This window comes from Candidatus Pelagibacter sp. (assembly GCF_052049935.1).
Lineage (GTDB): Bacteria > Pseudomonadota > Alphaproteobacteria > Pelagibacterales > Pelagibacteraceae > Pelagibacter.
In genome coordinates, this window is the sequence record NZ_JBNGZA010000001.1 from 57,672 (window position 1) to 114,644 (window position 56,973).

Consider the following 56,973-nt stretch of genomic DNA (forward strand, 5'->3'; position numbering starts at 1 on the left):
ATCTGGCTCTAATAGTTCCATATCAAACTTCCAATCCATTCCATCAAGTGCCCATGCAGCTACATCTTTTTCATAAGGTCCAATTAATAATCCTTTTCCTTCTTGCCTTAAGTAAGATGAAGAGTCTGGGTCTCTAACCACTGGTAATTCATAATCAAGTTTTTCTATCTCAGGATGAGAGTCTGTTACTAAATATTGATGCACCATATTGATACTTGGAACATTTTTTAAACCAACCATTTGAGCAACTTCAGGACAAAAACTTCCTGCAGCATTCACAACATGTTCACAAACTATATCACCCTTTTCAGTAATAACTTTCCATTCTCCAGAAGGTAACTGTTCAATATCAGTTACTCTATTTTTCCTATAAATTTTTGCTCCACCATTTCTTGCGCCTTTTGCTAATGCATTTGTTGTGCTCGTTGGATCTGTGTAACCATCCTCTGGTGTTAGGAATGCTCCTTTTATTCCATCTAGTTTTATAAATGGATGATATTTATGTATTTCTTCAGTAGAAATTATTGAACAAGGTGAACCTACCACATCCAAGAGTCCTTTTGTATAATCAAACCATTCAAGATCTTCTTTAGTGTAAGCAAGTCTTAAACTTCCTGTCTCATGAAAACCAGTTGGTTGTTCAGTTTCTTTTTCTAAAGATTTATAAAGGTTAGTTGAATGTAAATGTATTTTTGCAAGATTTAAACTTGTTAACATATGAGGGCATTGTCCTGCAGCATGCCAAGTGGAACCAGATGTAAGCTCACTTTTTTCAATTAGTACAACGTCACTCCATCCTTCTTTTGTTAGATGGTAAAGAAGGCTCACACCCATAATTCCACCACCAACAATAACTAATTTTGCGTGAGATTGTATTTTATCCATTTAACTTAGTACGCTATTACACAGCGGAACTAAAATAAAAATAAATATCAATGCGATCACAATTGGTCGCATCTCAATCAGTAATTTTTTTCTCAAATCATCTCTCATTATAAAATAATTCTATTTCAATAACTTAACTATATAATTTTTATTTAAAATAATTTTTTAATGTGAGGCTCTAAACTTCGTATGACAAGATTTACAATTGGCCCACATAAGTTTGCCGATTGAACCTCTGATGTCATCAGTGGTTTCAATGATAGATGCTAATTCAATCATATCGTTTGAAGATTTAGTCATCAGAGCGTTAAACTCATCTTTGTTTTCCCATATGGCAGGAAGTGACTCTGTTTTAAAACCTTCTTTTGTATTCTCTGGAAAATATTCTAATAAACTTTTATAATTTTCACTCATCTCTTTCATTAATTCTTTGGCCTCATCAAAATCACCATTAGATACAAGAGATTGTACTCTTTTTGCTGTGTTATAATTTTTACTAAAAATTGCTTTTCTTCCTTTAATGATTTCCTCAACAGATAAATCAGAATATGCTGGAACAGTTAAAGTTATTAAAAAACTAAACAACAAAATATTTTTAAAAAGTAATTTAATATGTTTTAATTTCATATGAAGATATTTAATACTATATCGGAATACGGTGTTATTTCAAAATCATTTCATTGGATAACAGCAATTTTATTATTTTTACAAATTCCTGCTGGCTTTTATTTGGTTGGTTTAGATTTTGGAGAAGATAGAATTACTGTAGAAAATTATCACGTTATAGGTGGAATTTTAATATTTTATATTACAATTTTAAGATTAATTTATAAAATTTTTAATCCAACTCCTTCATTAAATAGCAGTCTTTTTCCAGGTCAAAAATTAATTGCAAAATTAAATCACATTTTTTTATATTTAACAATTTTCACAATTACAATTTCAGGAGCTTTAAAAAAACTTTTGGGAGGTGAAAAATTAGATATTTTCATAAATAAAATTAAAATTCAAAGTAACTTTGAACTTGCTGAAATATTTTATGAAGTTCATATATATGCAAATTACACATTAATAGCTTTAATTTCTTTACACATATTCGCTGTAATTATTCATAAAATTATTTTTAAAGAAAATATCTTAAGAAAAATTACTTAACCTTATTAATTATCAAGCAATTGAGTGAGTCTATAAATCTTAACGTTTTAGGATAATTAAAATTAATCTCATTCATTCCTTTTTCTAATTCTTCTTTCTTAAAATCAAGAAGAACTGAGATATATTTTTGTTTAATCATATCCAAATATGAGCTTCGATTAATTTTTACTTTAAAATTAAAAATTTTAATTTTTGTATTTTTATAATTTCTTAATATTTTTTTCTTTATAACTAAGTCTTTTTTTAAAGATTGGATTAATCTTTTCTCCATTTTTGAAAAAGTTGGGATTTGGGTTTGTTTTTCATTAATAGAAAAAATCATAAGTTTTCCATTATCATTCAATGTATTTTTGCAATATTTTATTAATCTTGAGATATCTTTTAATGGAAAAAAATGAATTGTTTGTTTTATAATTATTAGATCAAATTTTCTTTTATTAATTGATAAAAATTTGAAAGTATCGATCTTTTTAAAGATAATATTTTTATCTTTATCTTTATGATTAACAGGATCAATTCCAATTGGTTTATTTCTTAATTTTGCTTTAGTTTTTATTTTTCCTAAAATCTTACCTCTGCCACAACCTATATCTAAAATATTTGAATCTTTATTAAGTTTTTTATTTTTTATTAAAAATTTAACAAAACTATCAATGTATTCTTTTGAAGAAAGCCATGTTTTATTATCCCAATTTTTAAGCTGAGGCATAATTTAATTTAAATTAATTTTATTTTAATTTAAATAAAGTATTACTAACTAATGTTAAAAAAACTTCATATTTTTTTAGGTGCAACAGTTGCTGATGCAGCTGCTAGACCGTTACATTGGGTATATGATGAAAAGAAATTAAAATCTTATTTAAAAAATAAAAAAGAGATAGCGTTCTTAAAAACCAACAAGTGTCCTTTTTATTCAATAAATACTGGGGAAGTATCTGGATATAATGATGTTGGGCAAGTAATGTTCAAAACTCTTAAAGGCAATAAAGATAAGAAAACATTAATTGATGATTTTAAAAAAAATATAATTAGAAACTTTGGTCCAGGCTCAAATTATTGGAAAAATTTAAAATTTAGAAAAAAATATAAAAAAATTAAGTGGACAAAACCAGTTAAAGGTCCTTGGATCCATCAAAATATAATGGAAACAATTCAAAATATTAAATCAAAAAAGAGAATAACTGGTGGTAAAAAAGTGAACGAGTCAGATGGTTATTGTGCAACATTACCTTATTATCTTCAAAATCAATCTCTCAGTAAAAGCAAATCAATTATTAAAACTGTTGCGAATAAGAAGTTAAGCGAACAATTTGCTTTAGCAAAATTAGAAATAATCAACTTTGCTGATCAAAAATACAAAGATCCAGTAAATTCATTTTTAAAAAAATATAAAAACAATACCTATTTTAAGGATGTGATAGAAAATATTAAAAAAGTTAAGAAAGATAAAAATAAACCACATACTATTGTTGTAAAAAAATTTGGTAAAGCTTGTAGTTATCCTGGTACATTTAATGGATCAATTCATGCTATCATTACTTCTACTAATTTTAAAAGTGCAATTAATAAAACTATAAAAGCTGGTGGATGTAATTGTTCTAGAGCAAACTTTGTTGGAGCTTATTTTGCAGCTTTAAAAGGAATTAAAGGTATTCCTAAAGAATGGATTTCAAAAACTAAACCTGCAAAAGAAATTTTGAAACACATTTCTTAATGCAAGAACCATCAATTAGTTACATTTTAAAACTCTCTATTCCAATTTTTTTTGCAAATTTAGCAATTCCTATGGTTGGTATCATTGATACTGCATTAATGGGAAACTTAGGAAATTTATCATATCTATCAGCTACATCAGTTGCAACTAATTTATTTTCAATGATATTTTGGAGTTTTGGTTTTTTAAGAATGGGAACTGTAGGAATGGTTTCACAAGCAAATGGTAAAGAAGATTTTGATGAGATCACTAATATTGTTTCAAGAAATTTATTATTTGTTTTAATAATTTCTATCTTTTTAATAATTATTCAAAATTATATTCTTTATATAAGTCTCAGAGTATTTGAATTATCTGATGTAACTCAAGAGCTTTATAAAGAATATTTTAATATAAGAATTTATTCAGCACCAGGAGAGTTAACACTTTATATAATAACAGGTTTATTTGTTGGACTACAAAAAACTAAAATCTCAAGTATCGCTGTTGGTTTTTTTTCAATTCTAAATATTTTTTTGAGTATAATTTTAGTTACAAAATACGAACTAAATATCAAAGGTGTTGCTTACGGAACATTGTTTTCAGCTTTAATCACATCTACAATTTTTTTAATTTACACTTTTATTTACTTAGGAAAAATTACAAGACTAGCCCTTAATTTTGATGAAATATTTAATATTTCAAAATTAAAGAATATTTTTAATATCAATTTTAATATCTTCATAAGAACAATCCTTCTTACTTTTTCTTTTTTGTGGTTTACATTTTTAGGCACAAATATTGGGGAAGAATATGTTGCTTCCAATACAATTTTGATTAATCTAGTTTTTTTATCAGCATTTATTCTAGATGCTTACGCTTTTTCAACCGAAGGGATGGTGGGTTATTCTCTTGGGAAAAATAATTTATCTTTATTTAAAAAAATTTTAAAAAACTCATTTATTTTAAGTTCTATTACTGGATTTGTAATTTCAATTATCTATTTTCTATTTAACGATTTTGCAATTAACTTGATGTCTGACATTGATGAAGTAAAAAAATTAAGTTCATCATTTGTAGTTTGGTTAATCATTTTACCCTTTATTGCATCTTTCTGTTACCAATTTGACGGTATTTTTATCGGCGCATCTCAAACTCAAGAATTGAGAAATGCTATGATGTTTTCTGTATTTTTTTATTTGTTGATTTCAATTGTATTAACAAAATATTATTCCAATACGGGGGTTTGGATTTCACTTTGCTTGTTTATGATTTTAAGAGCTTTGTCTTTATTTTATTATTTAAAAAATATAATTAGAAGATTTAATTAATGACAAGCTATTCCATACTTTTTTAATCTCCAATAATTATATGGCCATGGAGTTAAAAACCCAACAATCAACATTATTGGAACAACCCACCAAGTTAACATAGCGCCGCCTGTTAAAATGTAGTCAGTCAAATTCATTGCTACTTCCATACTAATCATAGAAATTAAACTCATACCCGCTGCTGTTTTAAGTGCATTAGATAGACTAAAGTTTTGCAGCATTAAAATTATTGTCTCTAATATTATACTTGTAATTAATCCATTTATTATTGCTAAAACCATTATCCCTAAAACTGGAAAAGGAATTTGTGAAAGTTGAAAAAATAATATTGTTCCAAAATCACCTACTGCGCATCCTAGTACACACCAAGCAGTATTCTTAGCGCTTGTTTTCCAAGTGTGTTTACAATTCCAATCAATATTAGACGTGTTCATAACTTTTATATAATTGCTTTTAAGAAGATTCACATATGATAAATTAACATTATGATTTTTAGGCAAATGTTTGATTTAAAATCAAGCACATATACTTATTTGATAGCATCAGGAAAAGGGAGAGAAGCAGTTATAATTGATCCTGTTTTGGAAAATGTTCAACAATATTTAAGTATTTTAACTAATCTTGATCTGAAGTTAGTAAAAGTAATCGATACACATATTCATGCAGATCATATTTCCGGTATAGCTGAACTTCGAGATAAAACAAACTGTGTAACTATTATGGGAGATCAAACTCCAGCTGATGTAGTTGCAATGCGTGTGAGCGATGAAGATAAAATACCTTGTGATGGCTTTGATTTACAAGCTATCTACACTCCTGGTCATACTTCTGAAAGTTTTAGTTATCTTATGAAAGATAGAGTTTTTACTGGTGATACTTTACTAATAAAAGGCACAGGTAGAACAGATTTTCAAAATGGAAATCCAAAAGACTCTTATAATTCCATATTCAATAAATTACTTAAACTTCATGAAAATACATTGGTTTATCCTGCGCATGATTATAAAGGAGAGACTGTAACTACTATTGGAGAAGAGAAAAATTTTAATCCAAGATTACAAGTTAAATCTGTTGATGAATATGTGGAGATAATGAATAACCTTAATCTTCCAGATCCACAAATGATGGACATAGCTGTTCCCAGTAATTTGAAACTAGGAATAGATTTCAATAAACAAAAAGTAAACAATGGGATTGAGCCTGAAAAATTCAATCAAATAAAAGAAAATGAAAAATCTTTATTAATTGATTTAAGAGAACAATGTGAAATTGATAAAAATGGAATAATTAAAGATAGCAAAATTATTCCTATGAATAAAATTAATGAATACTTAGAGGAAAATAAAAAAGATTTGATAAATAAAAAAATACTTTTTTATTGTGCTCATGGCCATAGATCAACTCTGGCAGTTCAGATTTCAAAATCTTATAATCTTTCTAATTGTTATCATTTAATTGGTGGATTAAAAAATTGGAAAGACAAAGGTTTGGGTCTTTAAAATCAATAACTAAAATGACTACATACATTTCATTCATATTCACAGTAATACTATTCATGATTGTTCCTGGTCCATCGGTATCTGTCATTGTTGCTAATACTTTAAGGTATAATTTAGGTGCTGGAGTTAAAACTGTTATAGGAACTGTAAGTGGTGCGGCATCGATGTTTATTATTTATGCATTTGGGTTTGATTTATTAAGTAAAAATTTTCAAACATTTTTAAATTTTGTGCAATGGATTGGAATCCTCTTTTTGTTTTATATGGGTTTTGTAATGATAAGAGATTCAAAAAATTTAAATATTAAATTAGAGAATAAAAATAATAAAAATTTTTATTTACATGGGTTTTTAGTACTTTGGTCTAATCCAAAAATGCTGGTTATGATGGCAAGTATCATTCCAGTATTTTTAGATTTTAATCAAGATACTTTTAATCAAGTAATAATATTAGGAATAATTTTCTGCACCCTAGGTTTAATTTCTGACTTAATATACGCTCATATAGTGAACTATATTAAAGAAAATTTTTTTAAGAAAGATTTATCTCTAATTGGAAAGTTCTCAGGAACTTGTTTAATCTTAGGATCTTTTTGGCTTTTAAGTCTTAGATTATAATACAGATTCAATAATTGAATAAATCTTATCTTTATTAGTTTGACCAATAGATCTATGGACTTCTTCATTATTTTTAAAAATTAGAAGTGTTGTTTGATATTGTACATCAAACATTTGAGCAATTTCTTTATTGGTTACATCAAATTTAAAATATTCAATATTATCAAAATCATTTTTAGCTTTATCTAAAACTTTCATTTGACTAGCACAAGATGTGCAATAATTAATCCAAGAACTAACTATTACAACTTTGCCATCAGCTTGAGCTTTATCAAATAATTCTTTTTTAAAAGTTGTTTCTTTTGATATTGAACTGCTGTTAAAAACAAAAAAACAAAAAGTTATCAGAAAAATTTTTTTCATGAACCTTTTATAAAGTTTAGTTTGTTTTTTTCAAGAATTTTATAAATAAGTCAGAAATTTTTTCTGGCTGAATTATATTCTCCTATTTAAAAAAGTTAGTTATTAATTTTTATTGTTTGATTTTTAGGTATCTTTTTAATTTCAGTTCTATTTCCGTTAATAAGATCAATCACAATGTGTTCAATTTTTTCATTTTCATCCAAACCTATAATCCAAGAATTGGTTTGATCCGACATAAAACCTTGCCCATTTGTTATTTGGAAATAAAAATTTCTATCTTTATCTGATTTAGCGCTAACTTTTGCCCCTACAAATTTTGCTGTTTCAGGGAAAATTATTTTTACAAAATCTGGTTTTGTAACAGGACCTTTGTTAATGAAAGCTCTTGTTTCTGACAATATATTGACATAGACCATATCGTAATAACCATCATTATTAAAATCTGAAATTAGTGGGATTAAACCAAAATTGAAATTTTCAACATTGGCAATCGATGTGACTGAAGAAAACTTATTGTCATGGTTTAATAATAATCTTCCTGGAGCCTTACTCCATTTATGCACAAACCAACCTCTATAGTTTTCCATGACTATCAAGTCATTTGTTGAATCTCTGTTTATGTCACCACAAGCTGCTCCCCAGGCAAATTCTAAAGAATTTAAACCTTTTTCCTTTGAAGTATTAATGAATTTTTTTGTTTTCTTGTTGTACTCAGACAGCAACCATTCAACATCAACTTTTTGGTTATCTAACAAATCTCCCCTAACAAATCTTTTTGGAATAGTGTTTCCTGCGTTAGACATGAAAATATCTTGAAAACCATCAGAATTAAAATCGCAAATAGCAAGGCCCATCCAGAAGCCGTAATCAGACAAATGAGGTAGTTCAGTAAATTTATTCTTATTATCATTTCTAAAAACAGTAGGACGTCCAGTATTCAAAGCTGCTACAATGTCTAAATCGCCATCATTATCATAATCAACAAATGATGACAAAAAAGTATTTTGATTTACCGCTGTTCCACTTTCATTGGTTATATCTATGAATGTAAGTTTATTTTTATCAAAGTTGGAAACAAAAAGTTTATTTGGTTTTCCATGAGCTACCTCGTTAAATGTTGCTTTTTTAAATTTTGATGAATTTATGAAAGTTGAAAAATAAAAATCATAGTGATTGTCATTATTCAAATCAGCAGCTGTAACTGCAATTGCTGTAACATCTTTTCCTAAATCAAAATTGAGTCTTTTTTCTTCAAATCTAAAGTTTCCTTTATTCAAATAAAGGTAAACACCATCATTTCTACAAATTATAATATCTGATTTTCCATCATTATTATAATCAATGCTCAAAACTCCATAACTTACTTCGGAACTCAAAAAATCTTGATTATTAACAACGATAAACTCATTATCTTTGAATTGAAAAAGAATATCTTGTCCTTGCCCACCAGCTATAAAAACTTCTTCTATACCATCATTGTTTGCATCAATTAATGCTGCACCTAAAAATTCGAAACCATTGCCCTCTTCAAATTCATGAACAAAAGGAAAGTCTATTTCTTTAAATTTGGGTATTGAAGTATTCAAATTTTTAGGATCAACATCTTTTACTTCATCTTGTTGATATATAAATGAGCAAGAAGATAACGATATGCTCAAAATTAACATAAATAGATATTTCATGTTAGACAAATATAATTATCCAGTAAGCAGCTAAACCTGAAATTATTGTCGCAATAATATTTTTGCTTAAAACTCCTATAATAACAGCAACTATTGATGCATATATCTTAGGGTTATTTTCTAAATCAAAACTCCCAGTTTCATTTAAAAAAATTGCTGGAAATATAATTGCAGGAAATATAGCTGAAGGCACATATGCTAAAATCTGCCTAACTATAGGATTCATTTTGCTCGCATCAAAATAATTTAAAGATAAAAATTTTGATAAAAAATTTAAAATTCCTGCAGCAATCATTCCTGCCCAAATCATGAATTATTTCCTTTTTTAAATTTAATAATTAAGAAACCAACAAATAATGCAGTAAGACTAGATAAGATAATGTAAGATTTTAAAGGTGCATTAAATAATACTAGAGATAAAATTCCTGAGACCAAAATAACAATAAGATGATCAATTTTTCTAAAATAATTTACGAGTAATGCAATAAATGTTAGTGGGATTGTATAGGCTAAACCTAACTCATCTGGAACTATGGATCCTAAAAAAATTCCTAATAAAGTTGAAATTTGCCAGATAGACCAAAGTGTAAAGCCAGATCCTAGAAGATAATAATGTTTTAAACGATTATTTTCATTAGCTCTAAAATAAGTATTTGATACAGCAAATGCTTGGTCGGTTAACAGGTAAGACAAGATAATTTTCCATCCCATAGGAAGTTTGTTTAAATACTCGCTAAAAGTCGCGCCGTATAAAAAATGTCTTGAATTAACAACAAATGCAGATGAAACAGCAATAATTTGGGAAGCTCCACCAGACAGTAATTGCAAAAAAACTATTTGAGACGCTCCTCCAAAGATAATAAATGAAGTTGCAAAAGTTTCTAAAACACTAAAGCCCAATTCCATTCCGATTGCACCAAGAATTATTCCAAAAGGAACAACAGGAATTAGTAAAGGTAAAATATTAACAGATCCCTTTAATGTAATTTTTAATTTTTCATTCATTTGTGAGACGTTTACTAAAAGCAAACTATATGATCAATATGAATCGGTCTTTTAATACCAAATTTTTCATCAACTTCGTGTTGATGAATGTGGTGTGAATGAACAAAAACAGGTATTAACATTTCACTTGGTGTTTTGAGGGTATAAATAAAGTTTGTACCTCTAAATTTTCTATCAACTACTTCTAATTTTAAATTACTTTTATCATCATGTTCTAGATCTTCTGGTTGTAGAAGTAATTTTACTTCTGATCCTTTTGGATAATGCTTGATAAAATTTCCTTCTATAGTCCCAAGATCTTTATTTTCTAATGAGTTTTCACCTGTAACTTTTGCAGGAATTAATATTCCTCTATTTAAAAAATTAACTACTTCTACTGAATTTGGAAAATGATAAACATTGTAAGGATCATCATATTGTTTTAGTTGACCATTTAAAATAATCCCACATTTGCTTCCTAAGTAAAATGCCTCATAAGAGTCGTGTGTAACAATTATAGTTGTTATTTTATACTCACTCAGAATTTGCTTTAACTTTACCTGAATTTCCTCTTTAAAACTTTGGTCTACATTTGAAAGAGGCTCATCTAATAATAATAGATCTGGCATTGACAATAATGATCTTGCTAAAGATGCTCTTTGAGCTTCTCCTGAACTTATTTGGTGAGGATACTTATTTACAATATGATCAAGATGTAAAAAATTTACTACATCATCAATTTTTAATTTTTTTTTTCGTTTATTTCTTTCAGCACCAAAAGAAATATTTTCTAAAACTGTATAGTGTGGAAATAATGAATTATCTTGGAAAGCTAAAGATATATTTCTTTTTTCAGGCTCAACATGTTTTTCTTTTGATGACAACAATCTTTCATTAAGAACTATTTTACCTGAATTGATTTTTTCTAATCCTGCAATTGTTCTAAGAATTGTAGTTTTACCAATACCAGATGGCCCAAGTAAACAAACAATATCTCCTTCATTTTCAATATTAAATGAAACATTGTTAACTTTGTTTTTATTGCTAGCTGCAAAAGTTACGTTTTCAATTTCTAAAAAACTTTTTTTCATTAATCTCTTAATATGTATTTAGATGTAGTTAAAATAAAAATACTTGCAATAACAATTAATATTAAAGATGGAGCGGCAGCCGCTTCTAATAAATCTTGTGATGCAAATGTATAAGCCTTAGTTGCAAATGTTTCAAAATTAAATGGTCTCATTATTAATGTAATTGGTAACTCTTTTATAATCTCTATAGATAACAAAATTCCTATTAATAAAATTGAATTCTTTAAATATGGTAAATGAATATTAGTAAAAGTTTTAAACTTTGAATAACCTAATAAATAAGCACTTTCATCAATAGAATAATTTATCTTTAAATATCCAGATTTAATTCCATTATTAGCCAAAGAGTAAAATCTAATAAAATAAACTATAACTAATCCAAAAATTGATCCTATAAAAATTGATTTAAGATTTAAAAAGTTTGACATTGTAAAGTCTACGAAAGATATAAAACTAATAAATGCTACAGCTAAGATTATTCCTGGAATTGCGTATCCAGAAATAGAAAAAGTAGTTAACGCCTCTAAAAATTTACTTCTTGATATTCGATTTCCATAATTAGAAACAAAGGCAAACAAAATTAGCACTAAACAAGACAAAATTACTAAAGTAATGGTATTAAATATTAATTCTAAGATATTTAAATCATTAAAATGTTTTGGAAAAATTATTGTCCAGTAAAGCATTTGTGATACTGGAAACACAAAACTTATAAAAAATATACTTCCGCATATTAAACTAGCTATTTTAGATTTATAACCTTGAAGTTTAATCTTTGATTTAGTTTTAAAACCACCTTTAGCTGATGAATGATACTGGGCTTTTTTTCTTGAAAAATTTTCAATGAAAAACAAGGCTAAAATAAAGAGGAGCAAGAAAAATGATATTCTATTGGCTAAAACTAAATCATCAAATGCAATCCAAGCATTATAAATTCCAGTTGTCAAAGTAGATATTCCAAAAAATGATACTGAACCAAAATCAGATAATGTTTCCATTGCAACTAAAGAAAGTCCAGCAATTATAGCTGGTCTTGCTGAAGGTAATATTATTCTAAAAAAAGATTTTGATTTGGAAAATCCTAAATTTTTTCCAAGATCAATTAAATTTTGAGATTGATAATTAAATGAGGCTCTTGTTAGAACATACACATATCCAAATATTGAAAACGAAATAGAAATTATTGCTCCAATCATGCCATCCAATTTAGGAATATATTTATTGTAATCACCTTCACCAAATAGATTTGTCAAAACTGCAAATGCTGTGCCATAATTTTCAAAAAATGCTGTTAATGAATATGAATAAATATAAGCAGGCACTGCAAATGATAAGATTAAAGCCCACTTATAAAAATTAACTCCTGGAAATTCATAGAATGAAACTAAGTAAGCAGCTCCTACTCCAATAATAAAAGTAATAATTAAAACTCCAAATAAAAGTAATAATGAATTGAAAATATACTCAAATAAGAAAGTATCTTTTAAAACAGAGCTATAAGAACCAGTACTTTCAAAAAAACTTCCAAAAACTGTCAAAATTGGGATAGCAACAAATAGAGAAATTAAGAATGAACTTAGATACCAAATATTTATTCTACTAGACATCTATTTCCATCCCGAAATAAGCATCATTTTAAATGCATCTGATTGATAATTAATAAATTCTGACACAGGTGTTTTTAAATCTTGTTTAAAGTTTCCCATAGACTCAATTAATTCATGAGACTTAACATTATCAAGAATAGAATATTCAAAAGTGTTTTCTACAATATGCCTTTGAGCTTCTTCTGTTAGTAAAAACTCAATTAGTTTTAAGGCATTCTTAGGATTAGGGGAATTTTTTAAAATTCCTACTCCACTTATATTGATATGTGTACCTCTATCATTTTGATTTGGAAAATAAGGTGTTACTTTTTTTGCTGCTTCTTTTTGTTCTTTACCCTTTTGACCTGACAACATTAATGCATAATAATAAGTATTAGCGATTGATAAATCTGCTTCACCAGCCGCAACTGCTAAAATTTGAGCACGATCATTTCCTTTAGGTGATCTTGCAAAATTAGATACAAAATTTTTTAACCAAAATTGAATTTTATCTTTTCCATTATTATGGATTAATGAGGCAATCAAAGATTGATTATAGATATTATCTGATTTTCTTATAACAATTCTATTTTTCCAAATTTCATTTCCTAAATCTTCGTATCGTAAATTCTTAATTTCCTCATCAGAAACTCTATCTTTTGAGTAAAAAATTACTCTTGCCCTTTTAGCTATACCCGTCCAATTATTAGATCTTAATGTTTCTGGAACTTGTTTTTTGATAAATGGTGAAGTGGTTGTTTGAAACATTCCATCTTTTTCAAACGATCCTAATCTTCCAGCATCTGCTGTAATATATAAATCTGCTTTTGAATTTTTACCTTCTTCTTTAATTCTTTTTTGTAGTGCTTTATCTTTTCCAGAAACAACATTAACTTTTATTCCCGTTTCAGCTGTAAATTTTTTATATAATTGAATATCAGAATCATAATGTCTTGAGCTAAAAACATTTACTTCTTCAGCAATTGCTAAATTGCTAAAAAAACTAATTACAAATAATACAACAGCCAATAATTTCATATTTAATGATTAAATAATTGAGAATTAATCTAGTTGCGAATGATTATCAATCGCAATATGGTTTGTCAACCTTTATATTTACGAATTCCAATCTCCTATTTTACTAAATAAGAAATTTCTAAATGCTTGAACTCTTGCAGTATTCTTTAATGATTGAGGATAAACGAAATGCGCTTCAGTTATTGGTCCTTCTGATTTTGGAAGAACTTTTATCACATTTGAAGAATTGGTAACTAAATATTCAGGTAATGCTGCTAATCCAACCCCAGACTCTACTGCTAGAAGTAAACCCATTACACTGTTTACTTTCATGATAGTTTTTCTTTTTTTTCCATCAGGCATACCCAATTTTAATGCCCAGTCTGGATTATAAACTGGTGAAGGGGCACCTTTACCAAATGAGATAAATTTATGCTTATTTAAATCATTTATAGTTTTTGGCATTCCAAATTTTTCTAGATATTTATTTGAACCATAGATGTAATATTTAAGATCAATCAATTTTTTTTGAATATAATTTAATTGCTTAGGTCTTCTCATAAAAATACCAATGTCTGCTTGTCTTGTGCTCAAATCTAATTCTTTATCCTCAAAGATTAATTCAATTTCTATTTCTGGATTAAGCCTCATAAATTCTTGAATTCTTGGTGTTAACCAGTGAGTTCCAAAGCTTCTTACAGTTGTGATTGTAAGTTTTCCAGTTGGCTTATTTTTTTGATCTCCTAAAGAAGTTTCCACCTCTTTAAGTTTACTAATTACTTCATGAGCTGTTTTGAAAACATATTCGCCATTTTCTGTAAGTGTAAGACCTCTTGCATGTCTTTCAAATAATTGAACTTTTAGATCTTGTTCTAAAGATTGAATTTGTCTACTGATTGCTGATTGACTTAAATTCAAATTAATTGTCGCGTTAGTAAAGCTTCCAGCTTCTGCAACCGCATGAAAAATTTTTAATTTATCCCAATCCATTACTTATTAAGATCCACTAAAACTCTACCTGATATCTCTCCTTTTAATATTTTAGGATAAGTTTCAATTAACTCCTCTAAACTTACAGTTTGAACAGATGGTTCTATTAAACTAAAATCGATTAAATTTGCTGCTTCTCCCCAAATAAATTCTCTTCTTTTAATGCTACAATTTGCTGAATCCATTCCCCATAATTTAATTCCTCTCAACATGAATGGAATTACATTTGTATTAAGTTCATTGGTATTTGCATTTCCACAAACAGCTATTATTCCATTTGGTTTTGTTTGAACTATTGTGTTAGCTAATATTTTTCCACCAACAGTATCAACAACTCCATCCCATAAACCTTTATCAATTAACTTTGGATCTTTATCAAATTCTGATCTATTAATTACATTTTTTGCCCCAAGTGATTTTAAGTAATCTGCTTTAGAGTCTTTTCCTGTTACTGCAGTAACATTGTATCCAAGTTTACTTAAAGCAATTACCGCTACACTACCTACTCCACCGGTTGCACCAGTTACTAAAACATCATTTACTTTTTCACCTAATAATATTCCTTCACGAGCTTGAATTGCAAATGCACTCATCAAAGATGTAAAACCAGCTGTACCTAAAATCATAGCTTGTTTAGAAGTAAGATTTGATGGTTTTTTTACTAAAAAATTTCCATCAACTTTTGCTATTTGAGAATAGCCACCATAAAAAACTTCACCAACTCTAAATCCAGTTAAAATTACTTTATCGCCTTCTTTAAATTTTGAGTTTTCACTTTCAATAACTGTCCCTGAAAAATCTATACCTGGAATATGAGGGAATTCTTTTACAAGTCTTCCACCATTTTTTAAAATCATTCCATCTTTAAAGTTTAAGTCTGAGTATTCAACTTTAACAGTTACATCACCGTGTTTTAAAAAACTTTTGTCTATTGATTTTACTTCTCTTAAAAAGTTCTCACCTTCTTGATTGAGAACTATAGCTTTGAAATTGTCTGACACTTTATTTGCTTATAAACCTTAAATATCTATTTTGAATTGAAAGATCTTCTTTAAATTGGCCAAGGAAATAATTTGTTACAGTAGTAGCGTTCTCTTTTTTAATTCCCCTCATAGTCATACATTGATGAGCAGCATCGATAGTAACAGCAACACCCTTAGCATCAAGCGCAGTCATTAAAGATTGTGCAATTTGCATTGTTAGTCTTTCTTGAGTTTGTAATCTTTTTGAAAATACCTCAACAACTCTTGCAAGTTTACTTAAACCCACAACTCTGTCTTTTGGAATGTATGCTAAATGCGCTGTACCTACTATTGGTGCCATATGATGCTCGCAATGACTTGTAACTGAGATGTTTTTTTCAACAACCATGTCATCGTAACCTTCAACATCACCAAATGTTTTTTCTAAAACTTTATTCGCATCTAAGCTGTAACCGCCAAAATACTCTTTATATGCTTTTAAAACTCTTTTTGGAGTTTCAATTAATCCTTCTCTACTTGGATCTTCGCCCATCCAGCTAAGTATAGTTCTGAAAGCATCTAAAGCTTCATCGTCTGAAACTTTTTTTGATTGTTCATTTAAATTGGTATCTTTTACTAACTTCATCGTAGGGACTTATACATATAAATTAATATTTTTAAAATATTTAATATAAACAAAATTGTGCTACAAAATCACTTCTTATGTTCAAAAAAAGAGAAAATGTTGAGGAAATAGAAGAAGGAAATCTTCTTTCACCAAAATTTGATAATGACGGATTAATTCCAGTCATAACTATGTGTGCAAAAACAAAGGATATTTTAATGCATGGTTATATGAATGTTGAGGCATTTCAAAAAACAATAGAAACTAAAGAAGCTCATTATTTCAGTAGATCAAGAAAAGCTATTTGGCATAAAGGTAAAACAAGTGGTTTTGTTCAAAAAGTTACAGAGATCAGAATTGACGATGATCAAGACTCGGTTTGGCTTACAGTAGATATTGGAGAAGGTGCTAGTTGCCATGTTGGATACCGTTCATGTTTTTATAGATCAATTCCTTTAGGTCCAATTGATAATGCAAGAAAAATCGAAATGAAATTTCTTGAAGATGAAAAAAAGTTTGATCCTGAAGAAGTTTATAAAGGTCAACCTAATCCAACAAAAATTTAATGTCAGAAAAACAAAAAAATGTTCTTGGAGAAGAACTTGAGGATTGCTCACAAGATCCACTAACAGGCTGGTATAGAGACGGATGTTGTAACACTGATGAAAATGATCGTGGTGTTCACACTGTTTGTGCAAAAGTTACAACTGAATTTTTAGAATGGTGTAAAGAAGCTGGTAATGATTTAATTACACCTCATCCAGAATTTGGATTTCCAGGATTAAAAGATGGAGATGGATGGTGTGTTTGTGCGACTTGGTATGCACGGGCAGTCGAAGCTGGTAAAGGTTGTCCAATTAAATTGAAAAGTACTCACGAAAATACTTTAAAACTAATTCCAATTGAAACTTTAAAAAAATTTGCAATAGATCTTTCTTAAGATCTACATATTTCCATACTTAGGACCACCACCACCTTCAGGAGTTACCCAAGTAATATTTTGAGATGGTTCTTTTATGTCACAAGTTTTGCAGTGAATGCAATTTTGAGAATTTATTACAAATTTATTTATGTCTCCTTCTTTTTGAACTTCATAGACACCTGCTGGACAATATCTTTGTGCAGGCTCATCAAATTTTTCTAACGTATATTTTATGGGTAATTCTGGATCTTTTAATTTTAAATGAACTGGCTGATTATCTTCATGGTTAGTGCCAGTTAAATACACTGAACTTGTTTTATCAAATGTAATAACATTATCAGGTTTAGGATAATCTATTTTTGGCATTTCATTAGCTGGTTTTAAAGTTTCGTGATCTGCATGCTTATGTTTAAGAGTAAAAGGTAATTTACCTCTAAATAAAATTTGATCTATACCTGTAAAAATTATACCTAAAATTAATCCCCAGCTAAAACTTGGTTTTACATTTCTTGCTCTAAACAATTCTTCATACAACCAACTATTTTTAAATCTTTCCTCATAATTAGATAATTCTTTATTTTCTTTTAAATGATCAACTATTGTTTCAGCTGCAATCATTCCACTTTTCATAGCAGTATGAGATCCTTTTATTTTTGGCATATTTAATGTTCCAGCATCACAACCAACTAATAATGCACCTGGCATAAACATTTTTGGTAAACTTTGAATGCCACCTTCAATTAATGCTCTTGCTCCATAGGAAATTCTTTTTCCACCTTCAATTATTTTCTTTATTGCTGGGTGTGTTTTAAATCTTTGAAATTCATCAAATGGTGAGAGATGAGGATTTTTATAATCTAAACCAATAACATAACCTAGAAACACCTGTTTATTCTCTGCATGATACATAAAACTTCCACCGTAAGTGTTATTATCTAAAGGCCAACCAGCTGTGTGCATAACTAAACCTTCTTCATGAGTTTTTTCACTTACTTCCCAAATTTCTTTAAAACCAATTCCATATTGTTGGGGATCTTTTCCCTTATTCAATTCAAATTTACTTATTAATTGTTTACCTAAATGACCTCTACATCCTTCTGCAAATACTGTTACTTTTCCATGTAATTCCATACCAGGTTCATAGCTGTCTTTTTTATTACCCTCTTTATCTATACCCATATCTTGTGTAGCAACACCTTTTACAGAACCATCATCATTGTAGAGAATTTCACTTGCTGGAAAACCTGGGAATATTTCAACACCTAAAGCTTCTGCTTGTTCTGCTAACCATCTACATAAATTAGCTAAGCTAATAATATAATTTTTATGGTTCTGCTGTACCGATGGTAATAACCACGTAGGCCAACTAATTGATTTTTCTTTTCCTAAAAATAAAAATTTTTCCTTACTTACTTTGGTTTTGATAGGTGAATTTAATTCTTTCCAATTTGGCAAAAGCTCATCTAAAGCTCTAGTTTCAAAAACATTTCCACTTAAGATATGTGCTCCAATTTCTGAAGCTTTTTCTAAAAGACAAACATTCAGATTAGAGTCTAATTGTTTAAGTTTGATTGCTGTAGCTAATCCTGATGGTCCTCCACCAATAATTACAACATCATATTCCATCGACTCTCTTGTCATGAGATAATTTTGTACAGGATTTGTTATTTTTGTATAGTGTTTAATTTGTTCAATTCTTCTAAGAATTGAGGAAGCGCTTCAAATAAATCTGCTTCTAAACCATAGTCGGCTACACTGAAAATTGGTGCTTCACCGTCTTTGTTGATAGCAACAATAATTTTACTTTCTTTCATTCCAGCTAAATGTTGAATTGCACCTGAAATACCGACTGCAATATATAAATCTGGAACCACTACTTTTCCAGTTTGTCCAACTTGATGGTCGTTACTTATATAGCCTGCATCTACAGCAGCTCTTGATGCTCCAATTGCTGCATTTAGTTTGTCAGCTATTGCTGTAATAAGTTTAAAGTTATCTCCATTCTGCATTCCTCTTCCGCCAGAAACAACAACTCTAGCCGTTCCAAGTTCAGGTCTATCAGATTTTATTTCTTCTCTTTTAACAAATTTTGTAGATACAAATTCATCGCTTGGATCAATTTTTTCAATTGGAGCTGAACCCCCACTTGTTTCACAAGGATCAAAAGATGTTGGTCTAATTGTTACGCATTTTTTTGGATCATTGCTTTTAACTGTTGCAAATGCATTACCTGCATAAATAGGTCTTAAAAAAGTATCAGCAGAAATGACTTTAGTTATATCACTAATCTGAGATGTATCTAAATTTGCTGCTACTCTTGGCATTAAATTTTTTCCAAACGTGTTAGCTGAACAAACAATGTGAGAATAATTTTCAGCTAATTTAATTACAACTGGTGCAAAATTTTCTGCAACAAAGTTTTCATAATGTGGTGCTTCAACAGTTAGAACTTTTTTAACCAAAGGTAATTCAGATAAAGTTTTTGCTACATCTGCAGAATTATTTCCTATAACTAAAACATGAACATCTGCATCAATTTGTGAAGCAGCTGTTGCTGCATTTAAAGTAAATGGTTTTAATTCTTTATTGTTGTGTTCTGCTAAAAGAAGTACTGACATTATATCACCTTTGCCTCATTTTTTAATTTTTGAACAAGTTCAGCAACATTTGCTACTTTAATACCTGCTTTTCTTTTTGGTGGTTCCTCAACTTTTAATACTTCAACTCTTGGAGCTGTATCAACACCAAGGTCTGTTACATTTAATTGTTCTATTGGTTTTTTCTTTGCTTTCATTATGTTTGGCAATGAAGCATATCTAGGTTCGTTTAATCGTAGATCGCATGTGATAATTGCTGGAACATTTATTTCAATTGTTTCTAAACCTTCGTCAATTTCTCTAACAACTTCTAATTTTCCATCTTTAACATCTATTTTTGAAGCAAAAGTTGCTTGAGGCCATTTTAATAAGGCACTTAACATTTGACCAGTTTGGTTACAATCATCATCAATTGCTTGTTTACCCATAAATACTAAATCTGGATTTTCTTTTTCTACAACTTTTTGTAATAATTTTGATACTGCTAAAGGTTCAATCGTTCCATCAACTTTAACATGAATGCCTCTATCAGCACCAACCGCTAAAGCTTTTCTAACTGTTTCTTGAGCTTTTTCTTCTCCAATAGTAACTGCAACTACTTCAGTTGCTTTTCCCGCTTCTTTAATTTTTACTGCTTCTTCAACTGCATTATCATCAGGTGGATTAGTTGACATTTTAACATTGTCAGTAACAACACCTGTTCCATCTTCTTTAACTCTTATTTGTACGTTGTAATCAATTACTCTTTTTACTGCGACTAAGATTTTCATTAAGCTCTCAATAAATTATTTTCTGGATCGTATGGACTTTCATCTAATACAGTAGCTTCATACATTTTACCTAAAATATCAACTTTTAATTTTTCGCCAACTGTCGCAACATCAGGTTTCACCATTGCAAGAGCTATAGATTTATCTAATCTAAATCCATACTCTCCACCAGTTGCTCTACCTACGACTTTGTCGTTTTGATATATTGGGTTGTTTCCTAACACATCTGCATCTTCAGTATTGTGAACTTCTAATGTAACAAGTTTGTTATCAAAACCTTTTTCTCTCCATTTATTTAAAGCCTCAAGACCAATAAATTTGCCTTTGTTAGGATGTATGAACCTATCAAGACCAGATTCGTAAGGTGAATATTCAATTGAAAGCTCTGTACCAACTAATTTATAAGATTTCTCAACTCTCAAACTATTCATTGCTCTAATTCCAAATGGTTTAATTCCAAATTCTTTTCCTGCTTCCATTAATTTATCAAATATATGATTTTGATATTCAATTGGATGGTGCAGTTCCCAACCTAACTCACCGACAAAGTTGACTCTCATTGCATTTACTGGTGCGTAACCAACATCTACTTTTTTAGCTGTTAACCATTTAAAGTTTTCATTTGAAAAATCGTCTTTAGAAACTTTTTCCATTAGTTTTCTTGCTTTTGGACCAGCAACAACCAACACACCGTTGCTGTTTGTAAGATCTTCAAATATTACCGATCCATCTGTTGGCATCCACTTTTGTATCCAATCATGATCTAATCTAAGGTTAGCTCCAGCTGAAACCAAATAATAACTATTCTCTGCTTCTTTCATGATTGTAAATTCCGAATGAACTCCACCCTTTGTATTAAGGGCATGACATAAATTTATTCTTCCAACTTTCTTAGGAAGTTTATTAGCAACTAAGAAATCTAAAAATTCCTCTGCTTTAGGTCCTTTAATTCTACATTTAGCAAATGCAGTCATATCCAATAGACCAACATTTTGTTTTACATTCTGACATTCTTTTTTAATTGCATCAAACCATTTTGATCTTCTAAATGACCAATCATCTTTTTGCTCCATTCCATCTGTTGCAAAAAAGTTTGGTCTTTCCCATCCAAATTTTTGACCAAACACTGCACCTAAGTTTTTCATTCTCTCATAGCAAGGAGAAGTTCTTAAAGGTCTTGCAGCAGGCCTTTCTTCGTCTGGATAATGAACTATAAACACATGACTATAAGCTTCCTCATTTTTAGCTTTTAAATATGATTTAGAACAATAATTACCATATCTTCTTGGTTCTACACCAAGCATATCAATAGTTGGTTCACCATCTACAATCCATTCTGCTAATTGCCAACCTGCTCCACCTGCAGCAGTGATACCAAAACTGTGTCCTTCATTAATCCAGAAATTTTTTAATCCCCATGCAGGACCAACAATTGGATTTCCGTCTGGTGTATAACAAATTGCACCATTATAAACTTTTTTAACACCCACTTCTCCAAAAGCTGGAACTCTATGAATTGCACCTTCAATGTGTGGCGCAAGTCTATCTAAATCTTCTTGAAATAATTCATACTCAGATTCTTTTGATGGACCTTCAACATAACAAGCTGGCGCTCCATCTTCATAAGGACCTAAAATTAATCCGCCAGCTTCTTCTCTCATGTACCATCTGCTATCACTATCTCTTAAAACTCCCATTTCAGGTAAGCCTTCTTTTTTTCTTTTTTGAATTTCTGGATGGGGTTCTGTAACAATGTATTGATGTTCGACAGGTATTACTGGTATTTCCAAACCAACCATCTCACCTGTTTGTCTAGCAAAATTTCCTGAACAAGATATTATATGTTCACATTCAATAGATCCTTTGTCTGTTTCAACAATCCAACCATCTTTGGTTTGTCTCATTGCTAATACTGTTGTGTTTCTATAAATCTCTGCTCCTCTATTTCTTGCACCTGTTGCAAGAGCTTGAGTTAAATCAGCTGGTTGAATATATCCATCTTCAGGGTGTTGAATTGCTCCAACTAAATCATCTGTATGGCACAGTGGCCAAATTTCTTTTACTTGTTCTGGTTTTAAAAATTTTACATCTACACCAATTGTTTTTGCTACACCTGCATATTGATAATATTCATCCATTCTATCTTTAGTGCTTGCAAGTCTAATGTTTGATACAACACTAAAGCCAACATTTTTTCCTGTTTCTTCCTCTAGTGTTTTATATAAATTTACTGCGTACTTATGAAGTTGTCCAACTGAGTAACTCATGTTGAATAAAGGAAGTAAACCTGCTGCGTGCCAAGTTGAACCTGAAGTTAATTCTTTTCTCTCAACTAAAACTACATCTGACCAACCTTTTTTTGCTAAATGATAAAGAGCACTTACACCAACAACTCCACCACCAACAACGACTACTTTTGTTTTAGTTTTCATTTTCAGATTCCTACTAAATTTTTAGATAATCCGAAACAAAAATGTATCTGTGGATAATTAAATTGAGTTACCTAGAGATATAGGCTGGGACACCATGGTCGTGAGCCAGCAATCATTAAGTGGTCCTTCAGAGGTTAATTTTTCAACTTGCCAATTGAACTTATGATAGTTCTTATCTTTTCCTAAAATTATGACCTCAAACTGAGCCCAATTGTCGCCAAATGCTAATTGGGTGACTGTATGCTCTAAATGATTAATCATCATTGAATAAGATTTTCCTTTTAACATAGTCTTAAATCTTGGAAGTGGGCCTGTAACCTGTTTGTTGGCTGGATGTGCAAAATTCCAGGTTTGCTCAATTCCACTATCAGTAAAATCTTTGTCATTATTCATTAATCCTTTTAACTGGATTTCCACTACTTGTTTTGGAGAGATATCTTTATTTGGCTCTATTAAATCTGCTTTTGCCATACAAGTGAGCATTAATAGAATAACTAATGATCTAAACATTATTTGCAGTTTCTCTAACATCTCGTAAAAATTCTTTTCTTTTTTCTTCACCTACAAAAGGAACGGCAAAGTATCTTCTATAGTTAATATTGTAAATTCCACACATATGGAAAACTCCTCTTTTTAATCTTCTTATTGGTAAGTTTAAAAAGAAAGTTGTAATAGCTAGTCTTGGAGATCCATATGTACAAAAAATTACGGCTTTTTTATTTTTTAAGTTTCCTATTGGATAACCATAGTTTCCAACTAATTGTTTAAATCTGAAAGCCCAAGGTGGCGCTAAAACTTTATCTATCCAACCTTCAACAATTGCTGGCATTCTAAAATTCCATATGGGAGCTATTAAAACAATAGTATCAGCTTCTTCTATTCTTTTTCTATGATCTAAGACTTCTTTATCGGGTTCTTCACCTGCAAAAACTGGATTAAATTTTTCTTTATATAGGTCAACAACATCAACTTGGTTGCCTTTTTCTTTTGATGTTTTTATGAACTCGTCTCTAATTGCAGCATTAAATGATGCGTCATTGTAGTGTCCGTATACTAAAAAAATTTTCTTCATAATTTGAAAACTAGTTATATAAGGATTTTATGGAAAATTACTATGTAATTGAAGGTGAGCACGCTGATCCTAATGATATAAAATCAATAAAAGAAGATACAAAAAACGAACATGGACCTTTTTCTAAAGATAAAGCTGAAGATTTTGCTAAAAGTTTAATTCAAAAAAATATTGATAATTTTTATCACCGAGCTTGGGTTGTAGACTCAAATAACCTAACAATATAAAATCCAACAAACATCGATATAACAAAAGTAATAGAGTAATAATTGATTAGAGCAATTGATGAAATTGCTGGACCTGGACACAGACCACCAAGCCCCCAACCCGCTCCAAAAATTGCTGAGCCTAAAACCAATTTTTTATTTATCTCTTTATTATTTGGAATATTGAATGAAACTTCACATATAGGTTTTTCTTTATTTTTTATAAGATGGAATAAAGGTGAAGATACCACTAAAGCTCCTATCATTACGAAAGCTAATGAAGGATCCCAATTACCAAATAAATTTAAAAAACCTAAAACTTTTTCAGGATTAATCATTTCACTTATAACCAAACCTATTCCAAAAATAATTCCTGAAACTAATGAAATCACTCTAGTCATACAAAATTTTTAATTAAAACTGTTAAAATTCCAACAACCATAAAAGTTATAGTTGCTATAATTGATCTTAAAGAAAATCTGCCAATTCCACTTATTCCATGCCCACTTGTACAGCCTCCACTTATTCTTGTCCCAATACCAACTAATAATCCTGCTACAATTAATAAAGGTAAAGAATTTGAAATTGAAATATTAATTTCTTTATTTGAAATTAAAACATATAGAATTGGACCTATAATTAAACCTACTAAAAATAAAATATTATCAATTCTTCTTTCTTTTTGATTTAAAGCATTAGCTGCAATTCCACTAATTCCAACTAATCTTCCATTAAATAAGAAAAAAATTACTACAGCCAAACCTATAATAATTCCTCCAATAAACGCAGAATAAGGTGTGAAATTTACTATTGTCATTAATTATTTAAAACTGGAAAGGCTTGCCTAATTTTTAGAAAGTGTTTTTGATATTCCATTTTTGTACATCGGTTTTCAATATACTCAATATTATTTTTTGAAGTAATACTTTTAGCTTTCTCACATTTAATTCCAAGTTGGAGCCATAAAGTTTTTGCTTTTATTTGTACTGTTTCATTTGCAAAACCTTCTGCTTCTTTAGAAGGCCTGAAAACATTAACTATATCAACTTGTTCTTTTATTTCATTTAAACTTCCCACAAACTCCTCACCTAATACTTTCTCACCTTTAGATCGTGGGTTTACAGGAATAACTTTAAATCCATATTCTTGCATATATTTCATAACTATAGTCGAAGTTTTACTTGTATCTTTGCTAACTCCAATCATTGCAATTGTTTTAGAATTTGACAAAATTTCTTTTATTTTTTCATCTGTCATTATCTATTTTTCCAAACAGGTTTTCTTTTTTGAAGAAATGCAGAAATTCCTTCTTGTGCATCCATTGCCATCATATTTAAAGTCATCATTTTACTCGTATAAGCATAAGCTTTACTTAATGGCATTTCTAATTGTTTATAAAAAGCTTGCTTACCAATTTTAATTGTAAGATTAGATTTTGAGGCAATTTTTTTAGCAACTTTTAAAACTTCATTATTTAATTTTGATTTAGGAAAACAGTCATTAATTAAACCTAATTCTTTTGCATAATCTGCTTTAATCGGTTCCCCAGTTAATAACATTTTCATCATAGGTTTTCTTTGAATTTTTCTGCTAACCGCAACCATAGGGGTACTACAAAATAATCCTATGTTTACTCCTGGTGTTGCAAACAACGCATCTTTTGTACTGTAAGCTAAGTCACAACTTGCAACCAATTGACATCCTGCAGCATAAGCAGCACCATGGACTTTGGCAATAACGGGTTTTTTTCCTTCAACAATTTGTAACATCAATTTTGAACAAAGATTAAATAGCTTCTGATATTTATTTTTAACTTTTAAACTTTTGACCTCTTTTAAATTATGCCCTGCACTAAAACCTTTGCCAGCTCCTTCTAAAATTATTACCTTAGTTTTTTTATCTTTATCAAGCTTCTTAAATACTTTGATTAAATCACTTAAATTTTTAAACGATAAAGAGTTATAAGTTTTTGGTTCATTAATAGTAACTAAGGCAATACTGTTTTGAATAATCTTATATTTAATATTCATAATTAATTAAAACCTATATTAAAAAAGATTTAATTTCTTTCTTTAAAATTAATCAAGAATAACAGTAGGTTTTCCTAATATATCTAAGTCTGGCTCAACTCCTAAACCTATACCATCTGGAGCTGAAATTTTTCCTTTTTTTCTAGTAGGTCCATTTTTATCTAGTCTTGGAGAAACGTAACCAGATAAGTCACAAACATTTAATAATCTTGAAGGCTCACAACTAGTACCTAGATGCAATAATGCTGAAGTTGCTATATCACTTCCCCAAGTATCTTCAATACACATCTTAGTTCCAAAATAATTACAAAGTTCTCTTGCATCTCTTACTGCGCTAATTCCTCCAAATTTAGAAAGTTTTAAAGCAGCTACATCCATAATTCCTTTTTCATGTCCTTCTAAAAGAGTTTTTGTATCATAAACTCCTTCATCTAATTTCATTGGAAGACCTGTTGCTTGTTTTACTGAAGCACATTCAGATAAAGTAACACAAGGCTGTTCTAGCATAATATCTAAATGAGCTACTGCTCGACTTGTTCTTATTGCATCAAGTGGTGTTGCTCCGCAATTCCAATCACCATAAACTAAAAAACCATCATCAATAACTTCTCTAATTTTAATTAATCTTTCAGTGTCAATTCTCCAATCATTATCAACACCAAGTTTAACTTGAAACTGAGTGATACCTTCCTTTTGTTTTTCCTTTGCAATTTTAACCATTTCATCTGGAGCAATACAAGTTATGGAATGATATAAAGGCATGTCTTTTTGTTTTTGACCACCGAGTAATCTATATAAAGGTAAATTTGCAACTTTTGCTGTGATATCCCACAACGCAATATCTAAAGGTGATTTTGCATAAGGATGCCCTTGTAAATATTTATTTACCTTTGTCATCAACGCCTCTGGTCCAACTGGATCAGATCCTATAATTACTGGTGCTATCTCTGTTAATGCGGGTGTTATTCCTTTTGCATATGCTGGCAAATAATGAGGAATTGGACAACATTCACCCCAACCTTTAATGCCACTATCAGTATCTACTGAAATGATTATACTCTCTACTTCATCACAGGTTTTATTACCTGCCATATAATATGTTTCGTGACTTTTAAGATTAATATTCCAAATTGATAATTTAGTTATTTTCATAATTTACCAACTCTCTTTGCAACACCTTCTTCTTGTTTTTTATTAAAATCATTATCATTTAATTTATACAATTCTTCAATTCTCAAATTTTTAGTATTAATTGATGGTAAGTTATTTTTTTTCATTCCTTGGTGTCTTGCATATACTGCTTGTTTTTTTGTAGTTTGGTGAGGTTGAAAATCTTTTATATCATCAATAGTTATTTGATCACCTTTCACAAGATATCCGTTTTCAACAGCTTCATCAAAAATTTTAATTCCTTTTTTTGTTCGCATTACTGCAGCATTAAAACCTTCATCTTCTCCTTTTGGAGAACCACCTCTCCAAGTATCAAGTGCTGCAATATCTGCACTTTCACCAATTGCATCTGGACAAATTTTACATCTAAAAGGAACTTTCCAATTACTTTCATCTCCCCAGAATGAATTATAATCTTTATCAAACTCTTTTTGATCTTTAGTTTTTATATACATTCTACCTGGATTTCCAAAACCTCTATACCTAAACTCCTCAAGCTCTTGTTCTTTAACATTAAAGCTATCAATAAATTCTTGTGACTTTGTCAATTCTTGAAAACCACCACAAACTAATGTGAAAATATATTTACAATATTGATCAACTCGTTCATCGAATTTAGCAAGTAATCTTATCGCTCCTGCATCACAAGGTTTTCCAACAAATGCAAAAGTTTGTTTTTTATCCAATGCTTTATGGAATTCACTCAAAGGTGATGATGGACCATATCTTGATCTACTTTCACAATTTAATAAGTCATCTTTGGAATAGCTATATTTAACAACATTACGCATTGGGTTTTCCTTATCACCAGCTGTATGCATAATAAAATCAACTTTATTTTTTTCTAGCAAATATAAAGATAATCCATTTAGCAACCCTCCTGTTGAACTTTGAAATCTAATTTTTGGATCGCTAGACCATGAATAATATAAACTAAAATAATTTCCCCAGATAATATCTTTATTTGATCCTTCATTTTCCTCTTGATCCTCTGGTCCTTCTGCAATTACTCCTGGGCAAACTTTTTTAATATTTTCTAATGTTTTATTGCTAATTGGTTTTAATTCTTTAGGTTCTAAATTACCTTTGTCACTCATTTCCATCTTTAGTGAATTATTACCTGCAATACTTTTGCAAAGTCCGCAGCCAATACAAAGGCCATTGTCTACAATGTCAGCTAAAGAATTTGTTTGTATCATTACTCTTTGTAAGATGGATCTTTAGCATCACACCTTCTTAGTAATGCTGGCCACTCATTTAATCCTGGTGAAAATAAATCATACTGTTTTTGAGATAATTTCCACATTTCCTCAGTAGCTCTCTCAAGAGGCAAACCTGAACTTGTTGCTTGAATAGCAACTTCACACATTCTAATTGCATAATACATATTCATAAAAGCTTCACCGGCTGTAGCTCCAACAGTCAATAATCCATGGTTCTTCATGATTAAAACTTTGTTGTCTCCCATGTTTTCTGCAATTCTAACTCTTTCATCTTTGTTTATCGATAAGCCTTCCCATTCATGATATCCGACTTTTCCATAAAGCATTGAACTATCTTGAACTAAATGAGGAATACCGTCTTTAAGAGTTGTAGCAGCTAATGCTGAAGGTGGATGAGCATGAAATACAAATTTTGCATTAGGATGATTTAGATGAATTGCACTATGAATAATAAATCCTGCAGTGTTTGCTTTTTCTGGTCCCTCTAAAACTTTTCCATGTTCATCAACTTTAATTAAGTTTGACGCTTTAACTTCTTCATACAACAAACCCATCTCATGCATAAAGAATGTATGATCTGTTCCTGGTGCTCTGGCAGTTATATGGTTCCAAACAGTATCATCCCAACCCATCATATTAGTCAATCTAAACATGGCTGCAAGATCTACTCTTACTTTCCAGTCTGCTTCACTGATGTTATTTTTCATCTTCCCTCCTTTGAAAAAGTTAATTTATTATTTTGTTCTAAAAGTTTAATTACTTTTAAGTGATTAGAATTAGGTCCAAATTTTTTAATAGCTTTTTTATAAATTTTTGATGTTAAATTCATTATTGGTAGATCTAATTTTTGTAATTTAATTATTTCATTTGCAAGATTTAAGTCTTTCATCGATAAACCTAAAAAGAATGAAGGATCATAGTCACCATTAATCATATTTGGTCCATATCTTGTGGATGTATAACCGCCACTTGCGCTCTTATCTATAATCTCCAACATAGTTTTTGGTTTAATACCTGATTTTACTCCAAGCATTAGAGACTCCGAAAGGGAAAGATAATTCAAATAGCAAAGGCTTACTTGAGCAATTTTAGCAGCATAACCTGCTCCAGCTGTATTTAGATAATAAAGATTTTTGCCTAAAATATTGAAAATAAATTTAAGCTTATTTACTGTTTTTTTTTGGCCTCCCACGAATATGGATAGATCTCCTGATTGAGCTTTTAAATTTCCACCTGATATTGTGGCATCAACAAATTGATTGATTTTTCTCTTAAGTTTTTTTTTCAAAAAATTGAAACAACTAAGAGAATTAGTTGAACAATCTATCCAAACTTTATTTTTGTCTAATTGATCAATAATTTTATTTTTTCCTACTGATAATAATTTTATTTGTTTGGGTCCAGGTACACAGCTTATTATGATGTCAGAAAAATTAATCAACTCTTTCAAAGAGTTAGTTGCTTTTGCTTTTTTTGATTTAAATTTTTGAATTGTTTTTTGACTAACATCATATCCTAATAAATCAATTTTTTTTGATTTATGAAGATTTAAAGCCATCGGCATTCCCATATTACCTAAACCAATAAAGCCTACTTTAATCATTAATCTACCAAATCATCATCACGTTTTTTATTTCTTTCATAATGAATAGGCATTGCTCTACCATAAACAATCTTTGAATGTGCGGGGGTGTTAACTCTCCAGCTATCCAAAACATAAGTTGGTAAAGCAATGTAACGAGTTGTGTTACCTTTAATTTTCGTTACGCGATGCATTGAAAATCTTCCTTTAAAAATTTGAAGATCCCCTTCTCCTAACTTTAATACTCTCACTTTTTCTCTATCACCATTTAAAACTCTTTTGACCTCTTCAAATTTATTGTCACTTGGAGCTCTTAGATTTGGAACATATTCAAAATCTCCTCCTTCATCTGCTTTTTTTACTAAAATACTTAAAGTAAATTCATTACTATCAAAATGCCAAGGTAGTGTGTGCCCTGGATCCATACAGTTATAAGGATTTCTACCTAATGGATCTGCCCATTGAAAAATAGGTTTAACTCCTAGACAATCTGAAACAAAATCTTTTAATTCGTCAGTTTCGTAAATATATCTTAAATCGCTATCATCACTCAAAACATCGGAATTCAAATAACCATTTTTTCTCTCATTAAATGTATTTATTGGATGATCTTTTTCATATTGATCATCTTTGACACTAAAATATGGATTATGACTTTCATCTGACCAATAAATATGTTTTCGTCTTGCTATAACCTCCTTAAACATTTTATCAAGAGACTCTTGTTTGATAAAATTTGGAATTTTACAACAACCAACTTCATCAAGTTCATTTTTATAATGAGAAATCATTTCCTTACGTTCTTTTGAATGAACGTCTTGAATTGGATATCTTTTTAAATCTACTATTTCTTCTAATTTATTCATTTTCCTCCTTTTAAAATAATTTATTTAGATTGCCTAAGAAGGAAATTTTACAGTTTGGTAGGAGTAGAAAAATTTAAATGATTTTTACAATCTGTCTTTTTAAGTAATAATGAGAATAATTTTGAGGATAGTTTAGAACCTAATCCAACTCTTGCAAGTCTATGATGGTGAGTCGATAAATTAAAATTCATAAGATTACGTTATTACATTTTAATTCTTTGGTAAATATAAATTATACAGAGTGATCTAAAGTTTTCCTTCTTCTCTCATTTTAGCTCTAATCTTGGTAGCTGAGATTTTTTGAACTTCTTCAGATAAAACAATTTCCTCAATCTTGTAACCAACACCTCTTCCATAACAAATATTTGTAATATTTGGTACTAACATAATTTTAAATCTACCTTCAAACTCAGGATTAAGTCTTTCCTCTATGTTTTTTTTAACTGTTTCAAAATCAAAAGGATTATCATCAACCCCTTGTACATCTCTAATTTGAATACAAACTTGTCCAGTTTTTTTAATTATTTCTTTAAATAAAGTGTAATGGCCATCATGAAAAGGTTGCCATCTTCCTAACATTTGTGCGGTTGGTTTTTTATTATCCCATTCGTAAGCCATTATTTTATCTCCTTTAATATTTTTGGTGCCCAGTTTTTAGCATCTTGTGTTGTTACATGAAAGTCAAACTTGTCAGGTTTCACAAACATTTTATTTGTGTCGTCAAATCTACCTTCTTTTATTGTATCTACCCAAATTACAAAATCAGCTGGAAATAATTTTCTTGCTTCAGGTGTTGGGCAAATAAAATCTGCAACTACATTATTTCCATCTTCTTTTATCTTTAGAGCAAAGTCAGCCATTCTTTTTGATTGTCTTTTTCTTCCTTCCTCTGAAAAATCCCAATCATTAGCTTCTTTTCTAACTTCATCAGCATTAAGTCTCTTTGCATTAAGCAATGGTGCTAATTCATTAGCTAAAGTTGTTTTTCCTGATCCTGGAAGACCCATGATTAAAATTATTTTCATAGTAAATTAGTTGCAACCCACTTATGAAATTGATGTGTTGGTTGATCCATAACTGGAGAAAAATTTCCTCCATTATATACTGGTGAATTTCTACCCTCTTGCATTCCTTCTATAGCTTTTATGTCTTCTATCATTACATCTTTCCAAAATCTGGAATTTTCTTTTCTTAATTCTTTAAGTTCTTCACCGTTAGCACTTTCATTTCCAATATAATACATTTGCATATGTTCACGAGTTTTATTCATTGCTAAAGGCTCTAACCAATAAACATAAAAATGATCTATGTGTAAACCTATCATAACATTAGGGAATAACGCTATATATTCAGAATTCTTAAGTTTTGTTTTGTCCCAATTAGGAAAAGTTTCAAATTTTTTATTTCCTTTTACAGGTTGTTCATATTTTTTACTTCCTTGACCAGCAAATCTATTTGGCAAACCTTGAATATGATAATGATCATTGATATTTGAAACTTTATTCAGTTCAGGATGAATTGTTGGTAAGTGATAACTCTCACAATAATTTTCTATTGCAAACTTCCAATTACAATTTACGTCTAAATTAAAATAACCATAATCATTAGAATGAACGATTAATTTTTGGTCATCTTTATTAATAAGACCAGACCATCTATCTTCAAGAGGTTTAATATAATCATCAAATTCTATTTCATTAGAATTGATATTTACAAAAATTATATCCATCCAAACTTTAGATTTTACCTCTTTTAAATTACTTTTATTTTTATCGAATTTTTCGGATTGGTGATTATTAAGACCGCCAATATGCGGAGTTGCAATGAGGTTTCCTTTAAAATCATAAGACCAAGAATGATAAGGGCACCTGATCACATTTTTTAAAGTACATGGTTTATCAACAAGTTTAAATCCTCTATGGCTACATACATTATGAAATACTTTAATATCCATATCTTTGTCTCTTACCAAAATTAAAGGAATCCCGAGCAGATTATATGGTCTAGCATCTCCTGGATTTGGAATTGAGCTTGCGACACCTACTACAATCCATTTATTACAAAAAATTTTTTCTCTTTCGTAATCCAAATAATCAGCATTTGTGTAACATTCATTAGGGAGGCCATTTGCATTCTCAATTGGCATATCTACATTTTTAAGCTTATCTATTTCCAAAATTCTTGAAAGGGTTGAATTTGTGAATTTCTGAGACATAGAAAAAATTACCATGGGTAAAATTTTTAGCAATAAATTTCCTAAGAGCATGAAATGAATTTCTTTGACAGAGATTTTCAAAAAAGATACGAGTCGGGGAAGAATGAATTTTTCTTTAGAAATTGGTCCTCATACGGACCTTGGCACTCTTCCTGCTGTAAAGGATGTTTACGTAACGCTATTGCCTGGAGGAGACTATAAAGAGACAGCAAAAAAATCGGGAGATTTAGTAAAAGAAGGTTTTAACCCTGTTCCACATGTTCCAGCTCGTTCAATAAACAACGATGAAGAGCTTAAAGATTACATAAACATGTGTAAAGATTTAGGAGTAAAACAAGCTTTGGTAATTGGTGGAAGTAGAGAACCAATTGGAAAATTTGATAGTTCATTTCAAATTCTCGAAACAGGTTATTTGGAAGGAATTAAAATTGGAATAGCAGGACACCCTGAAGGAAGCCCTGATATTTCTGACCAAGATTTAGAAAAAGCAATGATAGATAAGAAGCCTTATGCTGATTATATTGTAACTCAATGGTTATTAGATACTCAGCCTATTATTGATTTCATTTCTAAACAAAGCGTACCAGTGCATGTTGGAATTACTGGGCCCATGAAAATTTCAAGCTTAATTAAGTTTGCAAATATCGTTGGTGCGAAAAATTCCATTAACTTTCTTAAATCTAATTTTAGTAAGGCGTTAGATTTATTAAAACCTAAAGACCCTAATGATTTAATTGGGAAGGTTAAATCGCATACTGATAACTTCCACATTTATACATTCGGCGGCTTGAAGGAAACAAACAAGTGGTTGAAGGAGAACAAATATGTCTAAAGAGTTCGATTACGACAAAGTAAGGCATGTAACGTCAGTAGATCAGTCTGACAGAAAGGTACCATACAACTTAAGACAAAGTGGTCCTACTAAAGTAGAAATGTTAATATCAACGAGAGTAAGAAAATCTCCATATTGGCATTTATCAATGAAAGCAGGTTGTTGGAGAGCAACTGTTTACAATCGTATCTATCACCCAAGAGGATATGTAAAACCAGAAGATGGCGGTGCAATGGTTGAGTATGATGCAATTGTAAATCATGTAACAATGTGGAACGTAGCCGTAGAAAGACAAATTCAAGTTAAGGGTCCAGATGCAGAAAAATTTGTTGATTACGTAATTACAAGAGATGCAACTAAGATCTCACCTATGAGAGCCAGATATGTAATTTTATGTAACGCTTATGGAGGAGTTCTTAATGATCCAATTCTTTTAAGAATTTCAGAGGATGAGTTTTGGTTCAGTTTATCTGATAGTGATATTGGAATGTATCTGCAAGGAGTAAATGCAGATGGAAGATTTAATGTCGATATAAATGAAATCGATGTTAGTCCAGTTCAAATTCAAGGTCCAAAATCAAAAGCATTAATGAAAGATCTTTGTGGAGACCAAGTTGATTTTGATGACATGCCATTCTACGGTTTAGCTGCTGCTAAAGTTGGAGGACGAGATGTTATTATTTCTCAATCTGGTTTTTCTGGAGAAGCAGGATATGAAATTTACCTAAGAGACTCTACTTTACATGCTGAGGATATGTGGAATGCTGTTCTTGATAAAGGTAAAGCACATAACTTAATGGTTATTGCACCAGCTCACCATAGAAGAATTCAAGCAGGAATTCTTTCATGGGGTCAAGATTTAGACCAACAGCATAATCCTTTTCAATGTAACTTAGGTTACCAAGTTTCATTATCAGGAAAAGGTGAATGGAAAAAGAAAGGTGATTATGTTGGAAAGGCTGCTCTCGAAAAAATGGGAGCTGATCTTAAAGCAGGAAAAAAACCATACAAACTACAGTTAGTTGGTCTTGAGCTAGGTGGAAAACCTATTGAAGAATACGCTCCTGATTTCTGGTTAATATCAAATGAAGATGGTGGCGACCCAGTTGGTTTTGTTACTTCTCCTTGGTATCACCCTGAGAAAAAACAAAATATCGCAATGGGATATGTGCCTTTTGATGGAACATTAAATTCTAATGGTTTTCCAAAAGGTAAATTAGGTACAAAGTATAAAATACATTTACCTGATCAATATGTAGACAAACCAGGTCAACCTGTAGATGCTGTAGTCGTTGATATTCCGTTTAAAGAATCTTACAACGCAAATACAAGAGAAGTTGTAAAAGGTTAATTTTTATTTTTAGGGGGCAAATACATTGCCCCCTTTAAATTATGTCAAAAACTTTCCTAATCGCTGTTTGCATTATTATTGCGATTGCTTTAATAATATTTCCACTAATTGTTTCATATAAAGAACAAAAAGATAAAAAAAAATAAAATATGTTTGGTGAATTTTTAAATATTATTTTTAAATCAATTAAACTAGATCGATCACTTTACAAAGATAACAAAAACTTTGGAGAAGCTGCAATTTATTTTGCTGGTCTTATCATGATTTTAGATGGTGTGGCTGGTGCAGTTGCGGCTAATACAGTTGTTAAAACTGCTATTGGTGTTTCAGGTTTGACTGCAATTATTACATGGTTTGTATGGGCAATATTAATTTATGTTATTGGTGTTAAGTTATTTCCAGACAAAGATACTAAAATACCATTTAAAAAAGTACTAACTGCTGTTGGTTTTGCGCATGCACCAGGCTTAATTAGGTTTTTTGCGGTAACACCAGAATTAATGATACCAATTATTTTTCTTACGCAATTTTGGATCTTTGCTGGTTTAATTATTTCAACAAAACAAATTCTCAATCTTAAATCCAATATGAAATCTTTTGGTATAGTGTTCTTATCTTTTCTAATAATTGTATTTTTATCCATCTCATTTGTAATGAGTAGAATGGATGCAATGCCAATAAGTCAGGTAAGTTAAAGAGGGAATATAGTTTTAGAAACTCTACAAGATTTGCAAATTTTATATCCAGTTAATATTAAGTTTTGAGTAACACTTTGATGTTCTTGCTTACATTCATCACAAATATTATTTAATTCTTCCTCGTTAACATCTTCTAAAACAAGCTCATCATTATTTTCAATCATTATCAGTTAATCCTGCTCCTGCTCCACCTTGTTTTAAACTTTCAGATTCTTCAACAAATGTATCTTCACTTAATTTATAAAGATTTTTCCATTCATCTTCGGAAAATGTATCAGTATTTTCTAAAAAACTAATTTCAACATCTTCACCTTTTAAAATTAAATCTGAAAAATTATAATCTGAATAAATATTTACATTAAAATTAAGTATTATTTGTGTTTGATTAAATTTTAACTTTATTCTTTTTCCAATAATTTCTGAACTTCTGCTTAAGAATGGAATAAATAATATTGGATAAGCAATATTATTAATTGAGATAATCTTATCTTTTAAATTATCTATCTGATCTAAGAAGCTGATGCCAGTTGAAATTGGGCAAAAGTGATTTTTATTAGATTTATTTGTTTCTAAAATTAAATTTAAATTCTCAAATATATTATTTTTTTTTTCTGACAAAAATAAATTTAAATTTTTTATTCCTGGTAAACCGAACAATTCTAATAATCTTATATTTTTTCCTATTTCTTCTGCTTCTCCCCAACTAAAACCAGCTGCCCTACTAGCTCTTTTCGATACTGTTTCAATTTCACTGAGAGATCTCATTTTAAATCTGGGTTTTATAAACCCATTGCTCATCATAATTTTTTAAATCATTAGGAAGAGGTGCTCCTTGAAACATGCAAATTCTTAACCATTTATCTGATCTAGGATCAAACTTTAATGCTCCAAAATATGACAACTTTAGTCTTAACATGTCTATCGGCATAATTGATTTACCTATGGTGTTATCTTGAATTTCAGAATAAGGAAATTTTTCAATTATAAAAACACGTCTCACTACATGTCTCAAATCAGCATTTTCAATTAAAAACTCTGCAACAGAAATTGGTTTTTTTAATTTGTCTATTTTTTGATGTAATTTTTTTATATCTCTTGCAATAGCTAGCGGTTGCTCTAATTCGGATCCTTGTTCATCAAATCTATCTGCAAGTCTTGGTTCTTCTTTATTTTTGGATATAAACCAGAAATTTTGATTATTTTCTTTATTTTCAAAATCAATTTTTAAAATTTCTGAATATCTATCCTTTAATATCTTACTTAAATCATCTGTTGATCTATTTGTCGGAATATTAAAATATTTTTCTTCATCGGAACTCATTTTTTGAATTAAAGGTTCCACAATTTCATCATATGGTTCAAGCATGATTGAAACTATATATTCAATTGCTTCTTCACACATATTTTGATCAATCCAGTTGTAAATTTCATTGAATAAATAATCTTTATTTCTATCAAGTTCATTATCTATAAATTTTAAAAATTTATTTATATCAACCAAAAGAGATTTAATTTTCTTAATTTGATATTCACTATCAGAGTTCCAGCTAGTTATATTAGTCAAAGAATTTTTCAAACAAGTACAAAATAATTGAAAATCTTGATCTTTAACATTTTTGATTTCTCTGATTTTTTTTAGAGCAGTTTCTCTCATCAATATCCAATTGTTCAATAAAGTTGGATGGTTTACTATAAAAGGTGCCATACCTAACCCAGTTGAGTTACCTATGCCTAAATTTTTAGAAATTTTATTATCTAAAGAGATTGCTTTTTTAGGATTTCGACATTTTGCAATATGATTTACTTGGTCAAAAGTAAATTGTCTTACTAAGTAAACTAACATCATTTCTAATCTAAATGGACCATTGATTTCTTCTCTATTCTTTATTCTAAACCTATCTGCTAATCCAAATTTTCCAGAACCATATACAGCTGTAGTTCTGTATAAATATCCAACCTTAGACAACAATTCCAAATCAGGTTGTTCTCCGTTACTTAATTTTTCAACAACATGATTAAAAACTCTTACAGATTTATTTGCTCTAGATAAGGTAAGTTCTTTGTAAGACATTCTTCCAACTTCTTGCTTTGGAACTTCATTTCTTAATCTTTCAATATCTTTTTTTTCAGGAATTCCATCATGAAGAGTAAAGGCAGCATCCCATTTTGTGGCAATTACTCTATCTGATCTTTCGCTATCATCAATTTGATTTGCAAAACATATTAGAGAATAAGCTCTCTCATCTTTTCTAAATGAATATACAGCAGTTCCAAATCCTTCTTTATTAAGAACAAATAAATCTCTGCTATACTCCCAATCTTTAAACTCTTTTAAAAAACTTCTTAAAAAAGAAAGTCTTGATTGATGAAATGATCCAAGTCTTGATAATTTCATAACTTTTTCTGGACTTCGTAACTCAATATTCATATTTTAAATATTTTTATAAAATTTGTACCAATTGTTTCCTAAAATTCCATTCACATCTTCCTCAGAAAATCCAATTTTTTTTAAACCACTTTCAATATTATCAAATCCTCTTGCGTCCTTGAACCAACTAGGTTGATCTGGAAAACCAGGTTTGCTTTTTGAGCCTTCACCATAGTTTTTAGTTTTAGTCCATGTTCCATTACGCATCCATTCAACAACTTCATCAGGTTGATTAAGGCAAAGATCAGAACCAATACCAATATTTTTTACATCCATAATTTCTGCTGTTTTTGCAACCATTTCACAAAAATTTTCTAATGTGCATTTACTATTATTATGTAAATGATGAGGATACAAAGAAAGACCTAACATACCGTTACTATCATTTAAGGCCTTTAAAAGGTCATTTGATTTATTTCTTTTTGCTGGATGCCAAAAAGATGGATTGGCATGTGTAATCGCTATTGGTTTTTCACTAAACTCAATTGCATCTAAACTACTTTTTTCTGCCGAGTGTGACATGTCAATTACAATTCCCACTCTATTCATCTCTCTGATTACTTCTCTCCCAAAGTTTGTTACACCACTATCATTTCTTTCATAACAGCCTGTTGCTAGTAGAGATTGGTTATTATAAGTAAGTTGCATAAACCTACATCCAAGTTGATGTACTTTCTCAACTAAAGAAATGTCATCTTCAATAGGTGAACAATTTTGAAATCCAAAAAATACTGCAGTTTTATTTGATTTTTTTGCTTTCTCTATATCTGTCGAATTATTAGCTAAAAAAATCAAATCAGAATTATTTTCAGCTAATTTTTGCCATTTCTTAATTTCTAACAATAACTCATCATAGTCCTCGTGATAAACTATTGTTACATGTACAGCATCTAACTTTGCTTCTCTATTGATCTGAAAAATTTCTCTAGACCAATTACAATACTGAAGATTATCAATTCTATAATTATTGCTCATGATGATATAAATAGTCTATCAATCTCATATTCAATTTCTATAAATTTATTGAAATTTTACTTAGAGTTTGAAATAAAGATTTCAATGGTTTCAATGAAGAAAAATAAAAAAGTATCAATAGTTATGGGTAGTCAATCTGACTACAAAACCATGAAATTTGCTGAAAATATATTAAAAAAAATTGGCGTATCTTTTGAAACTAAAATTATATCGGCACATAGAACTCCTGATAGGATGTATCAATTTGCAAAAAATGCTGAAAAAAATGGCACAGGCGTAATAATTGCTGGCGCTGGTGGCTCAGCACATTTGCCAGGGATGATTGCAGCGATTACATCTTTACCTGTATTAGGTGTTCCTATTGAGAGTAAAAAATTAAAAGGACTCGATAGTCTGCTTTCAATTGCTCAAATGCCAAAAGGTATTCCAGTGGGTACATTAGCAATTGGTGAAGATGGAGCAATTAATGCAGCTTTATTATCAGCATCAATTCTTGCAAATGATAATAGTAAAATTAGAAATAAGTTGAAGTCTTGGAGAAAATCACAAACAAATAAAGTTAAGAAGAAACCTAAATAAAGTAAATGTCAAATATTTCTTTAGGGATAATTGGTGGTGGACAACTAGGTAGCATGTTAACTGTTGCTGCAAAAAAGTTTGATATAAAAGTTGTTGTATATTGTGATGATAAAGATGGGCCAGCACAAAATTTCTGTGATGAATATATTCATGCATCTTATAATGATCAAAACAAAATAAATGAATTTGTTCAAAAAGTAGATCTAATTACATACGAGTTTGAAAATATTCCTTATCAAACTTTGAATGAAATGAATAATTCAAAACCTGTTTTGCCTAAACCTTCTGTAAATAGAATTATACAACATCGTATCGCAGAAAAAGATTTTGTTAATAAATTCAATATAAGAACAACAAGATATGCGGTGGTTGAAAAAAAATCCGACTTAGAAGCTTTAGGAGATTTATTACCAGGTATTCTTAAAACCACAACTTTGGGATATGACGGTAAAGGTCAATACCCAATTAAATCTCATGAAGATATAGAAAAATTAAACATAGATTTTTCTAAAGAATATATTTTAGAAAGACTAATTAAGTTAAAACAAGAGATATCTGTTATTGTTACTAGGTTTGGTGTTAATAGTTATGAAGTGTATGAGCCAATAGAAAATAAACATGAGGATCAAATTTTAAAATATTCAGAAATACCAGCAAATATTAGTGAAAATATTTTAAATCAATCTAAAGAATGGGCCACATTGCTTGCTGAGGAATTAAAATATGTTGGGACTATGTGTGTAGAATTTTTTGTTGATAGAAATGACAACCTTTATGTTAATGAAATTGCGCCTAGAGTTCATAATTCTGGTCATTTAACAATAAATGCATTCAATGTAAGCCAATTTGAAAATCATATAAGAGCAGTTTGTAAATTAGATAGAATACCTCTTAAAAAATTATCAAATGCAAAAATGATTAATCTAATTGGTGAAGATATTCTACATTATAGACAGAACCCTACACTTGAAAAAAATCAATTCTTTTTTGACTACTTAAAAAAAGAAGTTAAAAAGAAAAGAAAAATGGGTCACCTAACAACACTTATATAATGATTAAATCAATTGAAGGAAATTTTGAAAATCCTGAAGTTAATGAATTGCTTATAAAACATTTCATAGAATTGAGAGCTGCGTCTCCAGAAGGAAGTGCACATGTTTTAGATATTCCAGGTTTAAAAGATCCAACAATAAAATTTTGGAGTTTATGGGAAAATGATAATCTAATGGGGTGCGGTGCTCTAAAATTTTTAGATAAAGAGCATGGTGAATTTAAATCAATAAGAGTTCATGATAAATTTAGAGGCCAGAATAATGGAATTAAAGTGATTAATCATCTTATTGGAGAGGCAAAAAAACTCAAAATTAAAAGATTAAGTATAGAAACTGGTGCTGGAAAATTTTTCTTACCAGCAAGAAAATTATTTGATAAATGTGGGTTTAAAGTTTGTGAACCTTTTGCACACTATAAAGAAGATATTAACTCAATGTATTACACAAAGCTTATAAATGAATAGGATTAATTAATTTATGATTGGTATTCTAGGTGGAATGGGAACACAAGCAGGTCTAGATTTTTGTAATAAGTTAGCTACTCAATATAGAGGAAAAATTGATCAAGATTATCCACTTTTCTTTTTATATAACAAATCAAATATACCAGGAAGACCAGAATCTATTGGGAATACAACTGGAACATTGTCTAACAGATTTGAAAATATTTCTTCAAAAAGAAAGTATGAAAAAGTCTTAAAAAGTTTAGTTGATGGGTGTAAAAAATTAGAAAAAGCAAATTGTAAATTTATTGTTATACCATGTAATACCGCGCACTATTGGTACGATGATTTACAAAAAAAGATAAAAATACCAATTATAAATATGCCTAAAGAAGTTTTTAATCATACTAAAAAAAAATGTAAAAAAAATTCAAAGATTGGTCTTCTTGCAACAGAAGGTACTTTAAAAACAAAAGTGTATGATAAAATTTTTAGTAAAGATTACGAATTATGTTTTCCAACAAATAAACTTCAAAAACAAAGTGTAAACAAAGCTATTAAAGAAGTTAAAATGGGTAACGTAAAAAAAGCAGCTAAAGTCATTCAATCATCAATAAAATATTTAATAAAGAATAAATGTAAAAAAATTATTTTAGGATGCACTGAACTTCCAATTGCAATTTTTGCATTCAAATCAATCAAAACTGCAAAAACTTCAAAAATCTTTTTAGATCCAAATTTAATTTTAGCTACATCTGCAGTAAAGAAATATAAGAAATAAAAAGTGAAAATTTCAAAAGAGAAACCGTATATTCTTTATGTTGCTGAACTAATTTATTTAAAAGTAGTTCAAATAAAAAAAGAAAACCCTGGGATAACTAATATTGACGCTGTTGATAGATTTATTGGGTCTGAGTTTTACAAAGAAATTAGCAGTGGAAAATTCCATGATGATTGGTTTGAGGAATTAAAAAAAAATAATTTTGTAGATAAAAAAACAAAAAAGAAAATTCCTGAAGAAACAATCAGGCTTTTAAATATTCAAAAAGATATGATGGTTAAACAATTGATCCAATTTTCTGGGTTATACTATGCAAAAAGCCATTATCCTTTAGAAATATCTCAAAGAGCTTTTGATCATTTATGGAGAACTTGTGAAAGTTACGAATTATGGTGTAAAGAAACTAAACAAGAAAATCTAATCAAATTAGATATGATTGACTGATAGTGATTAAAGTATTTCCATTTATATTTATCATTCTTTGGTCTTCTGCTTTTATTACAACAAAACCTCTTACTGATAATAGTGATCCATTCTCAGCTCTAGCATTTAGATTTTTTTTGGTTTCATTAGGATTTGCCATATATTCAATTTATACAAATCAGAAACTTTTAGTTAGCAAAAAAAATATTTTTGAGTCATTGTTGAGTGGTGTTTTATTTCATGGACTTTATCTAGGAGGCGTTTTTTACTCAGTGTCAAAAGGAATGCCAACAGGTATAGCTGCTTTAATAGTCACTCTTCAACCAATACTAACAAATGCTTTAAGTGGACCTATTTTAAATGAAAAAGTAACTTTCAAACAATGGCTTGGGGTAATACTTGGTTTTATTGGATCAGCAATGGTCTTAGGATTAGATATTGGTGTTGAGATTCCAGTTTTGGGTTTAGCTGCAACCATTATAGCTTTATTAGCTATTACAACTTCAACGCTTTGGCAAAAAAAAATAAGCAACAATTTATCATTAGGGGTTAGTAATTTTTATCAAGCAGTCGGTGGTTTTTTATTTCACATTATAATTATTGTCTTCTTTGCAAATCCTTACATAAATTTTACTAAAACCTTTTTAATTGCAATGGCACATCAAGTTTTTCTTGTTTCCTTTGGTGCTTTTACAATTTTGATGTTTCTAATAAAAAAAAATTCAGCAAGCAAAACAGTTTCTATATTTTTTCTAATTCCACCAACCTCAGCTTTGATGGCATGGTTTTTTTTAGGAGAAAAATTAAGTAATTTAGATATAGTCGGATTTCTGATTGCTACTGCTGGTGTATATATTGCAACAAGAAAATAAATTAAACTGACTTATACCCAAATTCTAAGCAAGCATCAGTTATAGAATGGTGCAATGACTCACCAAAGCTTCTCAATCCTGATATTCTAACTTTCTTTGGATTATCTGAGATAAAATCTAATGTTACTGTAATTCCATTGTAAACAGAATTCGCACAATCACCTTCTTTTAGAGAATTTATATCTAATGGGCATCCTTTTTTTAATACTTCATCTACTAAATTTCCTTCTATTTCTATAATAGTTCTCGAATGTGAGATATCAGTGATTGCTAAATGCTTATCATCAAATTGATCCTTTTCTTTTTGAATTAGATCTAAACTAGAGGAAAAAACTAACCAATTATCAGGTCCTAACCATAGTATTCTTGTCTTTGAATTTGAGGACGATTTTAAAGATAATGGTAATTCAAGATTATCAATTTTAATTTTTGATGTATCAAAATCAGAATTTCGATATTTTGCAATTTGGAATATTAATAGTTTGTTTATTTCCGAAACTTTTAATAAGTCATTTTCATTTTTCCCTTCAAAATCTCCGAATTTGCCAGTCTTGTGTACAAAATTAAGTGGCGAAACATTTGTCATGATCTAACTCTCTTTCCCTCGTGATCCACATAATGAGAGGATATAACTTCAACTTCAATTGCAGTATTTTTTAATGGTGACACTGCAAATAATTTTTTACCAATCATATTCTTTCCATCTTTAACAATGGCTAATGAAAAAGGATTATTATTTTCAACACTCCAACAAGAAGAAGACACATGACCTAATTTCGGGTTAGGTAATTTTGCGTTTTTATCTATAACTAAATGAGATCCTTCTGGAATGCTAGATTTTTTATCTAATGGGACAAGTCCTACAATTTTTTGTCTATCATTCGTATTAAAAGCTTCTTTTTGCAATGATCTTTTGCCAATAAAATCTTTTTTCTTAGATACTAATCCTTCTAAAGAAACATCATATGGAATTGTTCTTCCGTCTAATTCGGGTCCTGCCACATGACCCATTTCTATTCTCAGTGTTGATAGAGCCTCTGTTCCATAAGGTTGAATATTGAATTCTTTTCCGACCTCCATCATTTTTTCCCACATAAAAAGACCATGATCAGAAGCAACATTTATTTCATAAGCTAATTCACCCGAGAAAGAAATTCTAAAAATCTTTGCATTAACTCCGAATAAATCTCCTTCTGTGTAACCCATAAAAGGTAAAGCTTCATTACTTACATCTAGATCTGGAAATAATTTTGATAATACATCTCTTGACTTTGGTCCAGCTAATGCTGCCCCAGCCCATTGTTCAGTTGTTGAAATTACATTTACATTCAATTCTGGCCAAACAACTTGTAAGTAATATTCTAAGTGAGATAAGACATTAGCTGCTTGAGCAGTTGTCGTTGTCATATGATAGTGGTTTTCTGAAATTCTTGTTGTTGTTCCATCATCCATTACAATTCCGTCTTCTCTTAACATTACCCCATATCTAGCTTTACCAATTGGTAATTTTAACCATGCATTAGTGTAAACTCTGTTTAAAAATTCTGCAGCATCTGGTCCTTTAATGTCTATTTTTCCAAGTGTTGTTACATCGCAAATACCAACATGATCTCTAACATTTTTCGCTTCTCTTTTAGATGCTTCAAATAAAGTTTCGTTTCCTTGATTATAATACCTAGGTCTTTTCCAAGCTCCTGCATCAACAAACACAGCGTTGTTTTCTTCGTGCCATGAGTGCATTGGAGTTTTTCTTGTTGGCATGTATTCCATATCAACTTCTCTTCCAACAATTGTACCAATAGTAATGGGAGTAAATGGTGGTCTAAAAGTTGTATGTCCAACCTGTGGAACAATTTTTTTCTCAACATTTGCAACTAATTGAAGACCATTTAAATTACTTGTTCGACCTTGATCTGTTGCCATTCCTAATGTTGTATATCTTTTAACATGTTCAATTGATCTGTAACCTTCTCTTAAAGCCACTTCAATATCAGACACTGCAACATCGTTTTGAAAATCTACAAATCTTTTATAATTTTTTCCTTCTGGTAAAGGTGAACACCAAAATTTATCATGAACATTTTTTTTAGGTTCATTTGAGTTTGGGGTAGGAATTGACACATCATTATTTGTTAAATTTTTTGAGACTTCAAATCCAGTTTTAAATCCTTCATCTAAAGTTTTCTGTAAAGCGAAAGTACCTTTTGATGCACCAATAGATGTTTCGTTTTGTTTTGATTTATCTGGGACAAAAGCATCTATCTGATCATTAAATTTAAGTTTGTTTCCTGATTGTGAAGCTAAGTGCACTGTTGGTGTCCAAAAACCAGAAACACAAATACAATCACATTCAATTATTTCAGACGACTCAAATCCAGTTTTATCTTTATTGAGTTTACCAATTTGAGCTGATTTTACTTTCTTATATCCATTAGCAGCTATTACTGCGTGAGAAAATTTAATGTTTATGTTTTGATTTTTTGCTGCATCTATTAATTCAGATGATTGCTCTTCTCTTGTATCTAAAATAATTGACTCAACACCTTGTTTTTTAAATTCCAAAGCAGTTTCATAAGCACTATCATTATTAGTAAATATTAAAGGTTTCTTTCCAACTAAAACACCGTAAACTTTTATGTATTCCTTAGCTGCTGCAGATAAAAACACTCCTGGTGTATCATTGTTTCCAAAAACTATAGGTCTTTCAATCGAACCTGTTGATAACAAAACTTCTTTTGCTCTTATGTACCATAGTCTTTGTCTTGGGGTATATTTAGGTTTTTCTTTTAAATGATCACCTGTTCTTTCAAACATCACCATCATATTGTGATCATAGTATCCAAAAACTTGAGATCTATTTTTCACAATCACATTTGGCATTTCTTTTAACTCAGTGATAATTTTATCAGTCCATGCCTTTCCAGATAAATTATCAATTGTAACATCATCTGTTAAAAGTGATCCACCAAATCTTGGTTTGTCTTCTGCTAAAATTACTTTTGCACCATTTTTTGCTGCAGCATATGCACTTGATAATCCAGCTGGACCTGATCCTGTAACTAACAAATCACAATATTCATATTTATGTTCGTATCTTTCTTTATCTTTTTCTATTGATGCAACACCTAGACCTGCTGCTTTTCTTATAAAAGGTTCATATATTTTGTACCAAAAGCTTTTTGGCCACATAAATGTTTTGTAATAAAATCCAGCTGGAAAAAATTTATTTAAAAAGTTATTTATTGCTCCTACATCAAATTCGACTGATGGCCAGCAGTTTTGACTTGAAGCTTCTATACCATCTACTAGTTCAATTTCTGTTGCATTAACATTTGGTTCTGAATGACCATTCAATTGAATTTGTAATTTCGCATTCGGTTCATCAACACCGGCACCAAAAAAACCTCTTGGTCTATGATATTTAAAACTTCTTCCAACTAAATGAACACCATTTGCTAATAATGCTGAAGCTAAAGTATCCCCTTCGTAACCAACATATTCTTTTCCATTAAAAGAAAAAGTTATTTCTTTATTTCTATTAATTAAACCTTCATTAGTTAAACGGTGTGATTGACTCATTTTATTTCTTCATTCATTTTTGCAGTTTGAAAAATTTCATGGGTAACTGTATCTCTATGAACTTTAAACCATTGTCTACATCCTGCTATATGATGCCATAGCTCAATATGTTTGCCTCTTGGACTTTTTCTCAAATAAACAAACTCATTCCACTTCTCATCTGATACGTCTTGATTTAACTCAGGTCTTTTTATGGTTCCATCTCCACCGTAAGCAAATTCTTTATGGCCTCTCATTCCGCAATATGGACATTTAATATTTAACATTTATGAAATCCAAGTTTTTGTTCCAAGACCTTTTTCGTCTAACAAATAACCTTTATCAAATCTACTTAGACTTAATTCAGAATTTAATTCGTGTATTCTATCTTGAGCGATTGTGTGTGCAAACGTCCAACCAGACGCTGGAACAGATTTGAAACCACCATAGCACCAACCACAATTTAAATACAAACCATCTATATGAGTTTTGTCAATAATTGGAGAACCATCCATAGACATATCCATGATACCACCCCATGTTCTAAGCATTTTAAGTCTACTTAAAAAAGGAAACAGGGCTATACCTCCAGTTAAAACATGTTGGATTGTTGGTAAATTTCCTTTTTGAGCATAACTATTGTAACCATCTAAATCACCACCCATTACCATTTCACCTTTGTCTGATTGACTTATATAAAAGTGGCCTGCACCAAAAGTTACTACTCCGTCTAAAATAGGTTTGACTGGCTCTGATACGCATGCTTGTAATAAATGTGTTTCAATAGGTAACGTCATATTAAGTTGTTCAGCTAAAACGTTTGAACTTCCTGCAACACATAGACCAATTTTTTTTGTTTTAATATTTCCTCTACTAGTTCTAACACCCTTGATTTTACCATTGGCTACATCAAACCCTGTTACTTCACAATTTTGAATTATATCAACTCCCATTGAGTCAGCTTGTCTTGCATATCCCCAAGCTACCGCATCATGTCTTGCAGTTCCTGCACTTGGTTGCGCAAGACCTCCAAAAATTGGATATCTAACATCGTCTGAAAAATCAGCCATAGGTATCATTTTTTTTATTTGCTCTCTATTTAGTAATTCAGCATCAATTCCGTTCAATTTCATTGAATTACCTCTTCTTGCATAAGCATTCATTTGTGCATCAGAGTGGGCTAAATTAACTATTCCTCTTGGAGAAAACATTACGTTAAAATTTAATTCCTGACTCATATTCCTCCATAAATCCATTCCAAATTCATTAAATCTCGCATTAGCATCGTACATAAAATTTGATCTGATAATGGTTGTGTTTCGGCCAATATTTCCTCCACCAATCCAACCTTTCTCAATTATCGCAACTTTTGTAATGTTATGTTCTTTAGCTAGGTAATATGCTGTAGCTAAACCATGACCTCCACCACCGATTATTACTACATCGTATTCTTCTTTTGGTTCAGGATCTTTCCAAGCTAAATCCCAGTTTTGATGATTAGAGAAAGCATTTTTGACTAGACTAAAAATTGAATATTTTTGCATAAGATGATTTTAGCGAAAAATATCTAAACTTTTCTTATTATTTTTTATATATATTTTTTAGAAGTTTAAAACAAAATGAAATTGAATAAAACGTCGTGATTATTTTATGCCAAAGTCAGATATAGAAATAGCAAGAGAAGCAAAAATGCAACCTATCAAGGAGATCCTTGATAAAATTAATGTACCTGATGAGCCTGAAGCCTTTAGCCCAATGGGCAGACATATTGCAAAAATAAATCTTGAGTATCTTGATAAATTAAAAAGCAATAAAGACGGAAAATTAATTCTAGTTACAGCAATAACTCCTACTCCAGCTGGAGAAGGTAAAACAACCACATCTGTAGGATTAAACGATGGATTAAACAAAATAGGAAAAAAATCTATAGTGTGTTTAAGAGAACCAAGCTTAGGTCCTTCATTTGGAATGAAAGGTGGAGCGGCTGGTGGCGGTTATGCACAAGTTGTTCCGATGGAACAAATTAATTTACATTTTACAGGTGACTTTCACGCAATTACATCAGCTCATAATCTTTTATCTGCTTTAATCGACAATCATATTTATTGGGGTAACAAATTAAATATAGATGTAAGAAGAGTTACTTGGAAAAGAGTAATGGATATGAACGATAGAGCTTTAAGATCCATCAATATTAATCTAGGTGGTGTTGCTAATGGTTTTCCCAGAGAAGATGGTTTTGATATCACAGTTGCTTCGGAAATTATGGCAATCTTCTGCTTAGCAAATGATTTGGAAGATTTAGAAAATAGAATAGGAAATATTACAATTGGTTATACTAGAGAAAAAAAACCAATTTTCGCAAAAGATTTAAACGCTCAAGGTGCAATGACAGTTCTGTTAAAAGATGCAATCAGACCTAACGTTACACAAACATTAGAAAACAACCCTGCAATCATTCATGGTGGGCCATTTGCAAACATTGCTCATGGTTGTAATTCTGTAATCGCAACAAAAGCTGGATTAAAGTTAGCTGATTACGTTGTTACAGAAGCTGGATTTGGAGCTGATTTAGGTGCTGAAAAATTCTTAGATATCAAATGTAGAAAATCAGGATTAAAACCAAGTTGTGTAGTTATTGTTGCAACAGTTAGAGCTCTAAAAATGCACGGTGGTTTATCAAAAGATGAATTGAAAAATGAAAATGTTGATGCACTCAAAAAAGGGTTAGTAAACTTAGAAAGACATGTAGAAAATGTTAAAAAATTTGGTTTACCAGTAGCTGTTGCTGTTAATCATTTTATTGCTGATACAGAAAACGAAGTAAATGCACTTTTAGACTCTTGTAAAAAAATGGGAGTTGAAGCAAAACTATGTACTCACTGGGCAAATGGTGGTGAGGGAACAAAAGAACTTGCTTCACACGTTGTAGAGCTAATTGATAAAAACGAAGCTAACTTTAAATTTCTTTATGAAGATAAAACTCCTTTATTTAAAAAAGTAGAGACAGTTGCAAAAGAAATTTATAGAGCGAGTGAGGTAACAGCTGACACAAAAATTAGGGATCAACTTAAATCATTCGAAGAACAAGGATATGGTAATCTTCCAATATGTGTTGCGAAGACACAATATAGTTTCTCTACTGATCCAAACTTAAAAGGTGCTCCCTCTGGACATGTTTTGCCAATTAGAGAAGTAAGGTTATCTTCTGGAGCAGAATTTATTGTTGTAATTTGTGGTGCTATCATGACTATGCCTGGTCTACCAAGAGTCCCAGCAGCTGATGCAATCAAATTAAATGACAAAGGTCAAATTGAAGGTTTATTTTAACCTCAATTAATAAAATTTAACCAGTTTCTTAATTCAATCATTGTTTTGTCTCTGTTTGAAACTGATATTTCGTTTTTGATAAAATTAATATGATTATCTATTTCATCTAAAGAATTAAATACTTTTCGTGTCTCAACAAGTTTATCTTTTCTAAATTCAATTAAACTTATCATTTTTTCATAAGTAATTTCAGGATGATATTGTAAACCCCAAATTTTTGTATCGTTAATCTCAAAGTATAAACTTTGAACATTATTTATTTTATTTGATGCTAAACATATTCCATTTTCAGGTATTTTTACTACTTCATCAAAATTAAATGCTGGAGTATTAAAAATTTTATCTTTACCTTTGTATAAAGGATGTGCCAAACCTTTTTCATTAATTGTTACTTTGTTTGCTATCCCAATGTTTGAGTCGTTTGCTTTTTTAACCTGACCTCCAGCAGCAGTAACGGCAACTTGCAAGCCCCAACAAATAGCTAAAATTTTTTTAACATTTTTCTGACATTCGCGCATAAATTCGATTTGTCTTCTTATCTCTGGTGTATCGTTATAAATATTTAAACTACTCCCTCCCCATATTAAACCATTATAGGTAGAAAGTTTTTCAATAATAGGTTGGATATTTTCATCTGATGATGGGTTAACAACATCAAACTCTAAATCATTCGTATAATACGCTAAACTATCTTTTAAACTCTGCGTATGAGTTTGAATTCCTACTTTAGAAAAGCTCTCATTTTCCTCTCTAAGATTGCCTTCAACTATAAGAATTTTTTTCATTAATTTATGATTCTTGGTCGCACCTTTGGTTTAATAATTTGTTGATAGTATCACTAAACTTTGTGTAAGATAATTATATAAAAAAGAAAAGGGAGAGAGAAATTATGTCTAAAGTCGCATTAATAGGTGCTGGTCCATGTGGATTGTCATTTTTAAGAGCCATTGAACAGGCTGAAAAAAAAGGTGAAAAAGTTCCTGAAGTTGTTTGTTTTGAAAAACAAGAGGACTGGGGTGGACTATGGAATTACAGTTGGAGAACGGGTTCTGACCAATATGGTGATCCAGTTCCAAATAGTATGTACAGATATTTATGGTCTAATGGTCCTAAAGAATGTTTAGAATTTGCTGACTATTCTTTTGATGAACATTTTGGTCGTCCCATACCATCTTTCCCGCCAAGAGAAGTTCTTTATGACTACATTATTGGAAGGGTCAAAAAAGGTAATTCAAAAAGCAAAATAAAATTTAGCACAAGAGTAGCAAACATTGAAAGTAAAGGTGATAAATTTGAAGTTAGCTATCAAGATAAAGTAAACAATGAAATGTCAAAAGATACTTTTGATTATGTGGTGGTTTCTTCAGGACATTTCTCAGTGCCATTTATTCCAGAGTATGAGGGGATGAGTTCTTTTCCAGGAAGAATAATGCACTCTCATGATTTTAGAGATGCTGAGGAATTTAGAGGAAAAGATGTGATTGTTCTTGGGAGTAGTTATTCCGCTGAAGATGTTGCTTTGCAATGTAATAAATACGGAGCTAAAAGTGTAACTATTGGTTATAGACATAATCCAATGGGTTTCAAATGGCCAAAAGGCATGAAAGAAGTTCATTATTTAGATAGACTAGAAGGTAAAAAAGCTATCTTTAAAGATGGTACAGAGCAAAATGCTGACGCAATAATATTGTGTACAGGTTATCTGCATCATTTTCCTTTTATAGATGAAAGTTTAAAACTAAAAACTCACAATAGATTATACCCACCAAAATTATACAAAGGTGTTGTTTGGCAAGATAATCACAAGATGATTTATCTTGGAATGCAAGATCAATTTCACACATTCAATATGTTTGATTGCCAAGCGTGGTTTGCAAGAGATGTCATCATGGGTAAAATTAAAATGCCTGATGCAAAAGAGATAGATGCAGACATTAATAAATGGGTTGCTATGGAGGAAAAACTAGAAAACCCTGATCAAATGATTGACTTTCAAACAGAATATACAAAAGAGTTGCACGAAATGTCTGACTATCCAAAAATTGATTTTGAATTAATCAGAACACATTTCAAAGAATGGGAACATCATAAAGTAGAAGATATTATGACTTACAGAAATAAGTCTTTCTCTTCACCTGTCACAGGATCTGTAGCGCCAGTTCATCATACGTCATGGGAGAAGGCTATGGATGACTCTATGAAAACTTTTTTAGATAATTAAAGCTTATTACCAATTAATTTTAAGTTTTTGATTATTGCAAATAGCATCAATTATATTGAACATAAGCGGAAATTTTTTTCCGCTTAGTTCATTTCTTAATTCATTTCCTAATTCTAATGCAAGTTCGGCTCCCTCGACTGTAACACCTTTCATCTGATCATTAATAATATCTTTATATAAAAAACCTTGTCCCAAATATTTGCCCATTTTACTATTCCTGCCACCTAAGGCGCTTACATATAAATCTCCTAACCCAGCAAGACCATAAACAGTGTCAGACTTGCCACCATAATGTGAAACAAAGCTAACCATTTCTGAAATTGATCTATGAACCAAGGATGAGGCTGTATTTAAATAATATTTTGATTTAATTTCCTCTGGAGCGTTAGGCGCACTTAAACCTTCAGAAGCACCTATTAACATTGAATAAATATTTTTAATTGCTCCAGACAACTCTACCCCATTTAAATCATCTGAAATTTCTGCTTTGTAATAATCTGTTGAAAAAACTTTTGATAATTCTTCTGCTTCTTCAATTTTAGGATTGGCTATAACAACCCCTGTTCTAATTTTATTTGCAATTCCAACTGCTAAACAAGGTCCTTTTACAGCAGAGATATTAATGTTTTTAAAATTTTTGCGATCCAATAAAATCTTAATTTTTTCTGAAATGGTAATTAATTTATTTTCAAAAATTGATAATCCTTTAGTTAACAAAACAATTTTTTGGTTATCATGAAAATTTTTAGAAATTTGTTCAATAAACCAATCAATTCCTAAAGAGCTTACCCCTACTACAATAATATCAGGTTTATTATTTAAAACTTCATTCATTTCACTAAATTCTTTAATCTTTAATTCTTTGGGAAGCCTAGTTTGTAATATTGGATGAAAATTATCTTTTTTTTTTAATTCCTCAATAAGTTGGTTTTCTAAATGAGTTCCAATTAGTGTGACATCATTTTTATTTTCCAATGATGGAACACAAAAAGCTGATCCCATTGCACCTGCGCCTATAACTAAGATTTTTTTCATAAGTGAATTTTAATATAATTTGAGATTACAATAATTTGTTAATCTATTCCAAGATGTTTTTTTCTTTGATCAACCCATGTTCTAATTAGGTTATCAAAAATTAACCCTATGAATGCCACACAAATACCAAGGGTTAAGCCTTTTCCACCACCTTGTTTGTCAGATAAAGCTTTTAAAATATATTGACCTAAATCTTCTGTTCCAATAAATGCTCCGATAATTACCATAAATAAAGCAAATACAATTGTTTGATTTAAACCTAACATAATGTGAGGGAAAGCTAATGGAAATTCAATTTTTGTTAATCTTTGAAATTTAGTTACACCAGACATTGTTGCTGCATCATGTAAAGCAGGTGAAACACCTCTTAATCCTTCAATTGTATATCTTGTTGCGGGTATCGTTGCATAAACTATAACTGCAATTAAAACCGATGTGTCAGTTATTCCGAATAACATCATTACTGGAATTAAATAAACAAAAGATGGGAATGTTTGAAAAATATCACAAACTCCTAGCATAAAATTTGTGGAATGTTTGTTTTGAACACAAATAGTTCCAACAATTAGACCTATAATCATTGATAAAGCCACACCAAAAGTAGCCATATAAGTGGTGACTAATGCTCTATCCCACCAAGGACTAAAAGCTATAAATAATGTTAAACCACCAACTACCATTGCGGATCTTACTCCACCAATAATATAACCTGCGCCTACAACTAAAACTAAAGTTGCTACTGCTGGCATTCTTAAAAATAGTGCTCTCATAGGCTGTAAAACCTCTGTTATAAGCCAAGTATTAAAAGCTTTTATATAAACAAAAAAAGTTTCAAAAATCCAATCTACACCTTTGTTCCAAAATGCAGCTGTTGAAATTCCTTTATTGTGAGGAATTTCATATAGATAATTAAAAGTATCTTTGAAGATTAATGTCCCTGAATATGCAAGGATTGCTCCGATAATTACAGCTGCTCCAAAGAATAAAGAATTTTTATACTTTTGATAAAAAGTTAAGTTACCAAAATAATCTTCTTGCTTGTTTGCCCATGCTAAAGACATTTTGTCTAAAAGAATTGCAATTAGACTAATACATAAGCCTGCTTCTAAAGCTAAACCAATATTCAATTGGTTAAGTGCTAAAAGTAAATTCCATCCTAAACCTTTTGCTCCAATAAAAGCAGCAATTACTGCCATTGAAAAACAAACCATTATTACTTGGTTAACACCAATTAAAATATCTCGTCTCGCTGTTGGGATTAAAACTTTCGTCATTAATTGAAAATTAGTACAGCCACTCATCTTACCTGCTTCGATAACTTCTGGCGGTACTGCTCTTAATCCTAATAATGTTAGAAGTATCATTGGTGGTATTGCAACTACCATTGTAATTATAACCGCTGCATGGTCACCAATTCCAAATAATACCATTGCAGGAACTAAGACTGCATACTGAGGCATCGTCTGCATTACTAAAAGAATTGGATAAAGTGCTTTTTCAACTCTTTTACTTTTAAAAGCCATTATTCCTAATGTTATCCCAAAAATAAATGACAAGGGCACTGCAACTAGAATAAAAGATAAAGTTTGCATTGACGGTTTCCACTGACCAAAGATTGATATATAGATCATTGTGAAAGCAGCAAAGATTGCAAGACCTTTCCCACTTAATTTATAGCATAATATTGTTACTCCAGCTGCAACGATAGTCCATGGCAAACCTGGTAACTCAGCCCATGGGTTTGCATCAATCCAATCCCAGCTAGTAAAAGAAACAATTGTTTCGACCCCTCCTAATAATAATTCTCTAAATAATTCAATTAAGAAAGTCATAAATGCAGTAATGTTTCTTGTAATTTGAAGAATTAAAGGTCGAGTTTTATATTCTTGCGTATCTTCATTCCAAAACTCCATTGGCATCCATTCTTCAAGAAGAAAAAATAATCCGTCATTTATCCAAATTGGTAACCAGCCAAGCAGTGGAGGTAATCTCCAAAAGTTATCAAATGCGTAGTACCTTACTTCTTTACCTAAGAAAAAATATACGCTCTGGTTAGGGTCTTTAACAAATTCGGCTTGACCTCTGATAAACTTATAAGTTTCTGGTACTTCAATTGCAAAACAAAGGCCGAAAAATACTAATAATAAAAACAACCACTGAAAAGTTTTTGGATGTTTTTTAAATAGTTCCATAAACTCTAAAGGTTATTTTTTTCCTCCAAAAACTGTATCAATTATTTTTGAGGGTTTAATTGAACCAATTATCTTATTATTTTGGTCTGTTACTCCTACAATATCTTCTTGTGTTAAGATTTTTTCTGCAACATCTTCTATAATTTCATCTTTTGAGACCTTAAGATCACCTAAATTATCGGTGTTTTTCTTATCCATAACATCCTCAATTTTTAAAACTTTTTCTCTTGGAACTTCCTCGGTAAATTTTCTTACATATTCGGTTGCAGGATTTAAAACTATGTTAGCTGGTGTATCTAATTGTTCAATTATACCATCTTTCATAATTGCAATACGATCAGCTAATTTTAATGCTTCATCAAAATCATGAGTAATAAACATAATTGTTTTTTGTAATTTTTCTTGAAGTCTTAAAAACTCGTCCTGCATTTCTTTTCTTATCAGTGGATCTAAAGCTGAAAAAGGTTCATCTAAAAACCATATATCAGGCTCTACCGCTAACGATCTTGCTATCCCAACTCTTTGTTGTTGACCTCCGGAAAGTTCTCTTGGAAAATAATTTTCTCTACCTTCTAAGCCTACCAATTTTACCATATCTAAAGCCTTATTAATGCTATCTTGCGTATTAATACCTTTAA

64 protein-coding genes (2 of these 64 running past the window's edge) are annotated in these 56,973 nt (G+C 30.2%); 19 read left to right on the forward strand and 45 right to left on the reverse strand.

The genetic code is table 11. The annotated features are described in order from the left end of the window. On the reverse strand, positions 1-885 hold the beginning of the coding sequence (locus ACTT90_RS00205) for an FAD-dependent oxidoreductase (RefSeq protein ID WP_440936898.1). 1,545 nt of this gene lie to the left of the window's left edge; 885 of the gene's 2,430 nt are visible here — the first part of the coding sequence; the start codon lies at positions 883-885; its stop codon lies beyond the left edge, outside the window. A 165-nt stretch (positions 886-1,050) separates the two neighbouring features. Then, on the reverse strand, positions 1,051-1,512 hold the full coding sequence (locus ACTT90_RS00210) for a cytochrome c (RefSeq protein ID WP_440932252.1): 462 nt from the start codon (positions 1,510-1,512) through the stop codon (positions 1,051-1,053). Between ACTT90_RS00210 and ACTT90_RS00215 the strand changes: the two genes are divergently transcribed. Further along, complete coding sequence (locus tag ACTT90_RS00215; protein WP_440936899.1) at positions 1,513-2,040, forward strand: cytochrome b; 528 nt, start codon at positions 1,513-1,515, stop codon at positions 2,038-2,040. It abuts the gene before it with no gap. On the opposite strand, the gene ACTT90_RS00220 is transcribed toward ACTT90_RS00215, so the two are convergent. Continuing rightward, entirely contained in the window at positions 2,033-2,749 is a 717-nt protein-coding gene (locus ACTT90_RS00220) for a methyltransferase domain-containing protein (protein ID WP_440936900.1), read from the reverse strand. The two genes, ACTT90_RS00215 and ACTT90_RS00220, sit on opposite strands and share 8 nt — an antisense overlap. A gap of 51 nt (positions 2,750-2,800) precedes the next feature. Between ACTT90_RS00220 and ACTT90_RS00225 the strand changes: the two genes are divergently transcribed. Next, positions 2,801-3,754, forward strand: a complete 954-nt coding sequence (locus tag ACTT90_RS00225) for an ADP-ribosylglycohydrolase family protein (protein WP_440932255.1) — start codon at positions 2,801-2,803, stop codon at positions 3,752-3,754. Then, a complete protein-coding gene (locus ACTT90_RS00230; RefSeq protein WP_440936901.1) occupies positions 3,754-5,064 on the forward strand; it encodes an MATE family efflux transporter in 1,311 nt (436 codons plus the stop codon). The genes ACTT90_RS00225 and ACTT90_RS00230 overlap by 1 nt, the downstream gene beginning before the upstream one ends. On the opposite strand, the gene ACTT90_RS00235 is transcribed toward ACTT90_RS00230, so the two are convergent. Continuing rightward, a complete protein-coding gene (locus ACTT90_RS00235) occupies positions 5,061-5,498 on the reverse strand; it encodes a DUF4396 domain-containing protein (RefSeq protein WP_440932257.1) in 438 nt (145 codons plus the stop codon). The genes ACTT90_RS00230 and ACTT90_RS00235 overlap by 4 nt on opposite strands. Positions 5,499-5,549: 51 nt before the next feature. Here ACTT90_RS00235 and ACTT90_RS00240 point away from each other — a divergent pair, with 51 nt between their 5' ends. Continuing rightward, the gene (locus ACTT90_RS00240; protein ID WP_440936902.1) at positions 5,550-6,563 is read left to right on the forward strand and encodes an MBL fold metallo-hydrolase; all 1,014 of its coding nucleotides are present in this window, start codon (positions 5,550-5,552) and stop codon (positions 6,561-6,563) included. 14 nt (positions 6,564-6,577) lie between these two features. Next, positions 6,578-7,180, forward strand: a complete 603-nt coding sequence (locus tag ACTT90_RS00245) for a LysE family translocator (protein ID WP_440936903.1) — start codon at positions 6,578-6,580, stop codon at positions 7,178-7,180. Here the strand turns inward: ACTT90_RS00245 and ACTT90_RS00250 are convergent. From ACTT90_RS00250 to folE, 10 genes are all read right to left on the reverse strand, one after another. Further along, the gene (locus ACTT90_RS00250; protein WP_440936904.1) at positions 7,175-7,543 is read right to left on the reverse strand and encodes a thioredoxin family protein; all 369 of its coding nucleotides are present in this window, start codon (positions 7,541-7,543) and stop codon (positions 7,175-7,177) included. The two genes, ACTT90_RS00245 and ACTT90_RS00250, sit on opposite strands and share 6 nt — an antisense overlap. Positions 7,544-7,638: 95 nt before the next feature. Further along, positions 7,639-9,225: a CRTAC1 family protein gene (locus ACTT90_RS00255; RefSeq protein WP_440936905.1), complete on the reverse strand. Its 1,587-nt coding sequence runs from the start codon at positions 9,223-9,225 to the stop codon at positions 7,639-7,641. Position 9,226: 1 nt separating this feature from the next. After that, a complete protein-coding gene (locus ACTT90_RS00260; RefSeq protein WP_440936906.1) occupies positions 9,227-9,535 on the reverse strand; it encodes an AzlD domain-containing protein in 309 nt (102 codons plus the stop codon). Beyond that, positions 9,532-10,230 (reverse strand): AzlC family ABC transporter permease, encoded by a 699-nt coding sequence (locus tag ACTT90_RS00265; RefSeq protein WP_440936907.1) that lies wholly within the window; start codon positions 10,228-10,230, stop codon positions 9,532-9,534. The genes ACTT90_RS00260 and ACTT90_RS00265 overlap by 4 nt, the downstream gene beginning before the upstream one ends. Positions 10,231-10,244: 14 nt before the next feature. Beyond that, positions 10,245-11,300, reverse strand: a complete 1,056-nt coding sequence (locus tag ACTT90_RS00270; RefSeq protein ID WP_440936908.1) for an ABC transporter ATP-binding protein — start codon at positions 11,298-11,300, stop codon at positions 10,245-10,247. After that, a complete protein-coding gene (locus ACTT90_RS00275; protein ID WP_440936909.1) occupies positions 11,300-12,907 on the reverse strand; it encodes an ABC transporter permease in 1,608 nt (535 codons plus the stop codon). Before ACTT90_RS00275 ends, ACTT90_RS00270 begins: the two co-directional genes overlap by 1 nt. Next, complete coding sequence (locus tag ACTT90_RS00280) at positions 12,908-13,924, reverse strand: extracellular solute-binding protein (protein WP_440936910.1); 1,017 nt, start codon at positions 13,922-13,924, stop codon at positions 12,908-12,910. It abuts the gene before it with no gap. Positions 13,925-14,002: 78 nt separating this feature from the next. Further along, entirely contained in the window at positions 14,003-14,893 is an 891-nt protein-coding gene (locus ACTT90_RS00285) for a LysR family transcriptional regulator (RefSeq protein ID WP_440936911.1), read from the reverse strand. Beyond that, positions 14,893-15,894: an MDR family oxidoreductase gene (locus ACTT90_RS00290; protein WP_440936912.1), complete on the reverse strand. Its 1,002-nt coding sequence runs from the start codon at positions 15,892-15,894 to the stop codon at positions 14,893-14,895. Before ACTT90_RS00290 ends, ACTT90_RS00285 begins: the two co-directional genes overlap by 1 nt. A 1-nt stretch (position 15,895) precedes the next feature. After that, entirely contained in the window at positions 15,896-16,501 is a 606-nt protein-coding gene (folE, locus tag ACTT90_RS00295) for a GTP cyclohydrolase I FolE (RefSeq protein ID WP_440929883.1), read from the reverse strand. 77 nt (positions 16,502-16,578) lie between these two features. On the opposite strand from folE, the gene hisI reads away from it, so the two are divergent. Further along, complete coding sequence (gene hisI / locus ACTT90_RS00300) at positions 16,579-17,046, forward strand: phosphoribosyl-AMP cyclohydrolase (RefSeq protein ID WP_014953470.1); 468 nt, start codon at positions 16,579-16,581, stop codon at positions 17,044-17,046. After that, complete coding sequence (locus ACTT90_RS00305) at positions 17,046-17,420, forward strand: DUF2237 family protein (RefSeq protein WP_440936913.1); 375 nt, start codon at positions 17,046-17,048, stop codon at positions 17,418-17,420. The genes hisI and ACTT90_RS00305 overlap by 1 nt, the downstream gene beginning before the upstream one ends. A 3-nt stretch (positions 17,421-17,423) precedes the next feature. Here the strand turns inward: ACTT90_RS00305 and ACTT90_RS00310 are convergent, their stop codons facing one another. The 6 genes from ACTT90_RS00310 to ACTT90_RS00335 are packed head-to-tail and all read right to left on the reverse strand — an operon-like array spanning position 17,424 to position 24,273. Continuing rightward, the gene (locus ACTT90_RS00310; RefSeq protein WP_440936914.1) at positions 17,424-19,043 is read right to left on the reverse strand and encodes an electron transfer flavoprotein-ubiquinone oxidoreductase; all 1,620 of its coding nucleotides are present in this window, start codon (positions 19,041-19,043) and stop codon (positions 17,424-17,426) included. 23 nt (positions 19,044-19,066) lie between these two features. After that, complete coding sequence (locus ACTT90_RS00315) at positions 19,067-20,020, reverse strand: electron transfer flavoprotein subunit alpha/FixB family protein (protein ID WP_440936915.1); 954 nt, start codon at positions 20,018-20,020, stop codon at positions 19,067-19,069. After that, positions 20,020-20,769, reverse strand: coding sequence for an electron transfer flavoprotein subunit beta/FixA family protein (locus ACTT90_RS00320; protein ID WP_440936916.1), 750 nt, complete (start codon positions 20,767-20,769; stop codon positions 20,020-20,022). The genes ACTT90_RS00315 and ACTT90_RS00320 overlap by 1 nt, the downstream gene beginning before the upstream one ends. After that, positions 20,769-23,201 carry a GcvT family protein gene (locus ACTT90_RS00325; RefSeq protein WP_440936917.1) on the reverse strand — a complete coding sequence of 811 codons (2,433 nt, stop codon included), beginning with the start codon at positions 23,199-23,201 and terminating at the stop codon, positions 20,769-20,771. The genes ACTT90_RS00320 and ACTT90_RS00325 overlap by 1 nt, the downstream gene beginning before the upstream one ends. 57 nt (positions 23,202-23,258) lie before the next feature. After that, the gene (locus ACTT90_RS00330; RefSeq protein WP_440936918.1) at positions 23,259-23,711 is read right to left on the reverse strand and encodes a hypothetical protein; all 453 of its coding nucleotides are present in this window, start codon (positions 23,709-23,711) and stop codon (positions 23,259-23,261) included. Further along, positions 23,704-24,273 carry an NAD(P)H-dependent oxidoreductase gene (locus ACTT90_RS00335; protein WP_440936919.1) on the reverse strand — a complete coding sequence of 190 codons (570 nt, stop codon included), beginning with the start codon at positions 24,271-24,273 and terminating at the stop codon, positions 23,704-23,706. Before ACTT90_RS00335 ends, ACTT90_RS00330 begins: the two co-directional genes overlap by 8 nt. A 29-nt stretch (positions 24,274-24,302) precedes the next feature. Between ACTT90_RS00335 and ACTT90_RS00340 the strand changes: the two genes are divergently transcribed. Further along, entirely contained in the window at positions 24,303-24,500 is a 198-nt protein-coding gene (locus tag ACTT90_RS00340; protein ID WP_440936920.1) for a DUF4170 domain-containing protein, read from the forward strand. On the opposite strand, the gene ACTT90_RS00345 is transcribed toward ACTT90_RS00340, so the two are convergent. From ACTT90_RS00345 to ACTT90_RS00405, 13 genes are read right to left on the reverse strand one after another with little or no spacing between them, the layout of a single operon-like run. Beyond that, positions 24,458-24,880: a DUF6691 family protein gene (locus tag ACTT90_RS00345; RefSeq protein WP_440936921.1), complete on the reverse strand. Its 423-nt coding sequence runs from the start codon at positions 24,878-24,880 to the stop codon at positions 24,458-24,460. The two genes, ACTT90_RS00340 and ACTT90_RS00345, sit on opposite strands and share 43 nt — an antisense overlap. Continuing rightward, entirely contained in the window at positions 24,877-25,296 is a 420-nt protein-coding gene (locus tag ACTT90_RS00350) for a YeeE/YedE family protein (RefSeq protein WP_440936922.1), read from the reverse strand. The genes ACTT90_RS00345 and ACTT90_RS00350 overlap by 4 nt, the downstream gene beginning before the upstream one ends. After that, positions 25,296-25,736 carry a CoA-binding protein gene (locus tag ACTT90_RS00355; RefSeq protein WP_440929894.1) on the reverse strand — a complete coding sequence of 147 codons (441 nt, stop codon included), beginning with the start codon at positions 25,734-25,736 and terminating at the stop codon, positions 25,296-25,298. The genes ACTT90_RS00350 and ACTT90_RS00355 overlap by 1 nt, the downstream gene beginning before the upstream one ends. Next, positions 25,736-26,509, reverse strand: coding sequence for an enoyl-CoA hydratase (locus tag ACTT90_RS00360; RefSeq protein WP_440936923.1), 774 nt, complete (start codon positions 26,507-26,509; stop codon positions 25,736-25,738). Before ACTT90_RS00360 ends, ACTT90_RS00355 begins: the two co-directional genes overlap by 1 nt. 48 nt (positions 26,510-26,557) lie before the next feature. Next, on the reverse strand, positions 26,558-27,661 hold the full coding sequence (locus tag ACTT90_RS00365; RefSeq protein WP_440936924.1) for a mandelate racemase/muconate lactonizing enzyme family protein: 1,104 nt from the start codon (positions 27,659-27,661) through the stop codon (positions 26,558-26,560). Further along, positions 27,658-28,878 carry a Coenzyme F420 hydrogenase/dehydrogenase, beta subunit C-terminal domain gene (locus ACTT90_RS00370; protein WP_440936925.1) on the reverse strand — a complete coding sequence of 407 codons (1,221 nt, stop codon included), beginning with the start codon at positions 28,876-28,878 and terminating at the stop codon, positions 27,658-27,660. Before ACTT90_RS00370 ends, ACTT90_RS00365 begins: the two co-directional genes overlap by 4 nt. Then, complete coding sequence (locus tag ACTT90_RS00375) at positions 28,878-29,609, reverse strand: class II aldolase/adducin family protein (RefSeq protein ID WP_440936926.1); 732 nt, start codon at positions 29,607-29,609, stop codon at positions 28,878-28,880. The genes ACTT90_RS00370 and ACTT90_RS00375 overlap by 1 nt, the downstream gene beginning before the upstream one ends. Further along, the gene (locus tag ACTT90_RS00380) at positions 29,606-30,505 is read right to left on the reverse strand and encodes an NAD(P)-dependent oxidoreductase (RefSeq protein ID WP_014953486.1); all 900 of its coding nucleotides are present in this window, start codon (positions 30,503-30,505) and stop codon (positions 29,606-29,608) included. Before ACTT90_RS00380 ends, ACTT90_RS00375 begins: the two co-directional genes overlap by 4 nt. Further along, positions 30,505-31,350, reverse strand: coding sequence for a HalD/BesD family halogenase (locus ACTT90_RS00385; protein WP_440936927.1), 846 nt, complete (start codon positions 31,348-31,350; stop codon positions 30,505-30,507). Before ACTT90_RS00385 ends, ACTT90_RS00380 begins: the two co-directional genes overlap by 1 nt. Before the next feature lie 47 nt (positions 31,351-31,397). After that, entirely contained in the window at positions 31,398-31,541 is a 144-nt protein-coding gene (locus ACTT90_RS00390; protein ID WP_440936928.1) for a hypothetical protein, read from the reverse strand. Positions 31,542-31,596: 55 nt separating this feature from the next. Then, a complete protein-coding gene (locus ACTT90_RS00395; protein ID WP_014953489.1) occupies positions 31,597-31,968 on the reverse strand; it encodes a cytidyltransferase in 372 nt (123 codons plus the stop codon). Continuing rightward, positions 31,968-32,375 (reverse strand): AAA family ATPase, encoded by a 408-nt coding sequence (locus tag ACTT90_RS00400; RefSeq protein ID WP_440936929.1) that lies wholly within the window; start codon positions 32,373-32,375, stop codon positions 31,968-31,970. The genes ACTT90_RS00395 and ACTT90_RS00400 overlap by 1 nt, the downstream gene beginning before the upstream one ends. Continuing rightward, on the reverse strand, positions 32,372-33,565 hold the full coding sequence (locus ACTT90_RS00405; protein ID WP_440936930.1) for an aromatic ring-hydroxylating oxygenase subunit alpha: 1,194 nt from the start codon (positions 33,563-33,565) through the stop codon (positions 32,372-32,374). The genes ACTT90_RS00400 and ACTT90_RS00405 overlap by 4 nt, the downstream gene beginning before the upstream one ends. Before the next feature lie 64 nt (positions 33,566-33,629). Between ACTT90_RS00405 and ACTT90_RS00410 the strand changes: the two genes are divergently transcribed. From ACTT90_RS00410 to ACTT90_RS00420, 3 genes are all read left to right on the forward strand, one after another. Continuing rightward, positions 33,630-34,397 (forward strand): methylenetetrahydrofolate reductase, encoded by a 768-nt coding sequence (locus tag ACTT90_RS00410; protein ID WP_440936931.1) that lies wholly within the window; start codon positions 33,630-33,632, stop codon positions 34,395-34,397. Then, a complete protein-coding gene (locus ACTT90_RS00415; RefSeq protein WP_440936932.1) occupies positions 34,390-35,748 on the forward strand; it encodes a glycine cleavage T C-terminal barrel domain-containing protein in 1,359 nt (452 codons plus the stop codon). The genes ACTT90_RS00410 and ACTT90_RS00415 overlap by 8 nt, the downstream gene beginning before the upstream one ends. Before the next feature lie 149 nt (positions 35,749-35,897). Continuing rightward, complete coding sequence (locus ACTT90_RS00420) at positions 35,898-36,443, forward strand: hypothetical protein (RefSeq protein ID WP_440936933.1); 546 nt, start codon at positions 35,898-35,900, stop codon at positions 36,441-36,443. Here ACTT90_RS00420 and ACTT90_RS00425 read toward each other — a convergent pair. From ACTT90_RS00425 to ACTT90_RS00440, 4 genes are read right to left on the reverse strand one after another with little or no spacing between them, the layout of a single operon-like run. Beyond that, positions 36,440-36,610, reverse strand: a complete 171-nt coding sequence (locus ACTT90_RS00425; protein WP_014953495.1) for a hypothetical protein — start codon at positions 36,608-36,610, stop codon at positions 36,440-36,442. The genes ACTT90_RS00420 and ACTT90_RS00425 overlap by 4 nt on opposite strands. Further along, positions 36,603-37,211, reverse strand: a complete 609-nt coding sequence (locus tag ACTT90_RS00430) for a DUF3726 domain-containing protein (RefSeq protein WP_440936934.1) — start codon at positions 37,209-37,211, stop codon at positions 36,603-36,605. Before ACTT90_RS00430 ends, ACTT90_RS00425 begins: the two co-directional genes overlap by 8 nt. Before the next feature lies 1 nt (position 37,212). Further along, positions 37,213-38,874: a hypothetical protein gene (locus ACTT90_RS00435; RefSeq protein WP_440936935.1), complete on the reverse strand. Its 1,662-nt coding sequence runs from the start codon at positions 38,872-38,874 to the stop codon at positions 37,213-37,215. Between the two features lie 3 nt (positions 38,875-38,877). Further along, positions 38,878-39,849 (reverse strand): membrane dipeptidase, encoded by a 972-nt coding sequence (locus ACTT90_RS00440; RefSeq protein ID WP_440936936.1) that lies wholly within the window; start codon positions 39,847-39,849, stop codon positions 38,878-38,880. A gap of 93 nt (positions 39,850-39,942) precedes the next feature. Between ACTT90_RS00440 and purE the strand changes: the two genes are divergently transcribed. From purE to ACTT90_RS00470, 6 genes are read left to right on the forward strand one after another with little or no spacing between them, the layout of a single operon-like run. Continuing rightward, on the forward strand, positions 39,943-40,428 hold the full coding sequence (purE, locus tag ACTT90_RS00445) for a 5-(carboxyamino)imidazole ribonucleotide mutase (protein ID WP_440936937.1): 486 nt from the start codon (positions 39,943-39,945) through the stop codon (positions 40,426-40,428). 5 nt (positions 40,429-40,433) lie between these two features. Next, positions 40,434-41,480, forward strand: a complete 1,047-nt coding sequence (locus ACTT90_RS00450; protein ID WP_440936938.1) for a 5-(carboxyamino)imidazole ribonucleotide synthase — start codon at positions 40,434-40,436, stop codon at positions 41,478-41,480. Further along, positions 41,480-41,944 carry a GNAT family N-acetyltransferase gene (locus tag ACTT90_RS00455; protein WP_440936939.1) on the forward strand — a complete coding sequence of 155 codons (465 nt, stop codon included), beginning with the start codon at positions 41,480-41,482 and terminating at the stop codon, positions 41,942-41,944. Before ACTT90_RS00450 ends, ACTT90_RS00455 begins: the two co-directional genes overlap by 1 nt. 13 nt (positions 41,945-41,957) lie before the next feature. After that, positions 41,958-42,704, forward strand: coding sequence for an aspartate/glutamate racemase family protein (locus ACTT90_RS00460; RefSeq protein ID WP_440936940.1), 747 nt, complete (start codon positions 41,958-41,960; stop codon positions 42,702-42,704). Between the two features lie 3 nt (positions 42,705-42,707). Further along, positions 42,708-43,148, forward strand: a complete 441-nt coding sequence (locus ACTT90_RS00465; RefSeq protein WP_440936941.1) for a hypothetical protein — start codon at positions 42,708-42,710, stop codon at positions 43,146-43,148. A gap of 2 nt (positions 43,149-43,150) precedes the next feature. Next, positions 43,151-43,999 carry a DMT family transporter gene (locus tag ACTT90_RS00470; protein WP_440936942.1) on the forward strand — a complete coding sequence of 283 codons (849 nt, stop codon included), beginning with the start codon at positions 43,151-43,153 and terminating at the stop codon, positions 43,997-43,999. Position 44,000: 1 nt separating this feature from the next. Here ACTT90_RS00470 and ACTT90_RS00475 read toward each other — a convergent pair whose 3' ends face one another. From ACTT90_RS00475 to ACTT90_RS00490, 4 genes are read right to left on the reverse strand one after another with little or no spacing between them, the layout of a single operon-like run. Then, positions 44,001-44,585 carry a sarcosine oxidase subunit gamma gene (locus ACTT90_RS00475; RefSeq protein ID WP_440936943.1) on the reverse strand — a complete coding sequence of 195 codons (585 nt, stop codon included), beginning with the start codon at positions 44,583-44,585 and terminating at the stop codon, positions 44,001-44,003. Next, positions 44,582-47,578, reverse strand: a complete 2,997-nt coding sequence (locus ACTT90_RS00480; RefSeq protein WP_440936944.1) for a sarcosine oxidase subunit alpha family protein — start codon at positions 47,576-47,578, stop codon at positions 44,582-44,584. The genes ACTT90_RS00475 and ACTT90_RS00480 overlap by 4 nt, the downstream gene beginning before the upstream one ends. Further along, positions 47,575-47,844, reverse strand: coding sequence for a sarcosine oxidase subunit delta (locus tag ACTT90_RS00485; protein ID WP_440936945.1), 270 nt, complete (start codon positions 47,842-47,844; stop codon positions 47,575-47,577). Before ACTT90_RS00485 ends, ACTT90_RS00480 begins: the two co-directional genes overlap by 4 nt. Next, positions 47,845-49,101, reverse strand: coding sequence for a sarcosine oxidase subunit beta family protein (locus ACTT90_RS00490; RefSeq protein ID WP_440936946.1), 1,257 nt, complete (start codon positions 49,099-49,101; stop codon positions 47,845-47,847). Between the two features lie 106 nt (positions 49,102-49,207). On the opposite strand from ACTT90_RS00490, the gene ACTT90_RS00495 reads away from it, so the two are divergent. Beyond that, positions 49,208-50,887, forward strand: a complete 1,680-nt coding sequence (locus tag ACTT90_RS00495; protein WP_440936947.1) for a formate--tetrahydrofolate ligase — start codon at positions 49,208-49,210, stop codon at positions 50,885-50,887. A gap of 2 nt (positions 50,888-50,889) precedes the next feature. Here ACTT90_RS00495 and ACTT90_RS00500 read toward each other — a convergent pair whose 3' ends face one another. Continuing rightward, the gene (locus ACTT90_RS00500; RefSeq protein WP_440936948.1) at positions 50,890-51,672 is read right to left on the reverse strand and encodes a glutamine amidotransferase-related protein; all 783 of its coding nucleotides are present in this window, start codon (positions 51,670-51,672) and stop codon (positions 50,890-50,892) included. 104 nt (positions 51,673-51,776) lie between these two features. On the opposite strand from ACTT90_RS00500, the gene ACTT90_RS00505 reads away from it, so the two are divergent. Next, positions 51,777-53,108, forward strand: a complete 1,332-nt coding sequence (locus ACTT90_RS00505; protein ID WP_440936949.1) for an NAD(P)-binding domain-containing protein — start codon at positions 51,777-51,779, stop codon at positions 53,106-53,108. A 6-nt stretch (positions 53,109-53,114) separates the two neighbouring features. Here ACTT90_RS00505 and ACTT90_RS00510 read toward each other — a convergent pair whose 3' ends face one another. The 3 genes in view from ACTT90_RS00510 to ACTT90_RS00520 are tightly spaced (at most 38 nt apart) and all read right to left on the reverse strand, a layout consistent with a single transcriptional unit that may run on beyond the window. Next, positions 53,115-54,143, reverse strand: a complete 1,029-nt coding sequence (locus tag ACTT90_RS00510; protein ID WP_440936950.1) for a 2-dehydropantoate 2-reductase N-terminal domain-containing protein — start codon at positions 54,141-54,143, stop codon at positions 53,115-53,117. A 38-nt stretch (positions 54,144-54,181) separates the two neighbouring features. After that, positions 54,182-56,335 carry an ABC transporter permease gene (locus ACTT90_RS00515; protein WP_440936951.1) on the reverse strand — a complete coding sequence of 718 codons (2,154 nt, stop codon included), beginning with the start codon at positions 56,333-56,335 and terminating at the stop codon, positions 54,182-54,184. Between the two features lie 12 nt (positions 56,336-56,347). Beyond that, positions 56,348-56,973, reverse strand: partial view of a quaternary amine ABC transporter ATP-binding protein gene (locus tag ACTT90_RS00520; protein ID WP_440936952.1) — the 3' portion only. It continues 397 nt past the right edge of the window; the window shows 626 of its 1,023 coding nt (coding positions 398-1,023); the start codon falls outside the window, past its right edge; the stop codon is at positions 56,348-56,350.

Bases quoted from the DNA above. Each gene is read 5' to 3' on its own strand.
- ACTT90_RS00315 (WP_440936915.1), bottom strand. From the start codon at position 20,020: ATGTCAGTACTTCTTTTAGCAGAACACAACAATAAAGAATTAAAACCA.
- ACTT90_RS00400 (WP_440936929.1), bottom strand. From the start codon at position 32,375: ATGAAAATAATTTTAATCATGGGTCTTCCAGGATCAGGAAAAACAACT.
- ACTT90_RS00480 (WP_440936944.1), bottom strand. From the start codon at position 47,578: ATGAGTCAATCACACCGTTTAACTAATGAAGGTTTAATTAATAGAAAT.
- ACTT90_RS00365 (WP_440936924.1), bottom strand. From the start codon at position 27,661: ATGAAAATAACTAAATTATCAATTTGGAATATTAATCTTAAAAGTCAC.
- ACTT90_RS00220 (WP_440936900.1), bottom strand. From the start codon at position 2,749: ATGCCTCAGCTTAAAAATTGGGATAATAAAACATGGCTTTCTTCAAAA.
- ACTT90_RS00430 (WP_440936934.1), bottom strand. From the start codon at position 37,211: ATGAGATCTCTCAGTGAAATTGAAACAGTATCGAAAAGAGCTAGTAGG.
- ACTT90_RS00330 (WP_440936918.1), bottom strand. From the start codon at position 23,711: ATGTTTAGATCATTAGTTATTCTATTAATGCTCACTTGTATGGCAAAA.
- ACTT90_RS00455 (WP_440936939.1), top strand. From the start codon at position 41,480: ATGATTAAATCAATTGAAGGAAATTTTGAAAATCCTGAAGTTAATGAA.
- ACTT90_RS00425 (WP_014953495.1), bottom strand. From the start codon at position 36,610: ATGATTGAAAATAATGATGAGCTTGTTTTAGAAGATGTTAACGAGGAA.
- ACTT90_RS00245 (WP_440936903.1), top strand. From the start codon at position 6,578: ATGACTACATACATTTCATTCATATTCACAGTAATACTATTCATGATT.
- folE (WP_440929883.1), bottom strand. From the start codon at position 16,501: ATGAAGTTAGTAAAAGATACCAATTTAAATGAACAATCAAAAAAAGTT.
- ACTT90_RS00405 (WP_440936930.1), bottom strand. From the start codon at position 33,565: ATGTCTCAGAAATTCACAAATTCAACCCTTTCAAGAATTTTGGAAATA.
- ACTT90_RS00325 (WP_440936917.1), bottom strand. From the start codon at position 23,201: ATGAAAACTAAAACAAAAGTAGTCGTTGTTGGTGGTGGAGTTGTTGGT.
- ACTT90_RS00440 (WP_440936936.1), bottom strand. From the start codon at position 39,849: ATGAGCAATAATTATAGAATTGATAATCTTCAGTATTGTAATTGGTCT.
- ACTT90_RS00340 (WP_440936920.1), top strand. From the start codon at position 24,303: ATGGAAAATTACTATGTAATTGAAGGTGAGCACGCTGATCCTAATGAT.
- ACTT90_RS00350 (WP_440936922.1), bottom strand. From the start codon at position 25,296: ATGACAATAGTAAATTTCACACCTTATTCTGCGTTTATTGGAGGAATT.
- ACTT90_RS00270 (WP_440936908.1), bottom strand. From the start codon at position 11,300: ATGAAAAAAAGTTTTTTAGAAATTGAAAACGTAACTTTTGCAGCTAGC.
- ACTT90_RS00360 (WP_440936923.1), bottom strand. From the start codon at position 26,509: ATGAATATTAAATATAAGATTATTCAAAACAGTATTGCCTTAGTTACT.
- ACTT90_RS00275 (WP_440936909.1), bottom strand. From the start codon at position 12,907: ATGTCTAGTAGAATAAATATTTGGTATCTAAGTTCATTCTTAATTTCT.
- ACTT90_RS00510 (WP_440936950.1), bottom strand. From the start codon at position 54,143: ATGAAAAAAATCTTAGTTATAGGCGCAGGTGCAATGGGATCAGCTTTT.
- ACTT90_RS00500 (WP_440936948.1), bottom strand. From the start codon at position 51,672: ATGAAAAAAATTCTTATAGTTGAAGGCAATCTTAGAGAGGAAAATGAG.
- ACTT90_RS00460 (WP_440936940.1), top strand. From the start codon at position 41,958: ATGATTGGTATTCTAGGTGGAATGGGAACACAAGCAGGTCTAGATTTT.
- ACTT90_RS00310 (WP_440936914.1), bottom strand. From the start codon at position 19,043: ATGACAAGAGAGTCGATGGAATATGATGTTGTAATTATTGGTGGAGGA.
- ACTT90_RS00305 (WP_440936913.1), top strand. From the start codon at position 17,046: ATGTCAGAAAAACAAAAAAATGTTCTTGGAGAAGAACTTGAGGATTGC.
- ACTT90_RS00435 (WP_440936935.1), bottom strand. From the start codon at position 38,874: ATGAATATTGAGTTACGAAGTCCAGAAAAAGTTATGAAATTATCAAGA.
- ACTT90_RS00370 (WP_440936925.1), bottom strand. From the start codon at position 28,878: ATGATACAAACAAATTCTTTAGCTGACATTGTAGACAATGGCCTTTGT.
- ACTT90_RS00260 (WP_440936906.1), bottom strand. From the start codon at position 9,535: ATGATTTGGGCAGGAATGATTGCTGCAGGAATTTTAAATTTTTTATCA.
- ACTT90_RS00255 (WP_440936905.1), bottom strand. From the start codon at position 9,225: ATGAAATATCTATTTATGTTAATTTTGAGCATATCGTTATCTTCTTGC.
- ACTT90_RS00390 (WP_440936928.1), bottom strand. From the start codon at position 31,541: ATGAATTTTAATTTATCGACTCACCATCATAGACTTGCAAGAGTTGGA.
- ACTT90_RS00240 (WP_440936902.1), top strand. From the start codon at position 5,550: ATGATTTTTAGGCAAATGTTTGATTTAAAATCAAGCACATATACTTAT.
- ACTT90_RS00420 (WP_440936933.1), top strand. From the start codon at position 35,898: ATGTTTGGTGAATTTTTAAATATTATTTTTAAATCAATTAAACTAGAT.
- ACTT90_RS00375 (WP_440936926.1), bottom strand. From the start codon at position 29,609: ATGAAAAATAACATCAGTGAAGCAGACTGGAAAGTAAGAGTAGATCTT.
- ACTT90_RS00335 (WP_440936919.1), bottom strand. From the start codon at position 24,273: ATGAAGAAAATTTTTTTAGTATACGGACACTACAATGACGCATCATTT.
- ACTT90_RS00385 (WP_440936927.1), bottom strand. From the start codon at position 31,350: ATGAATAAATTAGAAGAAATAGTAGATTTAAAAAGATATCCAATTCAA.
- ACTT90_RS00235 (WP_440932257.1), bottom strand. From the start codon at position 5,498: ATGAACACGTCTAATATTGATTGGAATTGTAAACACACTTGGAAAACA.
- ACTT90_RS00355 (WP_440929894.1), bottom strand. From the start codon at position 25,736: ATGACAGATGAAAAAATAAAAGAAATTTTGTCAAATTCTAAAACAATT.
- ACTT90_RS00490 (WP_440936946.1), bottom strand. From the start codon at position 49,101: ATGCAAAAATATTCAATTTTTAGTCTAGTCAAAAATGCTTTCTCTAAT.
- ACTT90_RS00345 (WP_440936921.1), bottom strand. From the start codon at position 24,880: ATGACTAGAGTGATTTCATTAGTTTCAGGAATTATTTTTGGAATAGGT.
- ACTT90_RS00395 (WP_014953489.1), bottom strand. From the start codon at position 31,968: ATGGCTTACGAATGGGATAATAAAAAACCAACCGCACAAATGTTAGGA.
- ACTT90_RS00415 (WP_440936932.1), top strand. From the start codon at position 34,390: ATGTCTAAAGAGTTCGATTACGACAAAGTAAGGCATGTAACGTCAGTA.
- ACTT90_RS00230 (WP_440936901.1), top strand. From the start codon at position 3,754: ATGCAAGAACCATCAATTAGTTACATTTTAAAACTCTCTATTCCAATT.
- ACTT90_RS00485 (WP_440936945.1), bottom strand. From the start codon at position 47,844: ATGTTAAATATTAAATGTCCATATTGCGGAATGAGAGGCCATAAAGAA.
- ACTT90_RS00380 (WP_014953486.1), bottom strand. From the start codon at position 30,505: ATGATTAAAGTAGGCTTTATTGGTTTAGGTAATATGGGAATGCCGATG.
- ACTT90_RS00505 (WP_440936949.1), top strand. From the start codon at position 51,777: ATGTCTAAAGTCGCATTAATAGGTGCTGGTCCATGTGGATTGTCATTT.
- ACTT90_RS00450 (WP_440936938.1), top strand. From the start codon at position 40,434: ATGTCAAATATTTCTTTAGGGATAATTGGTGGTGGACAACTAGGTAGC.
- ACTT90_RS00475 (WP_440936943.1), bottom strand. From the start codon at position 44,585: ATGACAAATGTTTCGCCACTTAATTTTGTACACAAGACTGGCAAATTC.
- ACTT90_RS00250 (WP_440936904.1), bottom strand. From the start codon at position 7,543: ATGAAAAAAATTTTTCTGATAACTTTTTGTTTTTTTGTTTTTAACAGC.
- ACTT90_RS00215 (WP_440936899.1), top strand. From the start codon at position 1,513: ATGAAGATATTTAATACTATATCGGAATACGGTGTTATTTCAAAATCA.
- ACTT90_RS00320 (WP_440936916.1), bottom strand. From the start codon at position 20,769: ATGAAAATCTTAGTCGCAGTAAAAAGAGTAATTGATTACAACGTACAA.
- hisI (WP_014953470.1), top strand. From the start codon at position 16,579: ATGTTCAAAAAAAGAGAAAATGTTGAGGAAATAGAAGAAGGAAATCTT.
- ACTT90_RS00285 (WP_440936911.1), bottom strand. From the start codon at position 14,893: ATGGATTGGGATAAATTAAAAATTTTTCATGCGGTTGCAGAAGCTGGA.
- ACTT90_RS00265 (WP_440936907.1), bottom strand. From the start codon at position 10,230: ATGAATGAAAAATTAAAAATTACATTAAAGGGATCTGTTAATATTTTA.
- ACTT90_RS00515 (WP_440936951.1), bottom strand. From the start codon at position 56,335: ATGGAACTATTTAAAAAACATCCAAAAACTTTTCAGTGGTTGTTTTTA.
- ACTT90_RS00280 (WP_440936910.1), bottom strand. From the start codon at position 13,924: ATGAAATTATTGGCTGTTGTATTATTTGTAATTAGTTTTTTTAGCAAT.
- ACTT90_RS00225 (WP_440932255.1), top strand. From the start codon at position 2,801: ATGTTAAAAAAACTTCATATTTTTTTAGGTGCAACAGTTGCTGATGCA.
- purE (WP_440936937.1), top strand. From the start codon at position 39,943: ATGAAGAAAAATAAAAAAGTATCAATAGTTATGGGTAGTCAATCTGAC.
- ACTT90_RS00495 (WP_440936947.1), top strand. From the start codon at position 49,208: ATGCCAAAGTCAGATATAGAAATAGCAAGAGAAGCAAAAATGCAACCT.
- ACTT90_RS00210 (WP_440932252.1), bottom strand. From the start codon at position 1,512: ATGAAATTAAAACATATTAAATTACTTTTTAAAAATATTTTGTTGTTT.